Below are 55,988 nucleotides of genomic sequence, written 5' to 3' on the forward strand. Positions count from 1 at the left end.
CAGAATTCTTGCTGCTGATTGCTCATCTTGCTCTCCTTCTTCGCGGCAAGGCCGCTTGGGTGAATTCGGTTGCGGCGGGCAGGGCGCCCGCGCGCGTTCACTGACAAAACGCACACGACGCAAAAGCGTTCCTTGATTTCTTGATGTTAAGGGCCGGTGTAAGAGTCGGCGCACATCAGCGCGGAGCGGGAAACCAACTGACATCCATCTGGTCATGCCGGTCCTGAAAATCACACATCGCGGCCATGTCAGCGGGGTTCAGGATGGTGATGTCGCCGTTTTGGCGCGAAATAAGGCCTTCGTCCTCAAGCGCCACAAGGCTTTTGCTGACATAGACATTCGTCAAGCCAATCGTGTCGCCGATTTCCGATTGGTTCAGCGGCAGGGTGAAGCTGGCGTTTGAGGGGTGCGTCACGCGATGGCGCGCGTCCAGTTCCAGCAGGAAATAGGCCAATTTTTCGCGCGCGCTCATCCGGCCCGTCGCCTTTACAAGATCGGTCAAAAGCACCTGGTCGCGGACCGCTAGCGTGAACAAAAGTGCGGCGACACGCGGGGTGTCGGTGAACACCTTTCGCAAGTGCTGCTTTGGAAAGGGGCACAGAATACCATCGCTGGCGGCGACCAGCGTATCGCAGGCCTTGTGATAGGCGATATCGGCAAACCCCACCACATCACCGGGATGACAGATTGACACGATCTGCCGCCGCCCGTCCGGCAATAGGACAAAGGAATAAAACCAGCCGCTTTTGACCACAAACAGCTCGTCCGCACTGGTGCCAATTTCGCGCACCACCGTGTCGGCGCAATAGGGTTCTTCGTTCTCTTCCAACTGCGCAAGGACATCCCAACTGTTGTCATCAATTTCGACGTAATGCGACAGTTTATGATACAGACAGCTTTCGATCATGGCATCATCCCCTTTGACGGGAAGATAGCAGAGAACACACGCACCCGGTTAGCCTTTATCGCCCCCCGGCAGCGGTAATTCCAGCGAAACCGCCAAACCCGGCCCAGAGGTGTCGGTGCTAAGCGTGGCCGACAGCGTTTTTGCCATTTGTTGCAGGATCTTGCCACCCAAACCTGACCCAAGCGGGTCGGTCTGTGCGGCGCTGTTTCCGCAGCCGTCATCGGCAACGGTGATCTGGATGCGATCCTTCGTTACACGGCCGCGCAACGTGACATTCCCGCCGCTGTCATCGAATGCGTGTTGCATTGCGTTGGTCACAAGTTCGGCCACCATCATGCCAAGCTGGGTTGCGGTGTTCAGGTCGACCTCGATCGGGCCGGTTGGGACGTCACTGGTGAATTGGACGGCGTGTGTCAGATCGGTGATAGCTGCCCCGATCGCAGTCAGATGTGGAAACAGATCCACCACATCTAATTCGGCGGGGGCCACGTTGTCATGCTGCATTCCGGCATAGAGGGTCTGAAGCGACTGGATGCGGTTTAGGATGGCCACGAGCCCGTCGCTTTCGCCGTCTTCGCGGACTTGCAGACGTACCGAGGAATGGATCAGCGACAGATGGTTCTTAAGTCGGTGATGCAGTTCGGACAGGGCAGTGTTGGACTGGCGCTGGTTCTCCAGAAGGGTTTCATATGGGTGGTCTTCGATCAACATTAGAACACCGGTAAACCGTTGCAGTGTGCCGGCATCATCATAGGTGGGTTTGATCGACAACCGGTTCCAGAAGGTGCTGCCATCGGCGCGCCGGTTGAGGATGTCTGTCGCGATCTCGCGCCCATCTGTGATCGCTTCGCGCAAGCGTGCGGTTTCTTGCGGATCGGTCGCATCGTCCTGCAATAGACGGCAGTTGCGCCCAATAAGCTGATTGTGCGTGTAACCCGTCAGGTCGCAAAATAGATCATTGACGAACACAAGCGGATTGTCCGGTTGTGTGGGGTCGGTCATGCACGCTGCAAACGGCAGACCAGCCAGCGTTTCGCGCAACTTTGTGTCATCGAACGATTGTAACATTAAGCAGCCCGTTTTCGTGATCAAAGAACAGCCCTACACCGTTACGCGTTATTGGTCGTTAATGTGGATTAAGGTCTGCGGTCAATACTGCCGCCAACCTGAAGTTTTATTTTATAGGTAGCGTTCTCTCACGCTCCGCGCGATTAAAGAACTGTAATCATGCCCTTTTGTCAAGCTTTAGGGGGCGTTCAGCGGAGTGTGGTGGCCGCTTCCGCCAACGTCAACTCGCGCAAGCCCACCGTCCCGATCAGCTTTTCATTTTCCACCACCAGTGCCACGCCAAGATTCAGCCGCGTCAGCAGCCGGATGGCATAGCGTGCCTGCATATTGCCCGACAGATTGATCGCTGGCTTTTCCATGACCTCATAGACGCTGACGCGACAGGGCGCACGGTTCAGGGCAAAGACCTTCCGGGCAATCATCCCGATGGTCAGCACGCCAAACTCGTCATCTGGCGACCGTTTGTCGATGACCAACGTGTTATGGCCCGAGCTTTCGATAATCTTCAACGCATCGGTGACAGAGGCCAATCCGCTGATCACATGAGGTTCGTGCTGCACCGCATTGCGAACGCGAGTTTCTCCCGGCTGGTTCATAGCTCGTCCTCCTCCAACGCGGTTTTCAGGGCTTTGACTTGTGTTTCAAGGCCGATCGCATCCTCGATGTCGATCTGAAAGACAACGCCGCGCCCCGGTTCTTTCAGAAATTCACCCGCAGCGCTGATGGTTTCCAGAATATCAGTGGCGCGGTGTTCTTCGACCAGAAACAGCGCCATGTCGCGCTGCCCGGCGACCGTCAGGCCAAGAAAGGTCTTCTTTGTCTCAAGCCCTTCGCCACGGACGCTGGTAATCACGGTTGCACCAGTTGCCCCCGCGCTGCGGGCCGCGTCGACGATGGTATCCGTAAAGGCATCCTGCGCAAGCGATATGATTAGTTTGAACTTCATTCTGAATCCTCCGTTTCGGGGTCTGCCACCAGCCGTCTTTGTCGTCGCCCCTCGGTCCATTGGACGAGTTGGGCGTAACCCATGACGGTGATCATGGGAAACAGGCTGGCCAGCGCGATCAGGCCGAACCCGTCCAGTGCCGGACTGCGCCCCGGCACGGATGATGCGAGGCCAAGCCCCAGGGCCGCAACCAAAGGCACCGTCACAGTCGAGGTCGTGACCCCGCCGCTGTCATAGGCCAAGGGGACCATGACTTTTGGGGCGTAGACAGTTTGCATGATGACAATCGCGTAACCTACTATCATATATAGATAAAGCGGCGTTCCCGTAACGATCCGATAGGTGCCGAATACAAGGCTGAGTGCAACGCCAAAGGCCACCGCGATGCGCAGCCCCCATTCGTTGACCGCGCCGCCGGACACGTCGCGCGCCTTGATGGCAACGGCGATCAGGGACGGTTCGGCGATCGTTGTGGAAAATCCGATGGCGAAGGCGAACAGATAGGTCCAGCCGTGTGCCGTCCAGTCGGTCGGGTCGCCCAGAAAGGCGGGGTCTGTCAGTTGGCGGGCCATGGTTTCGCCCAGCGGAAACAAAGCTTCCTGCAAGCCGAACAGAAACAGGCCCAGCCCCAGCACCACATAGACCCCGCCCACCAGAACCTTGCGCAGATGTGGCACCGGTTTGCGCAGCACGACCGCCTGAAAGAACACAAGGATCAGCGCGATGGGCAGAACATCGGTAACCGTGGCGGCAATGGTTGTGATAAGATCATTGATCATTGCCAGCTTCCCACAATACCGAACCCCAACACAAAGACGATGGGCAGAAGGCTGGCAAACGCCACCAGCCCGAAGCCGTCAATCATTGGGTTGCGCCCTTTGATGACCGTGGCCAGCCCCACCCCCAGCGCGGTGGTCAGTGGCACCGTCACGGTCGAGGTGGTGACGCCGCCGCTGTCATAGGCGATGCCGATGATCTCGGGCGGGGCAAAGGCGGTCATGATGACGACAAGCACATAGCCCCCGATGATCAGATAATGGATCGGCCAGCCCAATAGAATGCGTAGCACGCCGATCACCAGTGACGACCCCACCGCCGCCGCAACCGTATAGCGCAGGGCGTTTGCATAACGAAGCTGCGCCGTGGGGCCTGGATCGACGGCTCCGATGTCGGACATGACGCGCGCCGCCTCGCCGCTGACGGCGATCAGGGCGGGCTCGGCCACAGTGGTGCCGAACCCCAGCGCAAACGCGAAGCTGAGCAGCCAGAACAGGCTGCCCTTGTTAGCGAAGGCGTCAGCAAGCGATTCGCCGATGGGAAACAGGGCAAGTTCCAAGCCGCGCACGAAGATCGCCAGCCCTGCCATAACGAACAGAAGGCCGACCAGTTTTTCGCCCACGTCTTCCATCGGTTGGCGCAGGATCAGAAACTGGAACACCGCCACCACGCCAACGATGGACGCCAGATCACGCGCTGTGCCAAGCGTCAGATAGGCGAGTGATTTGACCTCGTTCAGCAACGGGCACCTGTGGTTTGGGTGGCGTGGTCGGCAGGCCGGACAGCCGCGACGATAGCAACCAGAATGTGCTGGAGCGGATCATAGAAGCATGCGTGGGCCCGCACAATTCGGATCTGATTTTTCTGTCAGAAACGGTGTTCGTGTGGGTGAATTGCCACGCCTAAGCCTTTCGCGAGAAAGGGTCTTTCACGGTGTGTAGCCTGAGGTGACGCATGAAGGCCCGCGCAATGCCCGCCGTCGGGCTGTCATCGGGGGTGACGAAATAGCTGCGGTATCGAATTTCTGACGTGAAGGGGCGAAACGCCACGTCTTTTGCGCGGTACTGCACGATCGGAAACGGGTTCACAATGGTCAGGCCCAACCCCTCGTTCACCAGATCGACAGCGGCGACCGAGGTCGACACTTCGGCAACGATACGCGGAGTGCATCGGCTGGCGTGCAAGACCTTCTCAAGCTGGGCGCGGCGAGCGTGACGGTGAGTAAGCGCGATCAGGGCTGCGTCATGCAGATCTTGCGGCCGGATGACATCGAGCTGCGCCAGAGGATGATCCGGCGGCATGACACACACGGCGCTTGAGGTGCGATAGGGCGTCAGCGTGACCCCGTTTCGCGACAGCTCAACCCCGCTTAGACCCAGATCGTAATGGCGCTCCAAAATGCCGCGAATGACGTCTTCCGAGGGCGCGACATCGAGGCTGATGAAAAAATGCGGATTGGTTTTCAGGAAGCTGGCAATGTGACTGACCAGAAACCGGTGCGCGTATGTCGGGGGTGCGATGATGCGCAGGGTTTCGCGGGTGACGTCGGGTGGGCCGTCGATGCGGTCAAGGGCCTCGAACAGTGGGTCAAGGCGGCGGTTCATCTGCACCGCTTCGCTTGTGGGGCGCAATCGTCCGCCTTCACGTTCAAACAGAATGCGACCGGTCCGCGCCTCAAGGCTGGCTATCGAGCGGCTGATGGCTGATTGCGACAGCCCCAACCGAACGGCTGCTTTCGATGTCGTGCCACTTTCCATCAAGGCGCGGAGGGCTTGGTATTCGGGAAGGCTGTGCCAGGTCTTTGCAGTCAACAGGATAGGCCTTTTGCGAAATGATCATTACCAAATGAGAAAATATCAGCATTATTTCTGTCGTCTATGAGTAATCCTGACTTAAGGTGGCGGCGATTGAACTTTGGGAGGGGGCAATCAGACATGAGCAAGCAGACCACGCCCTTGGTCTTTGACGGGCACAATGATGTCTTGTTGAAGCTGTATCTTGCTGGTGGGAAATCCGCGGCGTCGACATTCCTTTCGGGGCGCGACGGGGCGATTGATCTGCCCAAGGCGCAGACTGGCGGGTTTGCGGGTGGCTTTTTTGCAGTCTATGTCCCATCCCCCATTGATGCCGACGACAAGATGGAGGAGATGGCGAAACCAAGCTACGACCTTCCCTTACCCGATCCGATTGACTGGGAAGACGCCCTGCCGGTCGCTTTGGCGCAGATCGCGATACTGTTTGACCTTCAGGATCGCGGCGCGCTGACCGTTTGCCGCACCGCCGGACAAATCCGCGAGGTTTTGGCGGCGGGGAAGATGGCGGCGATCCTCCACATCGAAGGCGCCGAAGCTATCGATCCTGATCTCTATACGCTTGAGGTGTTGTATCAAGCCGGGTTGCGATCCATCGGTCCGGTCTGGAGCCGCCCGACGATCTTTGGTCACGGCGTGCCGTTTCGCTATCCCAGCACGCCAGACATCGGTGACGGGCTGACCGATCACGGGCTGCGGCTGGTTAGGCGCTGTAATGAACTTGGCGTCATGATCGACTTGTCCCACCTGAACGAAGCCGGGTTTTGGGATGTGGCGCGCCATTCGACCCAACCATTGGTGGCGACGCATTCAAACGCCCAAGCAATCTGTCCACACAGTCGCAATCTGACCGACAAGCAACTTGCTGCAATTCGCGAAAGTGATGGTATGGTCGGGCTGAATTTCGCGGTGGCGTTTTTGCGCGATGACGGGCGAATGCTGGCGGATGTGCCGCTGACGCAGATGTTGCGCCATCTGGATCACCTGATCGACCATCTGGGCGAAGATCGCGTGGGGATTGGGTCGGATTATGACGGGGCGGTGGTGCCTAAGGACTTGACGTCTTGCGCTGGTTTGCCAAAGCTCATTCAGGCCATGGCGCAACACGGCTATGATGATGTGCTGATCACCAAGATCTGCCATGAAAACTGGTTGCGCGTGCTGGAAAAAACTTGGGGGGCATAACCCCGACAGCACGCGACCTGAATTCCAACTGAACAGGAGAGGTTCAAAATGAATGCTATCAACAGACTAATGACAAGTGCAGCGATAGGTCTTGCAGTGGGAGTGTCGTCTTTCGCAGCCTATGCCGAGACGCCGGCCAATATGCTGGTCATCGCCAACCGGATCGACGACGTGACTACGCTGGACCCGGCGGAAAGCTTTGAATTCGCGGGCGCCGATATCAGTCGCAACGTCTATAATCGTCTGGTTTACCTGGATCCGCTTGACCTTGCTGCGGGCTACCAGCCCGGCTTGGCCGAAAGCTGGGAGGTCAGCGAAGACGGCAAGACCATCACCTTCACGATGCGTGAAGGCGTGACCTTCCATTCAGGCAACCCCGTGCGCGCCGAGGATGCCGCGTTTTCACTGCAACGCGCGGTCATCCTGAACAAGACTCCCGCGTTCATCCTGACGCAATTCGGCTTTACCCCTGAAAATGCGGAAGAGACCATCCGCGCCGAAGGCAACAAGCTGATGATCACAACCGACAAGCGTTATGCGACCTCGTTTGTGTTGAACTGTCTGACGGCCACCATCGGCGGAATCGTCGATAAAGAAACCGTCATGGCGAACGAAGTCGATGGCGACATGGGCAACACATGGCTGAAAACCAACTCGGCCGGGTCAGGACCATACACGCTGGGAAGCTGGAAGCCGAACGAAAGCGTCACACTTGAGGCTTATGCCGACTATTACGATGGTGCGCCGACGATGGAGCGGGTGATCGTGCGTCACGTGTTGGAAAGCGCATCGCAACGTCTGCTGCTTGAACGTGGTGATATCGACATCGCTCGCAACCTGAACCCGGAAGACATTGCCGGTGTGATGGAAGCCGATGGCATCAAGATCGAAGACGAGCTGAAGGGCCGTCTGATGTATCTGTCACTGAATCAGAAGCACCCCGAGCTGTCCAAGCCCGAGGTCCGTCAGGCGATCAAGTACCTGATTGACTATGAAGGTATGAAAAACAGCTTCCTTAAGGGGCAATACACGATTCACCAGAACTTCCTGCCCGCAACCTATCTGGGCGCATCCGAAGAAGCTCCATTCTCGCTGAACGTCGAAAAGGCGAAAGAGCTTCTGGCATCCGCAGGTGTCGAAGGGCTTGAGATCGAGACAGGCGTGCGCGAGGCGCAGGAACGGATGGAGATTGCGCAATCGCTGCAAAACACCTTCGCGCAGGCCGGGATCACGCTGAACATCACAGTGGGCACGGCCAAGCAGATCCTTGCCCGCTATCGTGCGCGGGAACTGGACCTGTATCTTGGTGCATGGGGGCCGGACTATCCTGACCCGCAGACCAACGCCGGCACGTTCGCCTATAACCCTGACAACAGCGACGAAGCGAATGCCACCGGCTATCTGGCTTGGCGTAATAGCTGGGATACGGGCGGGCTGGGCGAAAAGGTCGATGCTGCCGTGACCGAAGGTGATCGTGATAAACGTGTTCAGATGTATCAGGACATTCAGGCCGAGTTCCGCGAAATCTCGCCCTTTGCGATCATGTTCCAGCAGATCGAACAATCTGCCCTGCGTGACAATGTCATGAACTGGTCGACCGGCCAAGCCGTGACATCTGCCGCCTATTGGCAGGTCACAAAGTAAATGACCATGAGCGACGACAATAACGAGAGGCGCCCGTCAAGGGCGCCTCTTTCCGCCACGATGTGGCCGGTTGCGCGCACCACGATCCGTACGCTTGGGTCCATCGCAGTGACGCTGTTGGGCCTGTTGTTCGTGACCTTCATTATCGGGCGGGTCATGCCCATCGACCCGGTGCTGGCCATCGTTGGCGAACGGGCGTCCCAGGCCACCTATGACGCAGTGTATCAACAGCTTGGCTTGGATAAGCCCCTGATTGTACAGTTCCTTTACTATATCTGGGATGTATTGCATCTGGATTTCGGCACCTCGCTTCTGAATGCGCGTCCGGTGTCCGAGGATATCGCTCGGGTGTTCCCCGCCACGCTGGAATTGGCCACTTTGGGCATCATCTTTGGTGTTGTCCTAGGGGTGCCGTTGGGGGTTCTGGCGGCGGTGCGCAAGGGCTCGTGGATCGATCAGGTTGCACGGGTGCTGGCGCTTGTAGGATATTCCATGCCGATCTTCTGGCTGGGTCTGATGGGACTTTTGATCTTCTACGGCATTCTTGGATGGGTCGGCGGGCCGGGCCGGGTGGGCATTTTCTATGTCGATGTGGTCCCCAGTGTCACGGGCCTGATCCTTGTGGATTCGATCATTGACGGAAACTGGGATGTGTTTCGGGACGCGTTTTCCCACATCATCCTGCCTGCCTCGCTTCTGGGCTATTACTCGCTGGCATATATCAGCCGCATGACGCGATCGTTTATGCTGGAGCAACTCAGCGCGGAATATGTCACCACCGCCCGCGTCAAGGGCATGTCGGAATGGGATGTGATCTGGAAACACGCTTTCAAGAATATCCGCGTCCAGCTGATCACCGTGATCGCGTTGAGTTACGCGGGCCTTCTGGAGGGTTCCGTGCTGACCGAGATCATCTTCTCGTGGCCCGGTATTGGCAGCTATATCACCACCGCGCTGCTGAGCGCGGACATGAACGCCGTTCTGGGCGGCACTGTCGTGGTTGGCCTGATCTTCATCCTGCTCAATATTTTCTCAGACCTGCTCTACAAGGTCTTTGATCCACGCGCGAAATAGGCGGGTTGTCTAAATGACCGAACAAACAATGAAACAATGGCTGCTGACGGACACGCCGACGTCACGCCGCCACGCCAAGATTTCCGCCTTCTATCAGGGCTGGTTGTCCTTTCGCAGTAACACGATGGCGATGATCGGACTGGGTATTTTGGTGGCTCTTGTGGTCATCGCTGCCGCAGCACCCCTGTTGTCGCCACATGATCCCTATGTGCAGGATCTAGGCAACCGGCTTGCCCCCTTGGGGACCGACGGGCATATCTTCGGCACGGATAGTCTGGGGCGGGATATCCTGTCGCGTTTGATCTATGGCGCGCGGATCACGCTGTATATCGTGGCGCTGGTCGCACTGATCGCGCCAGTTGCGGGTCTGCTTGTTGGCACAATCTCGGGTTATGTGGGCGGCTGGACCGATACGGTCTTAATGCGGATTACCGATATCTTTCTGGCCTTTCCCCGTCTGGTTCTGGCGCTGGCCTTTGTGGCAGCATTAGGCGCGGGGATTGAAAACGCGGTGCTGGCGATCTCGCTGACCGCATGGCCGCCTTACGCGCGCATCGCGCGGGCTGAAACGCTTACCATCCGGTCGTCGGACTATATCAGCGCGATCAAGCTGCAAGGGGCAGGGGCGCTTCGAATTATCACCAAACACATCTGGCCGCTTTGCATTTCATCGCTGATCGTGCGGGTAACGCTGGATATGGCCGGGATCATTCTGGCCGCTGCCGGTCTTGGTTTCCTTGGCCTTGGCGCGCAACCGCCCAGCCCGGAATGGGGGGCGATGATTTCCGAAGGGCGCCGGTTCATCTTGGATCACTGGTGGGTTGCCACCATGCCCGGCCTTGCAATTTTCACCGTGTCGCTTGCCTTCAATCTTCTTGGTGACGGTCTGCGCGACGTTCTTGACCCGAAAGCAGGTGAATGATGACAACGCTTCTCGACGTCGAAAATCTTTGGGTGCGCTTTCCCACCCGCCAGGGCGTTTTTGACGCGGTGCGCGGGGTATCCTTCACGCTGGGGCGTGAACGGCTGGGGATCGTGGGCGAAAGCGGGTCAGGCAAGTCGATGACCGGTCGCGCCATCCTGCGGCTGATCCGTCCCCCGGGCATTGTCGAGGCCGATCACATCAACCTTGAAGGCGTAAACCTGCTGGATAAGTCCGAGAAGGAAATGCGCGACGTGCGCGGCCAGCGGATCAGTATGGTGATGCAGGACCCGAAATTTTCGCTGAACCCGGTGATGACCATCGGTGATCAGATCATTGAAGCGTATCGGCTGCACAATTCCGTGTCCAAATCGGCGGCCTATAACAAGTCGCTTGAGATGCTTGAGGCCGTTTCGATCCGCGATTCCGAACGGGTCATGCGCGCCTATCCGCACGAGATGTCGGGCGGCATGGGCCAACGCATCATGATTGCCATGATGCTGATCCCGAACCCCGAGATCCTGATCGCGGACGAACCCACCTCGGCGTTGGATGTGTCGGTGCAGCGGCAGGTTCTGGACATCATGGACAAGCTGGTCAAAGAACGCGGCATGGGCCTGATCTTCATTAGCCACGACCTGAACCTTGTGGCGGATTTCTGTGACCGGGTGCTGATCATGTACGCGGGGCGGATTGTCGAGGTCTGCGATGCCGACAAGTTGCACGACGCAAAGCACCCTTATACGCGGGGACTGTTGAACTCTCTGCCGCGGCTGGATGCGCCGCGCAATCGTCTGGAAGTGTTACAACGTGACCCGGCCTGGTCGGACACCCCAAGTGTGAGTGGACGCGAATGAAAATGCTAGAAGTGCAAGACCTGAACGTTTGGTTCGGCAGCGGTCACGACCGGGTGGATGCGGTCAAGAACGCCACGTTTGACGTGGTGAAAGGTGAAAGCTTTGGTCTGGTCGGTGAAAGCGGGTCGGGAAAATCCACAATTCTGCGGGCGATCACCGGGCTTGCGCCCGATTGGTCGGGCAAGATCGCTGTTGAAGGGCAGGTGATCGGACACAAACGCCCGAAGACGTTTTTCAAGACGGTGCAGATGGTTTTTCAAGATCCCTATGCCTCGCTTCATCCGCGACATTCGGTCGATCAGGTTCTGGGCGAGACACTGCAACTGCATGGGTTCAAGGATATCGACGCCCGGGTCGTGAAGCTGTTGGACGATGTTGGGCTGGGTCAGAAATTCCGGTTTCGCTATCCGCATCAATTGTCTGGCGGGCAACGGCAGCGGGTGGCGATTGCTCGCGCGCTGGCGCCTGAGCCTGATCTGCTGCTACTGGATGAACCGACCTCGGCTTTGGATGTGTCGGTGCAGGCAGAAATCCTGAATTTGCTGGCTGACCTGCGCACCGAACATAACCTGACTTATGTAATGGTGTCGCATGACCTGTCGGTTGTCGGGCATATGTGCGACCGGCTGGCCGTGATGAAAGATGGCCAGATCGTCGAGGTTCTGGGTGTCGAGGCGTTGCGACAAATGAAAGCCACCCATCCGTATTCGCAGCACTTGCTGGCAGCGTCAGTCTAGCGCGTGCATCTTGATAAATAAACCCGACAAAATTTGTCGTGATTTCTTTACCTGACTAAAAAACTCATTTATACGAGCCTCAATTCCAACGAACGAGGTTTCAGATGATCCGGACAACTCTTCTTGCCACCACCGCCGTCCTGTTTGGCACGGCAATGTCATATGCCGCCACGCCTGCGGATATCCTGAAAAACTATGCCGACATCGCACAAGCCGGTTACGAAGACAGCCTGATCCTGGCGCAGGAACTGAACAAGGCGGTGGATGCCCTGATCGCCGAGCCCTCGGACGCAACCCTGACGGCAGCCAAGGACGCGTGGCTGGCCGCCCGCGTGCCTTATCAACAGACCGAAGCCTATCGGTTTGGCAATCCGTCGGTTGATGAATGGGAAGGCAAGGTTAACGCTTGGCCGCTGGACGAGGGATTGATTGACTACGTTGCCGATGGCTTTGGCTCGAACGACGAAAACCCGTATTCAGCCGCGAACGTGATCGCCAACACGGAACTGACCATCGGCGGTAAAACTATCGACGCATCCGAAATCAGCCCTGCGCTGCTGGAGAGCCTGCACGAGGTAGAAGGCATCGAGGCAAACGTCGCGACCGGCTATCACGCCATCGAATTTTTGCTGTGGGGGCAAGACCTGTTCGGTACCGATCACGGCGCAGGCCAACGCCCCGCTACGGATTTTGATACGGCGAACTGCACTGGAGACAATTGTGACCGCCGGGCTGCATATTTGAAGGCTGCGACGGATCTTCTGATCTCGGATCTGAAAGACGCGGTGGGAAACTGGTCTGAAGGCGGACAGGGGCGCACCGACGTTACCACCGATGCCAGCCGCGGGATCGTCATGGCTTTTACAGGACTGGGCAGCTTGTCTTACGGCGAACAGGCGGGCGAGCGGATGAAGCTGGGCCTTCTTCTGAATGACCCCGAGGAAGAGCATGATTGCTTCTCGGACAACACGCACAACTCGCACTATTTCGACGGGCTGGGCATTCGCAACGTCTATACCGGGCGCTATGTGCGCGTTGATGGATCGGTGATCGAAGGCCCATCGCTGTATGATCTGGTAAAAGAAAAAGACGAGACGCTGGCCAACAATCTGCTGGGCGACATGGACCGGACCATGATCGCACTGGGTGATATTCGCACAGTGGCCGAGTCGGGGACGTCCTATGATCAGATGCTGGGCGCGGGCCATCCGGGTGGTGCGCTTGTGGAAAACGCGATCGAGCATCTGGTCGCGCAGACCCGCAACATCGAACGTGCCGTGACGCTTGTGGGCGCCGAGGGCGTGGCGATCGAAGGGTCTGACAGCCTTGACAACCCGACTGCCGTTTTCGAGTAAGCCATTGTCATCGACAGAAACCGAAAGGGCAGGCGCGTCGCGTCTGCCCTTCTTTTATTTCGGCAGGCGCGGTGCGGATTTTGTTAGGTTTAGCGTGGCATCCGAAAACACCCACGGCCCCCGCACTCCCGGCACATTTTCAGGTGCGATCTTCATCCCGCGATGTTGGATCTGCGGGTTTGAGAATGTCTGCTCCATCGTGTTGATCGGACCAGCCGGTACGGTGGCACCTTCAAGCGCAGTCAGAATGTCGGCCATGGTCCAGCTTGCAAGTGACGCCTCAATCTCAGGCGTCAGGGCATCGCGGTTCGCCACACGATCCTGATTGGTGGCAAAGCGGGCATCCCCTGCGAGATCCTCGCGCCTGATCACCGTGCAGAAACGTTGGAACTGTCGATCATTGCCCACGGCCAGAATGATGTAGCCATCGCTGACCGGGCAAGCTTGATAAGGTGCAATGTTGGGATGTTCATTGCCCATCCGGGTCGGGCTGTTGCCGGTCGCCAGATAATTCATTGCTTGGTTGGCCATCATGGCGGTGGCGCAGTCCAAAAGGCTCATATCCACATGCTGCCCCCGTCCAGTGCGATGACGTTGTTCGACGGCGGCCAGGATGCCGATAGTTCCGTAAAGCCCGGTCACAATATCGGTGATCGCGACGCCTACTTTTTGCGGCTGCCCGGCGGGATTACCCGTCACGGACATGAGACCCGACAGCCCTTGCAGCAGAAAATCATAACCGGGCCGCGTTGCCCACGGCCCGTCCTGACCGAATCCAGTGACAGAACAATAGATCAGGCGCGGATTGAGTGCTGAGAGGCTGTTGTAATCCAATCCATATTTTTCAAGCCCACCGACCTTGAAATTCTCGATCAGAATATCGGCGTCCTTGATCAGATCAAGCACGAATTGCCGTCCCTCGGGGGTGCGGAAGTCGGCGGTAACGCAATCCTTGCCGCGGTTCGCGCAGTAATAGTAGGCGGCGGTCTTGTCGCCATCCCGTTCGATGAAAGGGGGCCCCCATGTGCGGGTGTCGTCACCATCGGGGCTTTCGACTTTCACCACATCAGCGCCCAAATCGGCCAGTGATTGGCCGATCCACGGCCCGGCTAGAATACGGGCGAGTTCAACAACTTTCATACCTTCAAGCGGGTGCATGGCGGCTCCTATAAATATGGGGGGGTGCAGGCGGACACGACGCGCGTGGCGCGGTCCGAGATGTTGCGAAAGCGGTGCGGTTCGCGCGAGTTGAACAGATAGGCGTCGCCCGCTTTCAGGACACGCGTGGCATCGCCGACGGTGATTTCCAACTCGCCTTCAATGATGATACCGCCTTCATTGGCTTCGTGTTCGATCATGGTCTGGCCGGTATCTGCGCCGGGTTCATACAGTTCTTGCAACACCTGAAGACCGTGCGCCTTGGCGTCGCCCACCTGTTTGATGGTGATCATCCGCTGTGCGGCTTCATTGTCCTGATACAGCGCAGATGTCAGGTCGCGCAGCTCAGAAGGCGTGAAGAAAACCTGATGAATCCCAGGGGCTTCGGGTTCAAAAAATTCGGACATGGACATGTTCAACCCGCCCAATATCTTGCGCAGAGATGCGACCGAGGGGGACGAGTGGTTCCGTTCGATCATCGAGATCTGTCCATGAGGCACTTGCGCTGCCTCGGCCAATTGCCGTTGAGACAAGCCAAATTGCTGTCTGAGCGATTTCAGTCGCGTGCCGACATCGAACTCCTCTTGCATATGGACTCCCTCGCTTTACCGTCATCTCTCAGGTCTCGCACTTATTTTCTTACGTGAATCCTGCGCAAATTTTTGATAGCATTGCTCATAATTTTGCGCAATATGGTGCGGAATCAAATTTCGAAATGGGGGATCGCATGTCGAATACCGAACAATTGAAGGCACGGCGCAGCGACGCTGTAGCCAATGGCGTCGCCAGCCGTGGCATCTATGCCGCCCGTGCTGACAACGCCGAACTGTGGGACGTGGATGGCAAGCGGTTCATCGACTTTGCAGTGGGCATCGCGGTGAACAACACTGGGCACCGTCACCCCAAGGTGATGGCGGCAGTGGCCAAGCAATCCGAAGCCTTCACCCACACCTGTTTCCACGTCGCCCCCTTTGAGGGCTACGTCGCGTTGGCCGAACGTCTGAATGCTGCCACGCCGGGCGATTTTGACAAGAAGACCATGCTGGTTACCACCGGCGCCGAAGCGGTTGAGAACGCCGTGAAAATGGCGCGCGCGCATACTGGCCGCTCAGGTGTGATCGCGTTCACCGGCGCCTTTCACGGGCGCACCCTGATGGGGATGGCGCTGTGTGGCAAGGTGACGCCTTACAAGAAGGCCTTTGGGGCAATGCCGCCCGAAGTCGTGCATGTTCCGTTCCCGAACGCCTTCCACGGCACGTCGGTTGAGGTGTCGCTGTCGGTGCTCGACAACATGTTCAAAAGCTCGATCGACCCCGAACGGGTCGCCGCGATGATCATTGAGCCTGTGCAAGGGGAAGGGGGGTTCAATATTGCACCGCCCGAATTCCTGCGCGCGTTGCGGAAGATCTGCGATGAACATGGCATCGTCCTGATCGCAGACGAGGTGCAGGCTGGGATGGCGCGGACCGGAAAGATGTTCGCCTTTGAACACTCGGGCGTGGCACCCGATCTTGTGACGATGGCCAAAGGTCTGGCAGGGGGCTTCCCCTTGTCCGCCGTTACGGGTCGGAAAGATATTGTGGACGCTGCCCCCGTGGGCGGTGTTGGCGGCACCTATGCGGGCAACCCGCTGGCCGTCGCCGCCTCGCACGCCGTGCTGGACGTGATCGACGAAGAAAACCTGTGTGACCGAGCTGCCGAGATTGGCGACAAGATCATGGCCCGTCTGAACGACATCGCTGCCCGACAAGGGATGGAAGCCATCGGCGACGTGCGTGGATTGGGCGCGATGGTCGCCTTTGAATTGGTGACGGATCGTGACACGAACGCCCCGGATGCGGCACTGACCCAAGCCATCGTCGCCGAGGCCGAAGCGCGCGGGCTGATCATCCTGCCCTGCGGCACCCGCGGCAATGCCGTGCGGCTTCTGCCCCCGTTGACCGTTCCGATGGATCAACTGGACGAAGCCCTCGATATCCTTGAAGCCTCGATCGAGGCTGCCATCAACGCGAAAGGAGCCTGAGACATGGCCGATCTTGCCCCGCAATCCCGCCCGGAACTGTCCAGCTTCAGCTGGGATGACCCGTTCCTGTTGGACGCACAGCTTGAAGAAGACGAACGCATGATCCGCGACAGCGCCTTTGCGTATGCACAGGAAAAGCTGTTGCCGCGCGTGACAAAGGCGTTCGAGAAGGAAGAAACCGACCCCGCGATCTTCGCCGAAATGGGCGAGATGGGATTGTTGGGCACCACCATCCCCGAGGAATACGGCGGGCTTGGCGCGGGCTATGTGGCCTATGGCCTTGTGGCGCGCGAGGTCGAGCGGGTGGACAGCGGCTATCGCTCGATGATGTCGGTGCAGTCGTCGCTGGTCATGTATCCGATCTATGCCTACGGCACGGACGAGCAGCGCAAGAAATACCTGCCGAAGCTTGCAGCGGGCGAATGGATTGGTTGTTTCGGGCTGACCGAACCCGATGCAGGGTCCGACCCCGGCAGCCTGAAAACCACGGCCAAGAAGGTCGATGGCGGCTATGTGCTGAACGGCTCGAAGATGTGGATTTCGAACGCGCCGATCGCGGATGTGTTCGTGGTCTGGGCGAAGTCCGACGCCCACGGCGGCAAGATCAAGGGCTTCGTGCTGGAGAAGGGCGCGAAAGGGCTGTCTGCCCCGAAGATCGAAGGCAAACTGTCGCTGCGCGCGTCAATCACCGGCGAGATCGTGATGGACAACGTCGAGGTGTCCGAGGATGCGCTTCTGCCGAATGTCGAGGGGCTGAAAGGGCCGTTTGGCTGTTTGAACCGCGCGCGCTATGGCATTGCCTGGGGCGTGATGGGCGCTGCGGAAGCCTGCTGGCACGCCGCCCGCCAGTATGGGTTGGATCGAAAGCAATTCGGCAAGCCGCTGGCGCAGACCCAGCTTTTCCAGTTGAAGCTGGCCAATATGCAAACCGAGATCACCTTGGGCCTGCAAGCCGCCCTGCGGGTGGGACGGTTGATGGATGAAGCGAAAGCTGCACCGGAGATGATCAGCCTGATCAAACGCAACAATTGCGGTAAGGCGCTGGAGATTGCGCGGCACGCCCGTGACATGCATGGCGGCAACGGCATCAGTCAGGAATTCCACGTGATCCGTCACATGGTGAACCTTGAGACTGTGAACACCTATGAAGGCACCCATGACGTACACGCGTTGATCCTTGGACGCGCGCAGACCGGGTTGCAGGCGTTTTTCTGATCACTAGCAGGGCAGGGGGCGTCATTCGCCCCCGCCCGCAAGACACTCAAAGATTGCCTGAGCCTGCGCGTGCAGCAACTCGCCGTAAAGCGCGGGGCCGGGCGTCAAGTTTGTGCCACTTGGGTCGAGCGTGCCGACCCGGGCCGCCGTACCCGCGACCAGATCGCGCATCATGTCCTGCCCCTCGGCCACCTCGGCAAAGGCGCAATGGACTTGCCCGCCGGACACCAGTTCCCTGATGCTCTTGACTTTGGCTGCAGACGGGGACGCGCTGTCGCTTTCGCGCACCGCCCCCAGCGTGGTTAGCCCGTAGTGATCGGTGAAATAGCCGTAAGCGTCGTGAAAAACGATGAAGCCGCGATCGCCGACGGGTGCCAGTTGGGCGTCGATCGCGGCATCAAGCTGGGCCAGCGCGGCGACTTCCCGCGCTGCATTTTCGTGATAGGTTTGCGCGTTGTCGGGGTCGAGGTCGGCCAAAACGTCGGCAATCGTGGTCAACCAAGCCGCACCATTGTCCGGCGATAGCCAGGCGTGGGGGTCATGTGCGTGGCCCTCGTGGTCATGGTCTTCTGCCCCGTGCGCGTGATCGCTTTCGCGCAGATGCGTGCCGGGTGCATCAAGAAGGGCGAACGACTGCGCGTCGCTGACCCCTTGCAAGGCGCGGTCAAGCCATGGCGTCAACTCGGACCCCACCCAGAACACCAGATCGGCTTGTGACAAGGCCCGCATTTGTGACGGGCGCATTTGAAACGCGTGCGGGTCCGCGCCTTGCGGCATCAAAAGGTCGGGACTGGCCACATCGCCCATGACCGCCGCGACTAGCGAATGGACGGGTGCGATATCGGCAATCACCTGCGGTGTTTCGGCGTGGGCCGGCGCGGCAATCAGAAGAAAGGTAGAGAGGAGCAGACGTTTCATTTTCAGCCTTGAGTGTTGTGGTGTAATGTTATAATATTGCAAATATGTGATAGTATAACAAAACAACGGTGTCAAACAAAAATGACCACACATGATCCATCATGCGCATTCCATTCACATGACCATGCTGCCTGCGCGCAAGATGTGTTGACCCGTGCCGATGCTTTGTGCCGCGCTTCCGGAGCGCGCCTGACCCCGGTTCGGCGGCGGGTGTTGGAAATCCTGCTGGAAGAACACCGCGCTATGGGTGCCTATGACGTGTTGGACCGGTTGGCGGCCGAAGGGTTCGGAAGCCAGCCACCCGTCGCTTATCGCGCGCTCGAATTCCTTGTGGACCAAGGGCTTGCCCACCGGATCCGCCGCCTGAACGCTTTTACCGCCTGCGCCACCCCCGGCGACCGGCACGCACCGGTGTTCTTCATCTGCAAGACCTGCAAGGCGGTCGCGGAAACACCCGGGCAGGAAGTGCGCAGCGAGATTGAGCAGGCGGCAGAGCAGCTTGGCTTCACCGTCGAACGCACCAATATCGAGGCGCTGGGCCTTTGCCCCACCTGCGCAGCGGCGCCTGTGTCATGAGCTTGATCACGGCACGGGATATCTCGGTCGCCCATGGGCGGCGTGTGGTGTTGGAGCATGTGGATTTCAAAATCGACCCCGGCGAGATCGTGACCATTGTCGGCCCTAATGGCTCGGGAAAGTCCACCTTGCTGCGCGCCTTATTGGGCATCCTGCCCGTGTCCGGCACGATCACACGCAAGCCCGGTCTGGTCGTGGGTTATGTCCCGCAAAAGCTTGCGCTGGACGGCAGCCTGCCGATGCCGGTGGGCAGCTTTCTGAACCTGCCGTCGCCGCACCCAGTCAACGAACGGGCCGATGTCTTGCGCCAGGTCGGCCTGCCGGACCTTCAGCACCGGCAGATCGCCGAGTTGTCTGGTGGGCAGTTGCAGCGTGTACTGCTGGCGCGCGCGTTGCTGTCCAAACCCGACATCCTTGTTCTGGACGAACCCACACAGGGTCTGGACCAGATGGGCGAGGCGGCGTTTTATCAGTTGATCGAAGCGGTGCGCAGCCAGACCGGCGTCGCGGTTCTGATGGTCTCGCATGATCTGCATGTGGTGATGAGCGCCTCGGACCGCGTGATCTGTCTGAACGGTCATGTCTGTTGCGAGGGCACGCCCCATGTGGTGCGTGACGCGCCGGAATACCGCGCGCTGTTTGGGCATGGCACCCAAGGGGCGCTGGCGCTGTATCAACACGACCACGATCATGACCATGAGCACGCGGGCTGTGATCACGACCTCTCCGCCACGAAGGACACCGCTGATGCTGGATGATTTCCTTGTGCGGGCCGCATTGGCCGGGGTGGGTCTGTCCATCGCGACTGGTCCGCTTGGGTCTTTCGTTGTGTGGCGGCGCCTGGCGTATTTTGGCGATGCTACAGCCCATGCGGCCATTTTGGGTGTCGCGCTGGCGTTGCTCATGTCGCTGCCGATCTGGCTGGGGACGCTGGTTGTGGCGCTTGCGATGGCGCTTGCGGTCAGTTGGATGGCCAGCCGCGGGCAGTCCTCTGACACCGGGCTGGGTGTTCTGTCCTATTCGGCGCTGTCGGCGGGGTTGGTGGCCATCTCGTTCGCGCCCGGTGTGCGGGTGGATCTGGCGGCCTTTCTGTTCGGTGACATACTGGCGGTCACCCGGGCCGATCTGGCGGTGGTGTGGGCGGGCGCGCTTTCGATCGCGGGCTTGATCTGGTGGCGCTGGTCGCGGCTGCTTCTGTCGACGCTCAGCCCCGATCTGGCAGCGGCGTCCGGCATCAACCCCGCGCGCGAGGGGATGGTGCTGACCCTGTCGCTGGCTGTTGTCGTCGCGGTGTCGCTGAAGGTGGTTGGCGCGTTGTTGATCGGGGCGATGTTGATCATTCCCGCCGCCGCGGCGCGCCAGGTTGCGATGACGCCCTTTGCCATGGTGGTGCTTGCCGTGGTGATTGGCTGGTGCGCCAGTCTGTCGGGGCTATTGGGATCGCTGTGGTATGACACACCGGCTGGGCCGTCGATCATCGTCGCGGCCGGGTTGATCTATCTGGCGCTGACCATCGTGGCCGCCGCCCGTCGCCGCCCGGTCGACTAAGCGCCCATCAGTATATCTGCCACGTTCAGACCTTCTGAGGCCGCATGTCGTCCTTGTCGATCCCCGCGACCACCACCGGCTTTTTCATCGCATCGCGGCGGAAAGGTTCGCCAAGCTCCTGGTTGATCATGGCTTCGATGAGCGTCGTCTTGCCGTCTTTCTGATCCTTGATCGCCTGATCCAGTGCGGCGGTCAATTCATCCATCGTGCGCGCGACGACGCCTTGCAGACCACACGCTTTGGCAATGCCGGCATAGCTGACCTGTTCATCCAGCTCGGTCCCGACGAAGTTGTCGTCATACCACAGGGTCGAGTTGCGTTTCTCTGCCCCCCATTGGTAGTTGCGGAACACAACCTGTGTGACGGCAGGCCATTCCTTGCGCCCTATGGCGGTCAGTTCGGTGACCGCAATGCCGAACGCGCCATCGCCAGAGAAGCCGACCACTGGCGTATCGGGGCAGCCGATCTTCGCGCCCACGACAGCCGGCAAGCCATAGCCACAGGGGCCGAACAGACCGGGGGCCAAGTATTTGCGTCCCGCCTCAAACGTCGGGTAGGCGTTGCCGATGGCGCAGTTGTTGCCGATGTCAGACGAGATGATTGCCTCTTTCGGAAGGGCGGCCTGGATGGCGCGCCAGGCCATGCGCGGGCTCATCCAGTCGGGCTTGGCGTCACGGGCGCGTTCGTTCCAAGTGGTTCCGGGGTCGTCCTCTTCGTGGTCCATTGACGACAATTGCTGCGCCCAGGTCGATTTGGTCTGCGCGATCAGAGCTTTGCGATCCTCGCGCCCCTCGTCCCCGGCAGCCGCCGATAGCCTGTGCAACAGCGATGCTGCGACCTTCTTCGCATCCCCGACGATGCCGACGCTGATGTTCTTGGTCAGGCCGATGCGGTCGTGATTGATGTCGACCTGAATGATCTTGGCGTCCTTGGGCCAGTAATCCAGCCCATAGCCGGGCAGGGTGGAAAACGGGTTCAGTCGCGTGCCAAGGGCCAGCACCACATCGGCTTTCTGGATCAGCTCCATCCCCGCCTTGTTGCCGTTATAGCCCAAGGGCCCGGCAAACAGGGGATGGCTGCCGGGAAAGGCATCGTTGTGCTGATAGCCCACGCAGACTGGGGCATCCAGCCGTTCGGCCAGCTCCATCGTCTCGGGGATTGCGCCGGCCAGAACCACGCCCGCGCCGTTTAGGATGACGGGGAACTTGGCCTTGGACAGAAGGTCGGCAGCTTCAGCCAACGCCTCTTCCCCGCCCGCGGGGCGTTCGAATTCGACGATTTGGGGCAGGTCGATGTCGATCACCTGCGTCCAGTAATCGCGCGGCATGTTGATCTGCGCGGGCGCACTTGCGCGTTTGGCGTTGATGATGACGCGGTTCAGAACCTCGGCCACGCGCGAGGGGTCACGGACCTCTTCCTGATAGGCGACGCAATCGGCGAACATATTCATCTGCTCGACTTCTTGAAACCCGCCCTGGCCGATGGTTTTGTTTGCGGCTTGTGGCGTGACCAGAAGCAGCGGCGTGTGGTTCCAGTATGCAGTTTTCACCGCGGTCACGAAGTTTGCAATGCCGGGGCCGTTCTGGGCAATCATCATCGACATCTTGCCAGTGGCGCGGGTATAGCCGTCGGCCATCATCCCACCCGACCCTTCATGTGCGCAGTCCCAAAACGTGATGCCCGCCGCAGGGAAATTGTCCGAGATCGGCATGAAAGCGGACCCGATAATGCCAAACGCGTGCTCGATCCCGTGCAGTTGCAGCGTTTTCACGAAGGCTTCTTCGGTGGTCATTTTCATCAGGCTGGCTCCTTGCGTATGACAGGCGTCGCGGACCGAACCGGTCTGGACGCAGGTGTTCACGCCACCAGTCTTAGGCAGCAGGGGGGGCGTTCTATAGGGCCAGTTCGGCGGGCTATTTGACGCCAGAACGCGGCGCGTCCGCGATGGCCTCGGCGATCAGCGCGATCCCGGTCGGAATGCGCGCGGCGGGGATCGAGCTGTAGGCGATGCGATAATAGTTGATGGGCGGCACCGCGTCGCCGAAGAACGGCGCGCCGGGTTCGATCATCACGTCCTTTTCCTGCAAGACAGCGGCCAGATCGCGGGTGTCGACCCCGTCGGGGGCCTGCATCCAGAATGCCGATCCGCCAAAGACGCCGTGCCCGGCGATGGTCAGGCCTTTGTCCTGGATCGCCTTAGTCATCACGTCGCGCCGGGCGTGATAGGCCGCACCGATGCGTCGGATCATGGCGTCGTAGTGTCCCAGCGACAGGAAATAGGCGACGGTGCGCTGGATCAGGCCTGGGGGGTGGCGCAAGACCGCAGATCGCAGCGCGCGGGCCTCGCGTATGAAGGGTTCTGACCCGACCAGAAAGCCCAACCGCAGCCCCGGAAACAGCGATTTCGAGAAGCTGCCCACATAGATCACACGCCCCTCGCGATCGAGCGATTTCAGCGCGGGCGAGGGCGGGTTGAGGAATGACATCTCGAAATCGTAATCATCTTCGACCACCACCGCATCCAGATCGCGCGCCCGTCGCAGAAGCGTCTTGCGCCGGTCCAGCGGCATGGTGGCCGTGGTCGGGCTTTGATGACTGGGGGTGGTATAGATCACGTCCGTCCCGTCGGGCAGGGCGTCGGGCAGCAGGCCGTCTCGATCCAAGGGAATTTTGACCACATGGCAACGGCTTTGCGTCAGGATATCCCGCAGCGAATAATAGCACGGATTTTCGATCGCTGCGGTTCGCCGTTGGGTCAACAAGACCTGCGCGGACAGCCACAGTGCATTCTGCGCGCCCAGCGTGATCAGGATCTCGTCCGGCCGCGCCTGAATGCCCCGGCGGGGCAGGATGTGACGGGCGATGAATTCGGTCAGTTGCGGGTCGTCCTGATCGTAATAGTCACGCATCATCGCCGGGTGATCTTTCTGACCCAAGGCGCGCAAGGCACACAGCCGCCACGCATTGTGATCAAACAGGGTCGGATCGGCTTGCCCATAGATGAACGGATATTTCATCTGTCGCCAGTCCGGCGGTTTCCTGGGCGTGCTGCCGCCGGTGAAGCTGGTGCCGATGGCGCGCTGCCAGTCCACCGTATCTTCGACACGTTTGTGAATTTCGAACGCTGGCGGTTCCGGCGCATTTTCCGAGACATAGAACCCGCTGCGCCCTTTCGAGGTCAGGTAATCATTCGCCTGAAGCTCAGTATAGGCCAGCGTGACGGTAATCCGGCTGACGCCCAAATGTGCCGACAGACGCCGGGTCGAGGGTAGCTTTTCGCCGCGTGGCAGGCGACCGGACAGGATCGCTTCGGCGATCATCTGCTGAATTTGAGCCTGTAGCGTGCCTTGGGCTTCGGGGTCCAGAAAGAAGGTTTCAACGGGTGCGGCCATGAAGAACACCCTAACGTGGACTTATGGCCGACGCAATCTGGATATATCACGCCATTCAGCGGTTTGATGAAATCCAGGCCGACATCAGACCTGCGTCGCGAAAGCACTCGTCCGGGATCGCGCGACGTTTGGCGCGCGCGATACGCTCGGCAAAAGCCACTTGGCGCGAGGTCGCTCGCGTGTCTCGGGGCTGTGCGGCAGTGGTTTTCAGCCGCGCCTGATGTTCCCCGATCCAACCCGACAGGGCGGCGCGGTCGCTGATTTTGTCTGCGGGAATGCTGGCACCCAAGCGGGTGGCGATGTGGCGGGCATAGTCGACCTGTTTTGGAGTGGGCGGCAAGATGCGGGCAGCGTGCATGGTCGATCCTCCTGTTCTTGGTTTGTCCATGGTTAACGGATAAGAACAAATATAGAACAAAATGAAGAAATGTCTAGTCTGTTGCGCGCATGACTGCGACTCATCGGGCGTGAGGCTGCACTATTGGCGCGGCTGTTCTAAATGCCATGTCAAGTTCGCGCGCACCGCAGGCCATTCCGAGGCGATGATGGAATAGACTGCCGTATCGCGGATTGAGCCGCGCGGCCCCAACTGGTGGCTGCGCAAGACACCATCCAGTTTTGCTCCCAGACGTTCAATCGCTCGGCGGCTTTGCTGGTTCATGAAATGGGTGCGAAATTCGACCGCAATGCAACTGAGCGTGTCGAACGCATGGGACAAAAGCAGGCGCTTTGCCTCGGTGTTCAACGGTCCGCGCTGCACCGCTTTTCGATACCAGGTAGAGCCGATTTCGACACGCCGATTGTCCGCATCAATATGCATGTAAGTGGTCATGCCGACAGGTTTCCGGTCGGGGGTCATGACGCAGAATGGCAGCATCACACCGGCATGCTGCAAGCCAAGCCGACGGTCGATGTCCGCCTTCATATCCTTGGGCGCCGGAACCGAGGTATACCAAAGCTTGTGCAGATCGCCATCCGCGCAGGCCTCGCGCAATGCAGGCGCGTGGTCGGGTGACAAGGGGGCTAGGATGACGTGATCTCCGGTCAAGGTGACGGGGGCGGGCCACATGGCGATTTCCTTGTTTCAAGCAGTGAAGGTCGTGTCGCACACCACCATGCAAAAAAGCGGGCCAAAGAAAAGACACGCTTTCTTGTCGCTTCCAAACAAGAGGTGTCAGCCAAACACCTTTGTCAGCGCGTTGTCCACGACGTCGGTGATGCGATCAACATCATCGGCGGTCACGATCAGGGCCGGGCTGAAGCACAGCACGTTGTTGCGACCAGGGATGGATCGGTTGCTGGCCCCGATGATGACGCCCTGCGCACCGCAATCCCCGACCACGGCGGCGATTTCCTTTTCAGACACCGGTTCCTTGGTGGTGCGATCCTTCACAAGCTCGGCGCCCAGAAACAGCCCTTTGCCGCGCACATCGCCAATCACCGCGTGCTTGTCCATCAGCGCGCTGAGGTTGGACAACATCCGTTCACCCATCTTGGTGGTGTTCTCCAGCAGCCCTTCGTCCTCGATGATGCGCATGTTTTCAAGTGCTGCGGCCGGCCCCGCAGTGCATCCGCCAAAGGTCGAGATGTCGCGGAAGTGATCCAGCACGTCATCGGCGTTGTCCTTGAACATATCGAACACCTTTTCGGTGGTCACACAACACGCAATAGCGGCATAGCCAGATGCAACCCCCTTCGCCATGGTCACGAAGTCCGGCTGGACGCCGTAGTGTTGGTATCCGAACCAGGTGCCGGTGCGGCCCAGACCGCAGACGACCTCGTCTATATGCAGCAAGATATCGTATTTCTCGCAGATTTCCTGCACACGATCCCAATAGCCTTCGGGCGGTTCGATCACGCCGCCACCGGCGGTGATCGGCTCAAGGCACAGCGCGCCCACCGTGTCAGGGCCTTCGCGCAAGATGACCTCTTCAATCTGGTCGGCGGCTGCGCGACCGAATTCTGCGCCGGACAGATGCTCCAGCCCCAATTCCTCTTTCCGGTATTCCATGCAATGTGGCACACGCACGAAATCGGGCGCGAAGGGGCCGTACTGCATGTTGCGTTCATCCTGCCCGCCCGCCGACATCGCGGCGAGTGTCGACCCGTGATAGTCGCGGTCGCGATACAGGATCTTGGTTTTCTTGCCGCCATAGCGTTTGTGCGCAATCTGGCGGATCATCTTGAAGGCTTTCTCGTTCGCCTCGGACCCCGAATTCGTCACATAAACCCGCGACATGCCCGGCATTTTCGAGATCAGTTTTTCCGAGAACATCGCCCCCGGAATGGACCCCGCCGAGCCCGCGAAATAGTTCAGTTTGACCAGTTGATCGCGCACCACATCGGCGATGCTTTCGCGCCCATAGCCGACATTGACGGTCCAGACGCCGCCCGAGACCGCGTCGATGTATTCCTTGCCGTTCTGATCCCAGACGCGCATTCCTTTGCCTTCGACAATGATGCGCGGATCAACGGTTTCAAACGGTTTGTGCTGCGTCAGATGGTGCCAAACATGGGCTTTGTCTGCCGCGACCACATGCGAGATGTCATTTTCCTTGAGTGCGCCGTCCATCCTGTCCTCCAACGCTGAATAACCTCTTGGGCGATCCCCTGAAAGAGGCACCCAAAAGGGAATCTTTGATCAAAAACAGGATCGCATTTTCGGGCAGGAACAATAGGTCCAGCGTGGTCTTGTTTTATGTCCAGACTGGCGTCTGGCAACCGTGCATTTTTGACTAGGCCGACCGGTCATGTTCAAAAAACCGAAGGATGCAGTCGGAAAACAGACCGTTATCGGCAGACAAGGGCAACGACGCGCGGGCGCGGTCTATCACCTTGTCAGGCAGCCGCGGGGCGAGCGTTTCGATCAATTCGGCAATGAATTCGTGGGTCATTTCCGGGTGGTTCTGGGTGGTGAAGATGTGATCGCCGATGATCAGGCCCGCGATCGGGCAGTGATCGGCGCGTAACGCGATTTGAGCGTTTGGCGGCGGTGTCGTGACCTGGTCGGCGTGGTGGCCGTATTGCCAGAACCGCCGGGCTTCCATCCAAGGGGGGCGGGCGCAGGCTTCGACCTCGATTGCGCCAAGGGCGGGGCCATCAGGGTTGGGGCCGACCTTGCCACCCAAGGCTACTGTGACAAGCTGATGACCGCTGCCCGCGCCGAACATTGGTTTGCGCGAGGCGGCGATGTCTGCGACCAGCATCTTCAGGCGCGTCTGCCACGGTGCGTGCTGCCTCTCTGCTTGCGGGCTGCCGGTCACGATCCATCCGTCGAAACGCTGTGGGCGCGGGGGGAATTCATCATTTGGGACGTGATACGAGACAAAGTCCCAGTGCGGACGTTTGGATGCCAGCAAGTCGCGCCAACGATCAGCCGAGCCCGCTTCTGTGCATGTCGTCAAGATTGCGATCCGCATAGGGTCCCTCGCTGCTGTGCTGACGTCAAGGTGGGCGCGACCATAAAGACGATGATTTTGCAGCCCTGTCCAGCCCGGACTGGCCGCGCCCAACGTCCGTCCCTGCGTCAGTTCGCCCCGGTTCAGACCCCTTCGTTTCATTCACAATCAATTGATTTTTACCGGCAACGCGGTATTTACTGCCAGTGTTAAGAAGCTCTGACCAAATCATTGCCGCCTGCTTAGATCCAAGGACCGTGCCGTAAGGCTTGGCGGGTGGGTCGGCGGTAAGGACAAATTGGCGTTATCTTGACGGCCCCCGATGGTTTGGGCGGTGGGGTTTGGTGATGCGCGACACCATATGCCTTGGCATTGCATGGCAGTGCCGACCGCTTGCACCTCTCATTGGGCCTGCGAACCGAAACCTGTCTTGGGTGTGAGCCAAGGCACCCTCCAAGCGGCTTGCCCGCGTTAAGGACCCGGAATGAAGAAACTTGAACGCGCACTTCCCATTGCCTTGCTTCATGCGCGCGAAGCAACCTTGAAACCCTTTCGTCTTGAACTGGACCAAGCCGATCTGACCGTCCAGCAATGGCGCGTCATTCGTGTGTTAGCCGAGGGAAAACCGTGCTGCGCGACCGAGCTGGCGGATCGCTGCGTGCTAATGCCGCCCAGCCTGAGCCGCATCCTGAAAAACCTGACCGAACGCGAATTCATCGAGCGTGTGGACGATGCCGATGGCCGCCGCCGGAAGGTGCAGATCGCCCCCGCAGGCTGTGCGAAATACACGCAGATGTCGGGCAAGGCGGCAAAGATCTATGCTGATCTGGAAGAACGTTTCGGGACTGAGAAGATGGAAACTCTGCTGGACCTGCTGAACGAACTGTACGAGGTTGCCGAGGCGCACTGACCCCGCATCCCCCACGGCCTGCAAATTTCCGGAGAGCATCATGAACGACACCCAGACCACCCCGCATGGCGACATTATCCTGCGCACCCTTGCGATGCCGAAGGACACCAACACGTCCGGCGATATCTTCGGGGGCTGGGTGATGAGCCAAATGGACATTGCAGGCGGCATCATCGCAGGCGAACGCGCAAAAGGGCGCGTGGCGACGGTGGCGGTGGACGCGATGAAATTCATCCAACCGGTGAAAGTGGGCGACGTGCTGTGCGTCTATGGTCGCGTTGGCCGGGTCGGCACCACGTCGATGGCAATTGAGCTTGAAGCCTGGGTCAACCGCGACCGCCTTGGTGAACGCCAGAAAGTCACCGAAGGGGTGTTTGTGTTTGTGGCGTTGGATGAGGATGGGAAGCCGGTGGCGGTGGGGTGAGTGAAACGCTCAAAAGTATGGATTTGGTCAGAGATATTCGGTGGCAAAGAACCAAGACATTGACTTTGATAGATTATAGGAGGCGTAAGTGAAGTTTCCCAGACTGGCTGTTGCCGCAGTCGCCGTTTCAATTTCCAGCATGGCCATAGCTGGACCTGATGACACCACCAAGGCACTGATGAACGAAAGTGTTTCGTTGCTTGATTGGGGAAATTTAAGGCTTCAACTCATACTTAACCGAAGGCCGTACAAAGGAAACTACTCATACGTAGATTATGATTTCGATGCAAACACGATAAAAATCGCGCATTTAGTTGATTATAAAGGTTCTGAGGAAGACGCCGAAAATTACTATCGCAGCTGGTTTGCGAGCGTTCGTGAGTGGGCAGGGTATGACAAAGACGGTACTGTGCAAGCGACCGGTTCGAATTATGGTTTGTTCGCAAACCTCTACGCTCACAATGGATATATTCAGGGATCAAGGGAAGATCTCGATTCACTATTGGCTGATCTAGAAAAGAAATTCCGCCTAGAAGTTCGGCACCCCCTAGCATCGGGACTTATGTCCTCGAGAACAATGATGAAATGCACCGGGAAGCTTCAAGGAACAGAAATTTCGATATCGGTTGAATAGATGAACAGAGCGGCAGCATGTTCATAAAAAACGGCCCCGAAGGGGACGCTCTCCTACCTCGTAAACTTCTTATGCTTCAACCGCTTGGGCTCCAGCGCGTCCGGTCCAAGCCGTCGCTTCTTGTCCTCTTCGTAATCCTCGAAGTTGCCTTCGAACCACTCCACATGCGCTTCGCCTTCGAAGGCCAGGATGTGGGTACAGATACGGTCAAGGAAGAAGCGGTCGTGCGAAATGACGACAGCGCAGCCGGCGAAGTCGACCAGAGCGTCTTCAAGGGCGCGCAGGGTTTCGACATCCAAGTCGTTGGTGGGCTCATCCAGCAGCAGCACGTTGCCGCCTTCTTTCAACAGGCGCGCCATGTGGACGCGGTTGCGCTCACCACCTGACAGCAGCGAGAGTTTCTTTTGCTGATCGCCGCCCTTGAAGTTGAAGGACGAACAGTATGCCCTTGAATTAACTTGCGCATCACCCAGTTCAATCAACTCGGCCCCGGCTGAGATCGCTTCCCACACGGTGTCATTATCGTTCAGATCGTCGCGGGATTGGTCGACATAGGACAGCTTCACGGTGTCGCCAATTTCGATCGTGCCCTCGTCTGGCGCCTCTTGCCCCGTGATCATCTTGAACAGGGTCGATTTACCTGCGCCGTTAGGACCGATGACGCCGACAATGCCACCGGGGGGCAGGCTGAAATCCAGCCCTTCAATCAACAGCTTGTCGCCCATGTGTTTTTTCAGGCCCTCAACCTCGATCACTTTGGACCCCAAACGCGGCCCGTTGGGGATGACGATCTGGGCGCGGCCGACCTTGTCACGTTCGGACTGATTGGCCATTTCGTTATAAGCGTTGATCCGGGCTTTGGATTTTGCCTGACGGGCCTTCTGCCCCTGACGCATCCATTCCAGTTCGCGTTCCAGCGTTTTCTGCTTGGACTTGTCCTCGCGTGCTTCCTGCGCCAGCCGCTTGGCCTTCTGCTCCAACCAAGCAGAATAGTTGCCTTCGTAAGGAATGCCGCTGCCACGGTCGAGTTCCAAGATCCAACCGGTGATGTCATCCAGAAAATAGCGGTCGTGGGTGACGATCAGGATGGTACCTTTGTAGTCAATCAGGTGCTGTTGCAGCCACGCGATGGTTTCCGCGTCAAGGTGGTTGGTCGGCTCGTCCAGCAACAGCATGTCGGGGGCTTCCAGCAGCAGCTTGCACAGCGCCACACGACGCTTTTCACCACCCGATAAGGTTGTCACGTCTGCGTCATCAGGGGGGCAGCGCAGCGCTTCCATGGATACATCAATCTGCGCGTCGAGATCCCAGAGGTTTTGGGCGTCGATCTCATCCTGCAGCTTGGCCATTTCCTCGGCGGTTTCGTCCGAGTAGTTCATGGCGAGTTCGTTATAGCGCTCTAGGATCGCCTTCTTCTCGGCCACGCCGTTCATGACGTTACCGCGCACGTCCAGAGATGGGTCAAGTTCAGGCTCCTGTGGCAGATAGCCGACGGTGGCGCCTTCGGCCGCCCATGCCTCGCCCTGAAAATCCTTGTCGATGCCAGCCATGATCCGCATCAGCGTCGATTTACCGGAGCCGTTGACACCGACGACACCGATTTTCACGCCGGGCAAGAAGCTGAGATGGATGTTTTCAAAGCACTTCTTGCCACCGGGATAGGTCTTGGAAACTCCGTCCATGTGGTAAACGTATTGATAAGCGGCCATAGGATGTGTCCTCGGGAAGATTGCGTCAGGATGTGATAGCCAAGGTGGACGGTGGGTGCAACACACGACACGAATGCTCAGGTACTGCCCAATCTGTTGGACGTTCAAACATTCAGTGCGTAACATAGTGCAAATGATAACATCGAATTACACCAGTATGGTCGTCGCGGTTTTGCTGTTCATGGCAACACCCGTGATATCGCAGGTCACGAACTTCTCAACCGAGGGGAATTTGCAGCCGCGTTATGACCCGCCCTGCTTGACCCTTGACGAGGTGCAGAACGATTATTCGCCCGCTGATCTGGCGGTAAGTCTGAGAAAGTGTTTTGCGGGGGGGGATGATGTGAAGGCCGCAGAGCTATTGATCCTTCTTCAACTGCGTGGGGAGCTTGATCGAAAGCGCGTCAAGGACGAAACGGCGCATGGGGCTTATCAAGTTCTGTCGCAGAATGTCGCGGGTGAATTCCCCGATGAATGGCGCGCGCGCATGGCGTCGGCTTTTGAAAGTTTCGGCGATACGGGTTCGCCAAAGCATGATGCGTTCTGCACGCTTATGCGCAAATGGGGACCACCCGCGCATTCGCCCGACTATATGATACAGCATGGCCTTGGTGCGTTTCGTGACACGACCGAAGGGAATGGATTGGTCGAGGGGTTCAACCCGGACGCTGCATGGAATGGCCTGTTGTCGGGCTATATTAAATGTTCCGGGTGACAGTTCCGGGTGGCTGAAACACGCAACTGCGTTTGACTTCCGCGTGTCTTGGCCAGACAAAGGGCGCAGGGCAATTTCGAAGGAGCACGCATGACCTATCGTCCGGCCGAAGATCGTTATGAAAAGATGAACTATCGGCGCTGTGGGGCGTCGGGGTTGAAACTGCCGGCGGTCAGCTTGGGGCTGTGGCATAACTTCGGGCACGACTTTGCGCACACGACCAAGCAGGCGATTTGCCGGGCGGCGTTTGACAACGGGATCACGCATTTCGATCTGGCCAACAACTACGGCCCTCCTGCCGGCAGCGCGGAAGAGGCGTTTGGCGAGATATTGCAGACGGATTTCGCGGGTTTTCGCGATGAGCTGATCATAAGTTCCAAAGCTGGATATGATATGTGGCCGGGGCCTTATGGCGAATGGGGCAGCCGAAAATATCTGATTGCGTCTTGCGACCAAAGCTTGAAACGGCTGGGCGTCGAATACGTTGATATTTTCTACAGCCACCGTTTCGACCCTGACACCCCGCTTGAGGAGACAATGGGCGCGCTGGATCACATCGTGCGCTCGGGGCGGGCACTATATGCCGGGATCTCCAGCTATAACAGCCAACGCACGCGCGAGGCGGTGGCGATCCTGAACGATCTGGGGACGCCTTGTCTGATCCACCAACCCAGTTACAATATGCTGAATCGCTGGGTCGAGCGGGACGGTCTGAAGGATACTCTGACGGAACTAGGGGTCGGGTCGATTGCCTTCACACCGTTGGCGCAGGGGCTTTTGACGGGCAAGTATCTGAAAGGCATCCCGGCGGATAGCCGTGCGGCCCAAGGCAAGTCGCTGGCGCCGGATCTCGTGTCTGACACGGTCATCGAAAACCTGCGCGCGTTGGCGGATATCGCGAAACGTCGCGGCCAGACATTACCGCAACTGGCGATTGCGTGGGTGTTGCGCAACGGCGCGATCACAAGCGCGCTGATTGGTGCGTCGCGCCCACAGCAAGTTCTGGATTGTGTCGGTGCTGTCGATAATCTGGACTTCACGCAGGACGAACTGGATCAGATCGACGCCTGCATCACCGAGGAAACCGTGAACCTTTGGGCGGCTTCGTCCGAGACTGATCGGGGTTGACCGCCGCAATCCGGGCTGGGTGAGTGAAGTCATATGCGTCATGAATTGCCCTATGCACGGCCCGGTCAGGTGATCGGACTTCTGGGCGGATCGTTTGATCCGGCCCATCAGGGTCATGCCCATATCACCCGAGAGGGGTTGAGACGATTTGGGCTGGATCGGGTCTGGTGGTTGGTCACGCCTGGCAACCCACTGAAGGCCAACGGCCCTGCGCCGATCGCGGACCGCATGGCCCGAGCACGCGAAGTGATGCAGCACCCACGCGTCTGCATCACAGATATCGAGAGGCGCACCGGCACGCGTTTCACCGCCGAGACATTGCAGGCGTTGCAGTTTCTGTATCCCGGTGTGCGGTTCGTCTGGCTTATGGGGGCTGACAATTTGGCGGATTTTCACCGTTGGGAGCGTTGGGAATGGATTATGGAAAACGTACCCGTCGGTGTGATCGCGCGTCCCGGCGACCGGGTCGCCGCGCGGATGTCGCCCGCCGCCAAGAAGTATCAAGACGCACGATTGCCCGGCTGGAAGGCGCGTCTGTTACCTTTCGCAACCGCCCCCGCGTGGTCGCTGATCAATGTGCCGATGGTGGATATCTCATCCTCTCAAATTCGTGCGCGCGGGGATTGGTAGGAAGAGCACCCTATAATCTGACAAGGCGCGCCCAGGTGGCCAAAATATCGACTTGCCCCGAACCTATCCGCGCGGTTTACTCGGCCCATGGTTAAGAAGATTTCAAGACGCGCGTTATTGGGCGGGCTGGGGGCGACTTTGGCCAGCCCTGCTTGGGCCAATGCGCCCACGCGCTCCATCCGTCCGGCGCCCAAATCGTCCGACTTTGTCAAACGCACGATACCCAGCGCCGAGGCGCTGATCGCGGACGCCAGGCTGGGCGGGAAAATCGGCTTTGTCGTGGCCGATGCGCGAACGGGCGAAATTCTTGAAGCGAAAAGCCCGGTGCTGCCCTTGCCACCCGCCAGTGTCGCCAAGGCGATCACGGCGGCCTATGGTATCTCGACCTTGGGGCTTGAGCATCGGTTCACGACCGAGGTCGTTGCGACCGGCCCGATCGAGGCGGGCGTGGTGCAAGGCGATCTGGTGCTTGTGGGTGGCGGTGATCCGACGTTGGACACCGACGCGTTGGTTGCGCTTTCCAAAGGCTTGAAAGAAAAGGGCATTATGGCCATCAAGGGCGATTTTGTCGTCTATGGGGGGCAGCTTCCCTATCAGCGGATGATCGATCCGGGTCAACCTGACCATTTGGGTTACAACCCGGCAGTCGCGGGTTTGAACCTGAATTACAACCGCGTGCATTTCGAATGGAAACGGACGGGACAGGATTTTGACGTGGCGATGGATGCGCGGTCGGGGCGGTTCCGCCCTGCCGTCAAAATGGCGCGGATGCAGATCATTGACCGCAAGGGGCCTGTCTATACCTACGAGGATGCCAAGGGCGTCGACAATTGGACGGTCGCCCGGGGCGCGTTGGGCAAGGGCGGGTCGCGCTGGTTGCCGGTGCGCCGTCCCGACCTTTACGCGGGCGAGGTGTTTCAGGTGTTGGCGCGTTCTGATGGCATCCGCTTGCCGGGCCCGGTGGTCAGCACCACGCCGCCAACAGGCACAACTCTTGCCGCCCATAGTTCGCGCCCTCTGATGGATGTGGCGCGGGGGATGTTGAAATATTCAACCAACCTGACCGCCGAGGTGATCGGGCTGTCGGCGTCGTCCGCCCGGGGCGAGGCACCGGAAAGTCTGGCGGCTTCGGGGGCTGCGATGGCCAAGTGGATGAACACCGAACTGGGTGCGCGGCGGGCCACGTTCCAAGACCACAGCGGGTTGAGCGATCGGTCCCGCGTGTCGGCTAACGATATGGTCAAGGCGCTGGTCAGCGCGGGGCCGGACGGTTATCTGCATGACCTGATGAAGGATCTGACACCGTTGGACCGTCTGGGGCGTCCCGTTTATGACTCCAGTTATTCTATCAAAGCAAAAACCGGGACGCTGAACTTCGTCAGTTCGCTTGCAGGCTATCTGACCGGGCCGGACGGCACGCCGCTGTCTTTCGCGATCTTCACCGCCGATCTGGACCGCCGCGCGGCCATCCCAAAGGCTGAGCGCGAACGGCCGAAAGGCGCGAAAGGGTGGAGCCGCCAGTCGCGCTGGCTGCAACACCAGCTTTTGTCGCGTTGGGCGCTGACCTACGGCGGGTGACGGGAACGCCGTGGGCGCCTTTGTTCATGACTGCGACGGGATATCTACCGCGGCTTGCGAGGCAGGGCGGTCAGCACAGCCCGTATGCCAGCGCAGCACATTCGCATAGGATTCAAGCCCCAGCACGTCGGCCGCCTTATATCCGGTGAACAACGCGCGCACCCAAGGCCAGATCGCGATGTCGGCGATGGAATACGCATCGCCTGCAACGAAAGAGCGACCTTCAAGCCTTTGATCAAGAACGGATAACAGCCGCTTTGTCTCGTTTGTGTAGCGCTGCAGCGGGCGGGGGTCTTCGATCTCTTTTCCGCCAAAGGCATAGAAGAACCCGAACTGCCCCAGCATCGGCCCCAAGCCGCCCATCTGCCACATCAGCCATTGCATAACCTCGGCCCGTTCGGTGGGGTCTTGGGGTATGAATTTACCTGTTTTTTCAGCTAAATATATAAGGATCGCACCGCTTTCCCATAAAGGTAGCGGGCGTCCGCCGGGGCCGTCGGGGTCGATGATCGCGGGGATCTTGTTGTTGGGGTTTAGCGACAGGAATTCCGGCGTGAATTGGTCATTGGTGGCGAAGCTGACCAGATGCGCTTCGTAAGGCAGGCCGGTTTCTTCCAACATGGCCGAAACCTTGACCCCATTCGGGGTCGGTAGCGAATAAAGCTGGATCACGCTGGGGTCTTTGGCAGGCCAGCGTTTGGTCACGTCGAACTGGTCGAGCATGTCGGTCCTTTCAGGGAGGGTATCGTCGTCCGCGCGGTGCGGGCGGGGTCACAAGGTCATATGTCGGGCGCGGGCGCCCCGTTCGATGGCCGCGGCGTGCAGGCGGTCGATGTTCAACTCGTATCTGATTTCCTCGAGCAGACGCAACTCGGTATTGCGCAGAGCGCCGTCTGCGGCGGCCACGTCGCAAGCCAGCGCATAGGCGGTTTCCCACAGCGTTTCCGGCAGGTTGTCGCGAACCAGCCCGAACAGCGCATCCAGCCCGTCTTCAACGCTGAACAGGTCGAATACGGTTTGCGATACTGTCTTGACCCTGTCGGCGTCATAGGTCGCAAACACGGGCAGATGATTGACGATTTCTTCGATCTTGACCAGTTCGGCCGAGTTGATCTGTTCGTCCGACGCCGAGACTGCGATCATGACAGCGATCAGGCAATCTTCGGGGGTCAGCGAATGGGGGATGCTTTGCACGTTGGAGGCTCCTGTTTGTTGCGGTGCAGAATATTGACCCGACGCCAACATCGCAATAGGGAGTGAGACGATCACCATGCGCGTGGGGCAGGTGCCCCGTGCCACGAAAGGAAAATGCACGATGTCCGAGATGCGAGACGCCGCGATGAGCTCCAAAGCCTGGCCCTTTGAAGAGGCGCGCCGGGTGCTCAAACGCTATCAAAAGGCACCGCCGGAAAAGGGATTCGTGCTGTTCGAAACCGGTTACGGCCCGTCGGGGCTGCCTCATATCGGCACCTTTGGCGAGGTGGCGCGCACAACGATGATCAAGCGCGCCTTCGAGGTGATTTCCGACATCCCGACCAAGCTGATCTGCTTTTCCGACGATCTTGACGGGATGCGCAAAATTCCCGGCAACGTGCCCAATGCAGAGGGGTTGCAGGAGCATTTGCAAAAACCGCTGACATCGGTCCCTGATCCGTTTGGCACCCATGACAGTTTCGGAGATCACAACAACGCCATGTTGCGCCGGTTCCTGGACACGTTCGGCTTTGAATACGAGTTCTATTCGGCCACTGAATTCTATCGCTCGGGTCAGTTCGACGAGGTGCTGAAGCGCGCCGTCGATAAATATGACGAGATCATGGAGGTCATGCTGGCCAGTCTGCGCGAAGAGCGGCGTCAGTCCTATTCCATCTTTCTGCCGATCCACCCCGAAACCGGGCGGGTGCTTTATGTGCCGATGAAAGAGGTGAATGCCGAGAACCACACCATCACCTTCGACGACGAGAACGGGCGCGAATGGACGCTGCCGGTGACTGGCGGTAATGTTAAGCTGCAATGGAAACCTGATTTCGGCGCGCGCTGGGCCGCGCTGGAAGTCGATTTCGAGATGTATGGCAAGGACCATTCCACCAACACGCCGATCTATGACAAGATTTGCCGCATCCTTGGTTGGCGTGCGCCGGAGCATTTCACATATGAGTTGTTTCTTGATGCTCATGGTCAGAAGATTTCGAAAACTTCGGGGAACGGGATTTCGATTGATGAATGGCTAACCTACGCGTCGACCGAAAGCCTTTCGTATTTCATGTATCTGAAGCCGAAAACCGCCAAGCGGATGCATTTTGATGTGATCCCGAAGGCAATGGACGAGTATCACCAGCAACTGCGCGCATATCCGACACAGGATGCGAAAGCGCAGTTGAACAACCCCGTGTGGCATATCCACGGGGGCGATGTGCCCGTGTCGAACATGGTGGTATCGTTCTCAATGTTGCTCAACCTTGCCTCGGTCGCATCTGCGGATGACAAGGATCAGTTGTGGGGCTTCATCAAGCGGTATGCGCCGGATGCCTCGCCCGATACCCATTCCGATCTGGATGCTGCCGCCGGGTATGCCGTTAAGTATTTTCAGGACTTCGTGGCGCCCGCGCGCACCTTCCGGGCGCCGACCGATCAGGAACGCGCGGCGATGGAAGAATTGGCGGCTGCTTTCCGCGATGGTGACACCGCGCTGGACGTGATCGCTCGCAAGAACGCGCAGATGGGAAATGATGACCCGGCGCCCGAGGTTGATTTCACCTCGGATGAATTCCTGCAATCCATCGTTTTCGCCGTGGGCAAGCTGCATGGGTTCGACAATCTGCGCGACTGGTTCAAGGCACTATACGAGGTGCTGATGGGCGCGAGCCAAGGCCCGCGTTTTGGCAGTTTTGCCGCCCTCTACGGTCCGGAAGAAACCGCCACTTTGATTGATCAGGGGCTGGCGGGCGACCTGATGAAATAGGATCGATCTTTAGATCTCGCTGACAAAGCGGCGCACCATCACGGTGCGCCGTTTTTTGTTGATGCAACGCCCCTGCGCACGGTGCTGTTAACCCTCGTTAAGCCCGGATTGCTAGCCCTGTCAGCGGTTTACCCCCGCACCCGACGCGATGGTGCAAGCGTGGCTGATGCGCGGCCACCGGGGGTTTGCATGTCTGGACCTGAAAGGGAAATCAATGAACAAGGCGATTACCGACGGGGTGGTGTATATGCCACCTGCATTCGAAGACGGGTTGGCGGTCTGGTCAAGCGAAGATGGCACACCGGGGTCGCAGACCTATACCGGAGCGGGCAACGCCGCATTGGTCCCGGCCGATCAGGATTTCGATGGTTGTCTGGAGCTTTTGAAGAACGAGACCACACAAAGGCTGCGCTACATGGGGCAAACGCCGTATGAGCAGGGGTGCTATTTGCGTGTGTCGGCGAAGGTGAAAGCAATCTCGGGCCCGCTTCCGTCGGTGCGTGTGGCGACCTGGGCGGCTCAGACGGGGGGCACCCATGCGAGTGGCAACCTGGAAACCGGGCCGGTGACCGCGCTGACCGCCTATGGCGAGGTGGTCGAAGTGTCGGCGATCATTGGGTCGGGCAGCCGCAACGGGGTCGATATGATCTGGGGCGGGGACGTGGCCTATGCCCATGTCGGGCTGGACCTGATCGGGTCAAATGGCGGCGTGGTGCGGATCGACGATCTGGTGGTCGAAGATGTCACCGGCGCCTATCTGCGCGACATGATGGATTGGGTCGATGTGCGCGATTTCGGGGCTGCGGGCGACGGGATCACCGATGACAAACCCGCGTTCGAGGCTGCAGATGCCGCATCAAACGGGCGCACCGTTCTGGTGCCCGAGGGCACATATCGCATCGGGTCGAACCTGACCTTGCATGCTGATATCCGGTTCGAAGGCACGGTCAGGATGGCCGATGATGTCTATCTGTCGCTCACGCGTAATTTTGACCTGCCCACCTATATCGACGCGTTCGGGACCGAACAGTTGGGCTTTCGCAAGGCGTTCCAGGCGCTTTTGCACTATGCCGATCACGAGATTCTGGACATGTGCGGGCGCCGCATCGATGTGACAGCACCGATCGACATGCAGGCTGCGTATAATGCGGGCGACACGTTCCTGATCCGGCGGGTGATTAAGAACGGGCAGTTCTATGTCATCGGTGGCCCGGCCTGGGACAGCGAAAATGCGTCGTCTGCAGCGAAATACAACCCCGCCAACCCCTACAAGCTTACCGATGTGGCGAACGTCGGGGCGGTGCAGGCCGGGTCGGTCGTGACTGGCGCCGGGGTGGGGCGCGAAGTCTATGTCAAAGCCGTGAATGTCGGCGCATCCGAGGTTGAGTTGAGCCAACCGCTGTGGGGGCCAGCCGCCAACCAGAACTATTCCTTCACCCGGCACAAATACGTGCTGGATTTCGGTGGGTTCGCGCAGGTCAACCGCATGAACCTGAGCCAAGTCGAATTTCAGTGCAACGGTCATGCGTCGGCCGTCATGCTTCCGCGCGATGGCGAGAACTTCGTCTTTCAGGACTGCTTTTTTATCAAGTCCAAGAACCGCGGCATCAGCTCGGTCGGGCGCGGCTGTCAGGATTTGCACCTTGACCGGTGTCAATTCATCTCGAACGAACAAAACCAGCCGGCGACCACGCGCCAATCGGTTGCGTTCAATGTCAACGCCAATGACGCGAAGATCCGCGATAATCGGTTCCAGCGGATGGGGACCTCGATGGTGCTGCATGGCTCGGGCCATATCATTCAGGGCAACCACCTGTTTCAAGGCGACGAGGTGACAGATGGCCCCCGCGTGGCTGGTATGGTGTTCACGTATGAGAACAACAAGACAGTCCTGAACGGCAACTATGTCGACAACTGCTTCATCGAATGGAACAACGAACATGATGCCTTCCCGGTGCACGGGTCGGAGTATTCGTTTGGCGGCATGACCATCACAGGCAATATCTTTACCGCAAACGATGTTGCGTCGTGGTTTAACTGGATACTGATCAAACCCTTCGGTCCGGGCCATTACGTGTCGGGGCTGCATGTAACGAACAACACGTTCCGCACGATTGCGGGTGCGATCAACCGGGTTGAAGGTGTCGTCACGACCCATGCCGATCTGGATTACTGGAGCATGAAGGACGTCACCTTTGAAAACAACGCGTTCACGGGGGTCAGCCAGAAAACGGTGTCGCCGGTCACGTTGGAGTTTAACCAGAACACGGTGTCGGCGACCTGGACACTGGATGGATCGGCCTATTTCCCGTTCGGTGGCAATGCGCGCACTGTGCCCAGCGTGACGATCGAAGGCGATCTGCGCGATGGTGCGAACAACCAAGTTTGGGATAACCCGCATGTGTTGGTGAACCAGGGTCCGGCTTTCAAACTTGCCCGCCTGAGGTGGTCGCGCCCGGTGCGCGGGACCGCTCATGTGACGATGCGGGTGGATCGCCCGGTTTAGGAAAGCTCGGTATGGCCAACAAAAGGCTCGCGGTTTCGCGGGCCTTTTTTTAATGGCGAAATCGGGCTCTTCGTTGATTCGGATCAAAGCGCGACAGGGCGCAAGATGCTAGCCAGACGCAGACCCTCAAAACAGGAGCCATGCGCATGACAGCGAAACAAACCCGTGCAACAAAAAATCCCGTGAAAGCGGCCAATAATGCGCCGGAAGCACCGGCTGCAAGTGCCATGGCAACACCCGAAAACCTGCCTGAAGGCGATGCCGTGTTTCCTACCGTTAACGATGACAAAATTCGCCAGACCTTCGAGAATGGCGAATACCCTTATACGGACAAGATGGGGCGCAAGGAATACGAAGCAACCAAGGCGCAACTGCAGGCCGAGCTTTTGAAGGTTCAGCGCTGGGTGGGTGAAACGGGTCAGAAATTTGTGATGTTGTTTGAAGGCCGCGATGCAGCCGGCAAGGGCGGCACGATCAAGCGTTTCATGGAACATTTGAACCCCCGCGAGGCGCGTGTCGTCGCGCTGAACAAGCCCACCGACGAAGAGCGGGGGCAATGGTATTACCAGCGCTACATCCAGCACCTGCCGACGGCGGGGGAAATGGTGTTCTATGACCGCTCGTGGTATAATCGTGCTGGTGTTGAACGGGTGATGGGCTTTTGTAGCCCGAACGAATACTTGGAATTCATGCGCCAGACGCCGGAATTTGAAAGGATGCTGACGCGGTCGGGTGTCCAGCTTTATAAATACTGGTTCTCGGTCACACAGGAAGAGCAGAAGCGCCGTTTTGATAGCCGCAAGGGTGACCCTCTGAAGCGGTGGAAGCTCAGCCCGGTCGATGTGGCGTCGCTGTCGAAATGGGATGACTACACCGAAGCGAAAGAGGCAATGTTCTTCTATACACACACGGCCGATGCGCCTTGGACGATCATCAAGTCGAACGACAAGAAACGCGCGCGTCTTGCTTGTATGCGCCATTTCCTGTCCACGATCGAATATCCCGACAAGGATCACGCGCTTGTCGGCCAGCCCGATCCACTGATCGTTGGCCATGCCAGCCAGGTTATTCACAACGCCGATCACATTTTGGGTGCCAGCCTGCATCCCGATCAGCGTCGCAGCAACTAGGGGCTTGCAACCCACCTAACGCCGAAAGGGGGCCAAATTGGCCCCCTTTTTTGCTTTTTCGCGCCGAGGCCACCGGACCACAAAACCGATGCTTGCGTTCATATCAAGGCCCGATAAGCTTGCGGGAAAACAAGAGCAGGTGATGTCCCATGTTATATTCCCGACGTGTCATAAGTTTCGGTATCGCCGGTCTGGTTCTAGCCGGCTGTGGCGCGGGACGCACATCGCGTCCGGTTGCCGGGGCGGGGATGCGACCCGCGCCCAACGCCGCCTTTGATCGCTGGATTCTGGGTGCGAGGTCACGGGCCAAAGCGCGCGGGATCAGCGAGGCAACCGTCGCCCGCGCGTTTCGCAATGTGGGCTATCTTCCGGGCGTGATTGAGCGTGATCGCAATCAGACCGAGTTCGTCCGCTCGTTCGAGGATTACATGGCCATCGCCGCATCAGACGACCGGATCGCCAAAGGCCGCGACATGCTGCGCCAACACGCGCGTCTTCTGTCGCAGCTTGAAGCCAAGTATGGCGTCGAAAAAGAAGTGATTGTTGCTGTCTGGGGCTTGGAAAGCCGTTATGGCGAACGGCGCGGGGACGTGCCCGTGATCTCGGCGCTGTCCACGCTGGCCTTCGATGGGCGGCGGGGCAAGTTTTTCGAAGGCCAGTTGATGGCCGCCCTGAAAATTCTTGAACGCGGCGACGTGTCAGCTGATCGTATGACTGGCAGTTGGGCGGGCGCAATGGGCCATACGCAGTTTATTCCGACCTCGTATCTGGCCTATGCCGTGGATCACCGGGGCGACGGACGGCGTGACATTTGGTCGGACGATCCGACGGACGCGCTGGCCTCGACTGCGGCTTATCTCAGCCGGTCTGGCTGGAATCGCGGACAACGTTGGGGGGACGAGATTACGGGCCGCGCGCCAACGGGCCGTGGCCGGGTCGTGAAGCCCGCAGGTGACAGTGGGCCCGTGTTCGAGGTCTATGACAACTATCGCGTGATCGGGCGATACAACAATGCGCAGAAATACATCATCGGTGTTGGGCATTTGTCGGATCGCCTGATGGGCCGCCCCGCGTTGCGCGGGACATTTGGCCCGGACGAATACGGTCTGACGCTGGAGGACCGCAAGGCATTGCAACGTGGTCTGACCCGCGAAGGCTTCGACGTTGGCGAGGCCGATGGCGTGATTGGCCAAAAGACCCTGAGCGCAATCGAGGGCTTCCAGCGCGCCCGCGGAATGCCCGTCACAGGCCAGCCATCCCGGGCGCTGCTGGGCCTGCTGGTTTAACGCAAACAGAAAGCGCAGGCTGCCGCGATGCGAAGGCTTGCCCCCCTCAGATTTCCGGCTTAGGTCTGGGTGATGATACAAAGCCTCACCCTTTCCCAGCACATGCGCGCGGTCCTTGTGCTTGGCCTGCCGCTGGTCGGGTCGCATCTGGCGCAATTCGCCGTGCAGATCATCGACACGATCATGTTGGGTTGGTACGGGGTCGAGGAACTGGCCGCTGTCACGCTGGCGGGGACCTTTTTGTTCCTGTTTATCATCATGGGATCCGGTCCGGCTTGGGCGTTGATGCCGATGATTGCCGAAGCGTCGGAAGAAGGCGATGACGTGCGGATGCGTCGCCTGACCCGGATGGCGATGTGGTTCTCGGTCGGATTTGCGCTGACGGCGCTTCCTCTTATGTGGATGTCGGCGCCGATCCTGCGGGCCATGGGGCAGGATGCGGAACTAAGTCTGATGGCGCAGGATTACCTGCGTATCGCAGGTGTGGGGTTGGTACCTGCGCTGCTGGTCATGTCGCTGAAAAGCTATCTTGCGGCGCTGGAACATACGCGCATTGTGCTGTGGGCAACGTTGCTGGCGGCGGGGATGAACGGCGTGATCAACTATGCCCTGATTTTCGGAAATTGGGGTGCGCCCGAACTGGGTCTGCAAGGCGCCGCCATCGCATCGGTGATCATCCAGATCGCATCGGGGCTGGTTCTGATCGTTTACGCCGCGCGGCTGAACGCCGAACACGGTCTGTTCCGCCGCCTGTGGAAGCCGGATTGGGAGGCGCTGGGCCACCTGTTGAAACTGGGCATTCCCATCGGTCTGACAACCTTGGCCGAGGTCGGTATGTTTTCGGCATCGACCGTGGTGGTGGGGTTGATCGGCACGCTTGAACTGGCCGCGCATGGCATCGCACTTCAGATCACTGCGGCCTTTTTCATGGTGCATCTGGGCCTGTCGAACACCGCCACCGTGCGGGCGGGCCGCGCTTTGGGCCGCAAAGACGAGGTCAGCTTGCGCCGAGGGGCGTTGGCGGTGACGCTCGCATCGCTTTTGGTTGGCGGGGTCACGGTTATCCTGTTTCTGGGCATACCCGACGTGATGATAAAGCTGTTTCTGCATCCCGACGAGGTGCAACGCGACCAGATCGTGGCGTTGGGCACCGTGTTGTTGGTCGTCGCGGCGCTGTTCCAGTTGGCAGACGGGGCGCAGGCGATTGCGATGGGGCTGTTGCGCGGCGTGCAGGATACGCGCGTTCCGATGATCATCGCCTCGCTCAGCTATTGGGGCGTCGGCATGACGATGTCTTACGTTCTGGGCATCACGTTGGGCTATGGCGCACTGGGCGTCTGGATCGGCCTGTTGCTGGGTTTGGTCAGCGCGGGGATATTTATGTCCTGGCGGTTCTGGACGCGTATGTCGCGCATTGCCCCTGGACAGCCAGTCGCCGTCACCAGCGGGTCACCCCTTCCTTAGGCTGTTGGCCTTCTTGCGCACCGACACAACGAGCGCGCCTTCGTATCATCGAAGGCTTCTGCAAAATTCTTGAATGCGGGTGCAAGCCTCGTTCAACGCCTCGTCCGAGGTCGCATAGCTCACCCGGAAATTCGGACTAAGCCCGAAGGCTGAACCAAACACGACCGCAACGCCTTTTTCCTCAAGCAAAGCCTTGGCGAACACCTCGTCACTGTCGATTGTCACGCCTGCGGGCGTTGTCTTGCCCATGCAGCCCTTGATGGACGGATAGACATAAAACGCGCCGTCCGGCACCGGGCATTCCAGTCCCTCGGCAGCGTTCAGCATTTGCACGACAAGGTCACGGCGGCGCACGAAAGCCGCGTTGTTTTCGGCAATGAAGTCTTGCGGACCATTCAGCGCCTCGACCGCCGCCCATTGGCTGATCGAACAGGGGTTCGAGGTCGATTGCGATTGGATCTTGCGCATGGCCGAGATCAACTCGACAGGCCCGCCGGCATACCCAATCCGCCAACCCGTCATCGCATAGGCCTTGGACACGCCGTTGCAGGTTAGGGTGCGTCTGTACAGGTCAGGCTCGATCTGGGCCGGGGTGCAGAACTGGAACTCGTCATAGACCAGATGCTCGTACATATCGTCGCTCATCACCCAGACATGGGGATGGCGCAGCAGAACATCCGTCAACGCCTTCAACTGATCACGCGTGTATCCCGCCCCCGTCGGGTTCGAGGGCGAGTTGAAGATCAGCCATTTTGTCTTGGGCGTAATCGCGGCTTCCAGTTGTTCGGGTGTTATGCGAAAGCCGGTCTCGATCGGGCATTCCACGGCAACCGGCTCGCCCCCCGCCAGAAGCACCATGTCAGGATAGCTGACCCAGTAGGGTGCGGGGATGATCACCTCGTCGCCGGGGTTCAACGTGGCCATCAGCGCATTATAGAGGATCTGCTTGCCGCCGGTCCCGACCGAGATCTGGGCGGGCGTATAATCCAATCCGTTTTCCCGTCTGAACTTGTCACAGATCGCCTGTTTCAACTCTGGCATCCCATCGGGTGCGGTGTATTTCGTCTTGCCCGCGTCAATCGCTGCCTTCGCCGCCGTTTTGATGTGGTCCGGCGTGTCGAAATCAGGTTCACCTGCACCCAGCCCGATCACGTCACGCCCTGCGGCTTTCAATTCGGCCGCCAAGGTCGACACAGCGATTGTCGGTGATGGTTTTACGCGATCAAGTGTCGCTGATAGGAAAGTCATGACGCCCCCGATTTGTAAGTTGGCCTTATGTCTTTTAGGGTCACGGGCGACCTCGATCAAGCTTGAACCCGGCGCCGGGCAAGGCGCCTGAACAGTTAGGAAACACAGATGGACGATACGGTGCAGGAAAAAGCCCAAGATACCGGCTCTGATACGGGCTCGGATATCGCACAGGACGATGACTGGTTTTCAGAAGACGCCGCGACATTCGGTGACCGGCTTGCTGGCGCCCGCGAGGCCGTGGGCCTGAACCAGTCCCAACTGGCGCGTCGGATTGGCGTCAAGATCAAGACGCTACGCGGGTGGGAAGAAGACCTGTCCGAGCCGCGCGCCAATCACCTGCAAATGCTTTCCGGACTTCTGAATGTCTCGTTGCGGTGGCTGCTAACGGGCGAAGGAAATGGGGTCAGCGAGCCCGCCGCCGTATCAGACGAAATGCCCGAGGTGCGTGACTTGCTGTTGGAAATCAGGGACATCAAAGCCCAGATGGCACGGTCAGCCGACCAGCTTGGGCGGCTGGAAAAGCGACTGCGGCGGCGGCTTGAAGGGGCGGTGACATGAGCGGGCTTTCTCTGGACCATCTGAAGGAAACGCCCGGCGCGCGTCCGGGTGAAACGCGCGAGAACCGGATCAAGCGGTTGGCAATGCGCTCCATGCGGCGCGGGATCAAAGAGATGGACATCATACTGAGCCGATATGCCACCGCACGGCTTGGAGAGATGAACGATCAAGATCTTGACCAGTACGAAGCGCTTTTGGGTGAAAACGATCAAGATCTTTATCAATGGGTGTCAGGGCAGCAGACGCCGCCCGCGCATCTGGCCGACCTCATCGAACGGATCGCCCAGCAGACCGCGCCACGATAACAAGTCCCTGTTTGAGTAAAATTCTTGGCAACTGCTGACTGCATTTAACTGATTGTTCTCTTTTCGACCTCAATAGTCACCGTAGTAACTGGGTCGGAGAGACGGATGAGCATGCATTCCCGCGTAGGGCAGACAAACAATCAAACATTTGTGCATCAGTATCTTGAGGCATTGGCATTGGTCGAACGGCTGCATCGGCTGCTGCTTGACGTGATCAAAGATGAATTCGAACGCGTCGGCGTGTTAGAGGTGAACGCGGTTCAGGCGCTGCTTCTGTTCAACATCGGCGATAACGAGGTGACGGCGGGCGAACTGAAAACCCGCGGCTATTACCAAGGCTCGAACGTGTCATACAACCTGAAGAAGCTGGTGGATATGGGCTATATGCATCACCAGCGATGCGACATTGATCGCCGCAGCGTGCGGGTGCGCCTGACCGAAAAAGGGCGCAGCATTCGCGACACCGTGGCCGGGCTGTTTGAACGCCACGCTGATGGGTTACAATCGCGCGATGTGCTGTCGTCAACAGGGATCGAAGATATCAACGGCGCGTTAAAGCGGGTTGAACGGTATTGGACCGATCAGATTCGCTATATCTATTGATCGCCGTCAGGCCGCGCGTCTGACACGACCACACCCATTAACTCGCGCAGCAGCTTGCGGGCCATTGCGTTCTCGTAATCTTTGAAATCAACAGCCTGTTCGACGAACCGGCCAATGCCGTGGATGACAAGTTCTTCATAATAAGCCGCCAGATCGGTTTCGCCGTCGCCTGCGCCGATCACCAAGCCGTTGATCGTGATGCGATCAAAGTTGGATAACTGGCGCACATCCTGCGGACGCGGGCCGGAATTTGCAGGTCCATCGCCCGAGATATCCAGAGTCCGCGTCCAGCAATCGCGCTGTGTGAGCAGTCGTTCGCCAAATAGCATTGCCGCCCCCAACGCCGTCGACGGGTCAGCTTTGATGCGCCGCGTCGCGCGCAGGCGATCAGCGACTGATGAAACGTCAGTGCGATCCGTAATATGAACCCAATCCTGCAACAGCCGTTGATGGCCCGGGCCGCTCCATTCAAAAATGGCAAGCGCGACTGGGCGATCGGGCAGGGCAACCAGGGCCCGCAGCACCTCGGGTTGCTCAAGTGCGGCGGCCAGCCCGTCCAGTTGTAACCGGTATTCCGCCGCATCGACCGAGCCCGAGACATCCAGCCCCAGCGCGAGCGCCTGCCGACAGGTCGCGCCGGATTGCCCCAGCGCGTCACCTGTCCACAGCGCGGTCAACGCGGCAAGGGCCAAACATCGCAGACGCGTCCGCGCCATCACCAGTGACCGATGTTTTCCATGCTGGCCCAAGGCTCGGCCGGCTCCAGCCGCTCGCCCGCCTGCAACAGCTCGACCGAGATATTGTCGGGCGAACGCACGAAGGCCATATGTCCATCGCGCGGCGGTCGGTTGATCGTGACGCCATTGTCCATAAGGTGCTGACACATATCGTAAATATTCTCGACCTCATAGGCCAGATGTCCGAAATGGCGGCTATCCGATGGCAAGCCGTCATCGCCATCCCAGTTATGGGTCAGCTCGACGGGGCATTCCGGTTGGCCGGGGGGCGCCATGAAGATCAACGAGAAACGGCCCTCGTCCGAATCCATCTGGCGGGTTTTCTCAAGCCCAAGCAGTTCGAAAAACCGCATGGTTTCCTCAAGGTTCTTTACGCGGACCATCGTGTGCAGGTAACGGATTTTCATTTATATCCTCCGATTTTCTTGTCCAGTTCGACGCCAGCCTATCAGGTCAGCCCCCGAGGAAAAGCCTAAAGCCCCGATCTACGGCATCTTGCTGTTTTGCGATCTGGCTCGACTATATATAGTGGCCGGGCAACCATGAGACGAGAGATTCGACATGCCCCTGAGCCCCGAGCAGATCCGCGAAATCGAAGAGCAACGCTTGACCCCGCAACCGACCCTGCGCGCGGTCAGCCCCGGCATGGAAAAGCACCTTTATACGGCGCATGAAGTGCTGGATCACGGCTTTGTCCGGGTGATCGACTATATGGGTGATGACGCTGCCATTTGTCAGGCCGCGCGGGTGAGTTATGGCAAGGGCACCAAGTCGGTGCAGAACGACGAAGGCCTGATCCGCTACCTGATGCGCCACTGGCATTCGACCCCGTTTGAGATGTGCGAGATCAAGCTGCACGTCAAACTGCCCGTCTTCGTGGCGCGTCAGTGGATTCGCCACCGGACCGCGAATGTGAACGAATACTCGGCACGCTATTCGATCTTGGACCGCGAATTCTATATTCCCGCGCCCGAACATGTCGCCGCGCAGTCGGTGGTAAATAATCAGGGCAGGGGGGCTGCGCTGGAAGGCGAGGAAGCCGCACGCGTGCTGGAAATCCTGAAGGCCGACAGCAACCGCGCCTATGATCACTATGAACAGATGATCTCGGACGAGGGTCAATTGGGGCTGGCGCGGGAACTCGCGCGGATGAACCTGCCCGCCAACATCTATACCCAGTGGTATTGGAAGGTGGACCTGCACAACCTGTTCCACTTCCTGCGCCTGCGCGCCGACCACCACGCCCAATACGAAATCCGCGTCTATGCCGACGCGATCTGCAACATCGTCGCCGACTGGGTCCCCGCCGCCTATGGCGCGTTCGAGGATTACCGTCTGGGCGGCGCCCACCTGTCCGGCCGCGCCATGGACTGCGTGCGCCGCATGCTGAAAGGCGAAGAGGTCACGCAGGAGAACTCCGGCATGTCAAAGGGGGAGTGGCGTGAGTTTGAGGCGGAGTTGAAGGGGTAAGTTTCATATGTCCATTGAAAAGGATATCAGCCCCAATTGACATGACTTAATGGACATGAGAATGTATCCGCGAAAGCGGGTATTGCAAGGAATCGTCATGTCAGAAATGATCTCAAAGAAAGCAGAATTCTCGGGTGAGTTAGAGCTCGGCGATGTCAAATTGAGTTGCTTTGTCACTGCAGATGGAGAGCGATACATATCAGGTCGGAGTATAACCGCGGCTATCGGTATGAAGGGCCGTGGGCCGGGGGTGTCGCGAATTTCATCTAGCTCAACTCTAGGTCCTTATTTGAACAACTCCTTAAGGATAGCTCTTACTGAGCCTGCTCAAATTACGGGTAAGACTCCTATTGCTGTTCATGGTTACAGGGCGGAAATCCTGGCAGATGTCTGTGACGCGCTATTGGAGGCTCGAAAAGATGGCGCTTTAGTTTCTGAGCAAGAACAACGCTATGGGCAATATGCTGAAATGCTGGTGCGAGGTTTCGCTCGTGTTGGCATAGCTGCATTGGTGGACGAAGCAACAGGTTACCAAGAAGTCCGCGAACGAAAAGCGCTGCAAAAGATCCTTGATAAGTTTTTGAAGGATGAAGCTAGGACATGGTCAAAGACCTTTCCTGACGAATTCTGGGAAAAGCTTGTTAGAGTCAAAGGCTATGACAGTTATTTGGCTTTGAAGCGGCCAGCGTTTATTGGGCATTGGGTGAACGACATTGTTTACGATCGATTGGCACCCGGCATTAAGCAAAAACTACGCGACGTGAATCCTAGGAGCGAAGGTGGATCGCGCAGACGAAAACACCATCAGCATTTTACTGAAGACTACGGTTTGCCAGAGTTAAAAGACCACTTGAAAAAAGTAATGGTTCTGATGGATGCATCTTCAAACAAAAGGGAATTTGAGCGCTTGCTTGATCGTTCGCTGCCCAAATATGGCGCGACGATTGAAATGGCATTGGACGACGAGAATTAATTGTCTTGAGGGCTAGTCTTTGCCCGTGCCGCGCACGGGCACCGCCCGACCCTCCCCACGGGAGGGCGCTTCGCACCCACCCAGGGTCAGGCGCTGCCCTACGCAATTTTTGCGCGTCCTAACCACTCCCCCCAAAGAAAAACCCCGCCGAGTTTTCACTCCGCGGGGCCTCTCATTTCCTCAGGTCCAACCGATCAATCGGCCAGTTCAAGGTCCACGGCGGAGGAGCGGCCGTCGCGGCCCTCTTCCAAGCCAAAGCGGACTTTTTGGTTGTCAGCAAGGCCTGTCAGCCCCGACCGCTCAACCGCCGAGATGTGCACAAACACATCGTTGCCGCCGCCTTCCGGGGCGATAAAGCCGAAGCCTTTTGTGGTGTTGAACCATTTTACGGTGCCGGTTTGTTTGTCGGCCATGTCCGTCTCTCCTTCATAGGGGCACCGCGATGTGCGGGGCCTTCGTCGTGCAGTCAGGTATCGTCCGACTACGTGAAAGGAGGCGGTAGATAGGTCTGTCTTACACATCCAGATTTGGATGCGTTTGGGGCAAATGCAAGAGTGTCGTGCGGGGTGCGCGGATTTTTGCACGGTATTGCGCGCTTCCGTTTGGCGCCCGATTGGGCGATGATGGGGCAGATTTGATTGGGGGAAAAGATGCGCGTTTGGGGGCTGAAGACCTGTGATACATGCCGCAAGGCGGTGAAGGCGTTGAAGGGGGCGGGTTTTGACCCCGACTATATCGACGTGCGCGCAGACGGGGCGGACCCGGCGGATTTGGCGCGGTTTCATGCGGCATTTGGCGAAGCGTTGGTGAACAAGCGTTCAACCACGTGGCGCGGGTTGTCAGATGCTGAACGGGCAGGCGATCCGCTTGCGTTATTGGCCCAGCGTCCAACCTTGATGAAACGCCCGGTGATCGAGGATGGCGAACAGCTGACCCTTGGTTGGGACGCTGCGACGCGCGACGTTTGGGTTGGAGGCGCAGGCTAGCGCAGGCGGAGATCGGTATAGTCTTATTTACTCACGCATTTCTGCCGACGATACTGGTAACGGACGGCAGCTAAAAAACCCCCGCGTAAGGCGGGGGTTTAAGGGCTGAAACCGACGATCAGGCCAAGTCAGGCGGTGTGGCTTCCACGGCCAGCGTGGTTGTGACATCGTCCAAGGGCAGAACTTTCGAGTGTTTTTCGCCCAAGCGGCGTATCGAAACGGTGCCCTCCTCGACCTCTTTCATGCCGCAGGCCAGGATGACCGGCACCTTGCCCACCGAATGTTCGCGCACCTTGTAGTTGATCTTCTCGTTGCGGATATCAGCCTCGGCCCGGATGCCTTTGGCCTTCAGCGCCGCGACCACCTGATGCACATAGTCGTCGGCATCCGATACGATCGACGCCACCACGACCTGACGCGGCGCCAGCCAGAACGGCAGCTTGCCCGCATGGCTTTCGATCATGATGCCGATGAAACGTTCAAACGATCCCAGCGTCGCGCGGTGCAGCATATAGGGACGGTGTTTCGCGCCATCTTCGCCGATATAAACCGCGTCCAGCCGTTCAGGCAGGTTTGGATCGACTTGGAACGTGCCACATTGCCAGATCCGGCCAATCGCGTCGGTCAGCTTGAAATCAAGCTTGGGTCCGTAGAACGCCCCTTCGCCCGGGTCGAGCGTATATTCATGCCCGGTCTTTTTGATCGCGTTTTCCAGGGCGTTTTCAACGTGATCCCACGATTCTTCCGTCCCGACCCGTTTTTCGGGGCGGGTGGCGAACATGATCTCGAATTCCTCGAACCCCAGATCCTTATAGACCGACGACAAAAAGTCGATGAAACGCGCGCATTCCTCTTCAATCTGTTCTTCGGTGCAGAACACATGGGCGTCATCTTGGGTGAAACCACGCACCCGCATGATGCCATGCAGCGCACCCGAGGGTTCATAGCGGTTGCACGATCCGAATTCAGCCATACGCAACGGCAAGTCGCGATAGCTTTTTAGCCCTTGGTTATAGACCTGAACGTGGCATGGGCAGTTCATGGGTTTGAGCGCATTGATGCTTTTCTCGCGGGCATGATCTTCGTCTACTTCGACAATGAACATATGCTCTTGATACTTGTCCCAGTGGCCCGAGGCCTCCCACAATTTGCGGTCCACGACTTGCGGCGTGTTCACTTCGACATAGCCGCCGGCGCGCTGTTTGCGGCGCATGTAGTTCTGCAACTCCGTATAGATCGTCCAGCCGTTAGGGTGCCAAAAGATCTGACCGGGAGCTTCTTCCTGCATATGAAACAGGTTCATCTCGCGGCCCAGTTTGCGGTGATCGCGCTTGGCGGCCTCTTCCAGCATATGCAGGTGTTTTTTCAACTGCTCTTTGTTCTGAAAGCCCACACCATAGATGCGTTGCAGCATCGATCGGTCGCTGTCCCCGCGCCAATATGCACCCGCGACGCTCATCAGTTTAAACGCGTCAGCGGGCAGTTGGCCGGTGTTTTGCAGGTGCGGGCCGCGGCACAGGTCTTGCCAGTGGCCATGCCAATACATGCGCAGGGGTTCGTCGCCGGGGATCGCCTCGATCAATTCGACCTTGAAGGGTTCGTTATTGGCCTCGTAATACTTGATGGCACGGTCGCGGTCCCAAATTTCGGTGGTCACGGGGTCGCGCTTGTTGATGATCTCTTTCATCTTTGCTTCGATGGCGCCCAGATCTTCGGGTGTGAACGGCTCTTCGCGATCAAAGTCGTAATACCAGCCGTTATCAATAACCGGGCCGATGGTCACTTTAACGTCGGGCCAGATTTCCTGCACCGCCCGGGCCATTACATGAGCAAAGTCGTGACGGATCAGCTCAAGAGCCTGAGCTTCGTCTTTCATCGTGTGAATGGCGATCTGCGTGTCGCCCGTGATAGGCCATTGCAAGTCCCAATGTGCCCCGCCCACGGTTGCCGATACGGCCTTCTTGGCAAGGGAATTCGAGATGCTGGCGGCAACCTCGGCAGGGGTCACACCTGCGTCATAGTCACGCGAATTGCCGTCAGGAAATGTAAGGGAAATCTGGCTCATTGGCCTTCTCCTCGTCGTTTTGGCGCCCACGGAACGCCCGGTTGCGGGTTATGTGTCAAGGCCTTTTGGACCCTTGCCCGCGCGCTGTCAACGGGTGGAGCGCCAAGTTGGGGATTGCAGTGCGTTTCATGCCCGGTATGGTTTGCCCGACACAGCAGATGGGAAAAACCATGTCCGAGATCCAATCGCTAAACACCGCCAATGGCCGCCGCATCGCTTATGCCAAAACAGACGGGCAGGGGCCGACCATCCTGTTTCTGTCCGGCCTGAAATCAGACATGGAGGGGACAAAGGCCGTCGCGCTAGAGGCTTGGGCGAAAGCCGAGGGACGGGCATTTTTGCGCTTTGATTATTCGGGCCATGGGCAAAGCTCGGGGACTTTTGCCGAAGGCTCTATCGGCGACTGGCACCAAGACACGCTGGCCGTGGTGGATCAGTTGATCGACGGTCCCGTGTTGGTTGTTGGCAGTTCAATGGGTGGCTGGCAGGCGCTGCTTTTGGCGCGGGCGCGTCCCGGTCGGGTGGTCGGTCTTGTCACCATTGCCGCCGCGCCGGATTTTACCGAGGATGGCTATTGGGCCGGATTTTCGGAAGCCCAGAAGGCCGAACTTGATCGCGAAGGCTTCGTGACCCTGCCGTCTGAATATGACGAGGATTACATCATCACCAAGCGCCTGATCGAAGACGGGCGCGACCATCTGGTGCTGCGCAGCGCGATGAGGCTGAATATGCCCGTGCGGTTCCTGCAAGGCACCGAGGATACAGCCGTGCCGACAGCACAAGCCGTCAAGCTGCTGGAACATGTCGAAGGCAACGACATCCGCCTGACGCTGGTCAAAGGGGCCGATCACCGGTTTTCGGACGACGAATGCCTGCGCACGATTCAGAAGATGGTGAAAGTCGTTCTGGCACGTGGCTGACATGCGCCGGTATTCAGACAAATGCTTGCGTACCTCTCGGGCAGGCGTCACTGTCCCGCGAAACGTAAAAGAGAGACGAGCGAGCGATGTCTGAGCCTGTGGTTCTGATCCCCGGAATGATGTGCGACGCGCGGGTATTCGGCCCGCAAATCGACGACCTGTCACGCGATCACATCGTGATCGTGGCCCCGCCGATCCACGGGGAAACCATCCGCGACATGGCCGGGCATATCCTTGACCAACTCCCACCGCGCTTTGCGCTGGCCGGGCTCAGCATGGGGGGAATCGTGGCGATGGAGATTGCCCGCCGCGCGCCCGAACGCGTGACGCGGCTGGCGCTTATGTCCACGTCGCCCTTGCCCGATACGCCCGCGCAGGCGACATGGCGTGAGCCGCAAATCGTGCGTGCCAGCGCTGGGCGACTGGCCGAGGCGATGGCCGACGCGCTGGCACCGGATAATCTGGCACCGGGTTGCGGGCGCGCGGCGGTCGTGGACCTGGTGAACGACATGGCGCATGGACTGGGGGGCGAGATGTTTGTGCGCCAGTCCCGCGCCCTTCAACGCCGCCCGGACGCGCAGCGCAGCCTGCAAAAGCTGCGTATTCCGACAATGGTTCTGTGCGGAGCCCATGACGGCCTGACCCCGCCCAGACGGCATGAAACAATGGCTGCGCTGATCCCCGGTGCCGAACTGGTCATCCTGCCCGGTGCGGGGCATTTACCTACTGTCGAACAGCCCCAGCAGGTCAATATCGGGATGCGTGCTTGGCTTGATATGCCGTCTGAACATCGCTGATCAACGTCCTGATAAAAAAGAAAAAAAGGCGCACTAAAAGCGCGCCTTTCTTGATAATTACCAGCGACAGTTACTCGCCCGCGGCTTTCACAACTTTCAGCTTGGCATTTTTCGCAGACGCAGTCTTGTTCCGCTTCTTGGCGGCTTGCGCGGCGTGGCGCCCGGCGTTCTGGTCGATGAAACTCAGCACCAGCGGGCGGATGTTGTTGCGCCAGCTTTTGCCGGCAAAGATCCCGTAATGGCCCGCACCTTCTTCGACATGGCTGGCTTTCTTGTCATCGGACAAGCCGGTCAGAAGGTCCAGCGCAGCGATACATTGGCCGGGGGCGGTGATGTCGTCGCGCGTGCCTTCGACCGTCTTGACGGCAACGTCGGTAATCGCAGCGATATCAACCTTGTGGCCGTTCACAATGAAACTGTTTTGCGCGATTTCGCTATTTTTGAAGACGCGTTCCACCGTGCTCAGATAAAACTCGGCGGTCATATCCATGACGGCCAGATATTCATCGTAAAAGCGGTTGTGCTTGTCGTGGTCGGATGCCTCGCCCTTTGCGACACGCATGACTTGTGACGAAAACGCCTTGCTGTGGCTTTCGGCGTTCATCGACATGAAACCGGCCAGTTGCAGAAGGCCGGGATAAACCATCCGTCCGACGCCTTTGTATTTGAACCCAACCCGTTGGATTGCCAATTCTTCCAACTGGCCCATCGTCACACGCCGGCCGAAATCGGTCAC

The 55,988-nt window shown here is 58.7% G+C and carries 58 protein-coding genes (2 of these 58 only partly in view); 32 read left to right on the plus strand and 26 right to left on the minus strand.

Features of this window, described 5'->3' with window-relative positions:
• The 8 genes from MN186_RS06145 to MN186_RS06180 all read right to left on the minus strand — a co-directional run.
• A protein-coding gene (locus MN186_RS06145) for a pyridoxamine 5'-phosphate oxidase family protein (protein ID WP_242113488.1) crosses the window boundary here: on the minus strand, window positions 1-26 show its beginning. The gene continues 442 nt to the left of window position 1, outside the view; 26 of the gene's 468 nt are visible here — the first part of the coding sequence; its start codon is at window positions 24-26; the stop codon falls past the left edge of the window.
• Window positions 27-175: 149 nt separating this feature from the next.
• Entirely contained in the window at window positions 176-907 is a 732-nt protein-coding gene (locus MN186_RS06150) for a Crp/Fnr family transcriptional regulator (protein WP_242113489.1), read from the minus strand.
• Between the two features lie 48 nt (window positions 908-955).
• Window positions 956-1,975: a PAS domain-containing protein gene (locus MN186_RS06155; protein WP_242113490.1), complete on the minus strand. Its 1,020-nt coding sequence runs from the start codon at window positions 1,973-1,975 to the stop codon at window positions 956-958.
• 188 nt (window positions 1,976-2,163) lie between these two features.
• Window positions 2,164-2,571 carry a CBS domain-containing protein gene (locus MN186_RS06160; RefSeq protein WP_242113491.1) on the minus strand — a complete coding sequence of 136 codons (408 nt, stop codon included), beginning with the start codon at window positions 2,569-2,571 and terminating at the stop codon, window positions 2,164-2,166.
• Window positions 2,568-2,921 carry a P-II family nitrogen regulator gene (locus MN186_RS06165; RefSeq protein WP_242113492.1) on the minus strand — a complete coding sequence of 118 codons (354 nt, stop codon included), beginning with the start codon at window positions 2,919-2,921 and terminating at the stop codon, window positions 2,568-2,570. Before MN186_RS06165 ends, MN186_RS06160 begins: the two co-directional genes overlap by 4 nt.
• The gene (locus MN186_RS06170) at window positions 2,918-3,700 is read right to left on the minus strand and encodes a DUF1538 domain-containing protein (protein WP_242113493.1); all 783 of its coding nucleotides are present in this window, start codon (window positions 3,698-3,700) and stop codon (window positions 2,918-2,920) included. Before MN186_RS06170 ends, MN186_RS06165 begins: the two co-directional genes overlap by 4 nt.
• Window positions 3,697-4,440, minus strand: a complete 744-nt coding sequence (locus tag MN186_RS06175) for a DUF1538 domain-containing protein (protein ID WP_242113494.1) — start codon at window positions 4,438-4,440, stop codon at window positions 3,697-3,699. Before MN186_RS06175 ends, MN186_RS06170 begins: the two co-directional genes overlap by 4 nt.
• A gap of 160 nt (window positions 4,441-4,600) precedes the next feature.
• On the minus strand, window positions 4,601-5,509 hold the full coding sequence (locus tag MN186_RS06180) for a LysR family transcriptional regulator (RefSeq protein WP_242113495.1): 909 nt from the start codon (window positions 5,507-5,509) through the stop codon (window positions 4,601-4,603).
• Between the two features lie 123 nt (window positions 5,510-5,632).
• Here MN186_RS06180 and MN186_RS06185 point away from each other — a divergent pair, with 123 nt between their 5' ends.
• The 7 genes from MN186_RS06185 to MN186_RS06215 all read left to right on the plus strand — a co-directional run bounded on the left by MN186_RS06185 (window position 5,633) and on the right by MN186_RS06215 (window position 13,283).
• Window positions 5,633-6,694 (plus strand): dipeptidase, encoded by a 1,062-nt coding sequence (locus tag MN186_RS06185; RefSeq protein ID WP_242113496.1) that lies wholly within the window; start codon window positions 5,633-5,635, stop codon window positions 6,692-6,694.
• A gap of 48 nt (window positions 6,695-6,742) precedes the next feature.
• Window positions 6,743-8,338, plus strand: coding sequence for an ABC transporter substrate-binding protein (locus MN186_RS06190; protein WP_242113497.1), 1,596 nt, complete (start codon window positions 6,743-6,745; stop codon window positions 8,336-8,338).
• A gap of 60 nt (window positions 8,339-8,398) precedes the next feature.
• A complete protein-coding gene (locus tag MN186_RS06195) occupies window positions 8,399-9,412 on the plus strand; it encodes an ABC transporter permease (RefSeq protein WP_242113559.1) in 1,014 nt (337 codons plus the stop codon).
• 13 nt (window positions 9,413-9,425) lie between these two features.
• A complete protein-coding gene (locus MN186_RS06200) occupies window positions 9,426-10,334 on the plus strand; it encodes an ABC transporter permease (RefSeq protein WP_242113498.1) in 909 nt (302 codons plus the stop codon).
• Window positions 10,334-11,191, plus strand: coding sequence for an ABC transporter ATP-binding protein (locus MN186_RS06205; protein WP_242113499.1), 858 nt, complete (start codon window positions 10,334-10,336; stop codon window positions 11,189-11,191). The genes MN186_RS06200 and MN186_RS06205 overlap by 1 nt, the downstream gene beginning before the upstream one ends.
• On the plus strand, window positions 11,188-11,928 hold the full coding sequence (locus MN186_RS06210; protein WP_242113500.1) for an ABC transporter ATP-binding protein: 741 nt from the start codon (window positions 11,188-11,190) through the stop codon (window positions 11,926-11,928). Before MN186_RS06205 ends, MN186_RS06210 begins: the two co-directional genes overlap by 4 nt.
• A gap of 107 nt (window positions 11,929-12,035) precedes the next feature.
• On the plus strand, window positions 12,036-13,283 hold the full coding sequence (locus MN186_RS06215) for an imelysin family protein (RefSeq protein ID WP_420838906.1): 1,248 nt from the start codon (window positions 12,036-12,038) through the stop codon (window positions 13,281-13,283).
• Between the two features lie 54 nt (window positions 13,284-13,337).
• Here the strand turns inward: MN186_RS06215 and MN186_RS06220 are convergent, their stop codons facing one another.
• Window positions 13,338-14,441, minus strand: coding sequence for a CaiB/BaiF CoA transferase family protein (locus tag MN186_RS06220; protein ID WP_242113502.1), 1,104 nt, complete (start codon window positions 14,439-14,441; stop codon window positions 13,338-13,340).
• A gap of 8 nt (window positions 14,442-14,449) precedes the next feature.
• Window positions 14,450-15,031 (minus strand): cupin domain-containing protein, encoded by a 582-nt coding sequence (locus MN186_RS06225; protein WP_242113503.1) that lies wholly within the window; start codon window positions 15,029-15,031, stop codon window positions 14,450-14,452.
• A 137-nt stretch (window positions 15,032-15,168) separates the two neighbouring features.
• Here MN186_RS06225 and gabT point away from each other — a divergent pair, with 137 nt between their 5' ends.
• Window positions 15,169-16,464, plus strand: coding sequence for a 4-aminobutyrate--2-oxoglutarate transaminase (gene gabT / locus MN186_RS06230; protein WP_242113504.1), 1,296 nt, complete (start codon window positions 15,169-15,171; stop codon window positions 16,462-16,464).
• A gap of 3 nt (window positions 16,465-16,467) precedes the next feature.
• On the plus strand, window positions 16,468-17,679 hold the full coding sequence (locus tag MN186_RS06235) for an acyl-CoA dehydrogenase (RefSeq protein WP_242113505.1): 1,212 nt from the start codon (window positions 16,468-16,470) through the stop codon (window positions 17,677-17,679).
• A 21-nt stretch (window positions 17,680-17,700) separates the two neighbouring features.
• Here MN186_RS06235 and MN186_RS06240 read toward each other — a convergent pair whose 3' ends face one another.
• On the minus strand, window positions 17,701-18,597 hold the full coding sequence (locus MN186_RS06240; RefSeq protein WP_242113506.1) for a zinc ABC transporter substrate-binding protein: 897 nt from the start codon (window positions 18,595-18,597) through the stop codon (window positions 17,701-17,703).
• A gap of 81 nt (window positions 18,598-18,678) precedes the next feature.
• Between MN186_RS06240 and MN186_RS06245 the strand changes: the two genes are divergently transcribed.
• From MN186_RS06245 to MN186_RS06255, 3 genes are read left to right on the plus strand one after another with little or no spacing between them, the layout of a single operon-like run.
• Window positions 18,679-19,173, plus strand: coding sequence for a Fur family transcriptional regulator (locus tag MN186_RS06245; RefSeq protein ID WP_242113507.1), 495 nt, complete (start codon window positions 18,679-18,681; stop codon window positions 19,171-19,173).
• The gene (locus MN186_RS06250) at window positions 19,170-19,931 is read left to right on the plus strand and encodes a metal ABC transporter ATP-binding protein (RefSeq protein WP_242113508.1); all 762 of its coding nucleotides are present in this window, start codon (window positions 19,170-19,172) and stop codon (window positions 19,929-19,931) included. The genes MN186_RS06245 and MN186_RS06250 overlap by 4 nt, the downstream gene beginning before the upstream one ends.
• Window positions 19,921-20,721 (plus strand): metal ABC transporter permease, encoded by an 801-nt coding sequence (locus tag MN186_RS06255; RefSeq protein WP_242113509.1) that lies wholly within the window; start codon window positions 19,921-19,923, stop codon window positions 20,719-20,721. The genes MN186_RS06250 and MN186_RS06255 overlap by 11 nt, the downstream gene beginning before the upstream one ends.
• Window positions 20,722-20,746: 25 nt before the next feature.
• Here the strand turns inward: MN186_RS06255 and xsc are convergent, their stop codons facing one another.
• From xsc to MN186_RS06285, 6 genes are all read right to left on the minus strand, one after another.
• The gene (gene xsc, locus MN186_RS06260) at window positions 20,747-22,519 is read right to left on the minus strand and encodes a sulfoacetaldehyde acetyltransferase (protein ID WP_242113510.1); all 1,773 of its coding nucleotides are present in this window, start codon (window positions 22,517-22,519) and stop codon (window positions 20,747-20,749) included.
• 115 nt (window positions 22,520-22,634) lie between these two features.
• Window positions 22,635-24,113: a MocR-like pyridoxine biosynthesis transcription factor PdxR gene (gene pdxR, locus MN186_RS06265; protein WP_242113511.1), complete on the minus strand. Its 1,479-nt coding sequence runs from the start codon at window positions 24,111-24,113 to the stop codon at window positions 22,635-22,637.
• 55 nt (window positions 24,114-24,168) lie between these two features.
• Entirely contained in the window at window positions 24,169-24,471 is a 303-nt protein-coding gene (locus MN186_RS06270; RefSeq protein ID WP_242113512.1) for a hypothetical protein, read from the minus strand.
• A gap of 120 nt (window positions 24,472-24,591) precedes the next feature.
• On the minus strand, window positions 24,592-25,182 hold the full coding sequence (locus tag MN186_RS06275; RefSeq protein WP_242113513.1) for a GNAT family N-acetyltransferase: 591 nt from the start codon (window positions 25,180-25,182) through the stop codon (window positions 24,592-24,594).
• A 105-nt stretch (window positions 25,183-25,287) separates the two neighbouring features.
• A complete protein-coding gene (locus MN186_RS06280; protein WP_242113514.1) occupies window positions 25,288-26,685 on the minus strand; it encodes an aminotransferase family protein in 1,398 nt (465 codons plus the stop codon).
• A 163-nt stretch (window positions 26,686-26,848) separates the two neighbouring features.
• On the minus strand, window positions 26,849-27,673 hold the full coding sequence (locus MN186_RS06285; protein ID WP_242113515.1) for a type 1 glutamine amidotransferase: 825 nt from the start codon (window positions 27,671-27,673) through the stop codon (window positions 26,849-26,851).
• Window positions 27,674-27,995: 322 nt separating this feature from the next.
• On the opposite strand from MN186_RS06285, the gene hpaR reads away from it, so the two are divergent.
• From hpaR to MN186_RS06300, 3 genes are all read left to right on the plus strand, one after another.
• Window positions 27,996-28,421, plus strand: a complete 426-nt coding sequence (gene hpaR / locus MN186_RS06290) for a homoprotocatechuate degradation operon regulator HpaR (RefSeq protein WP_242113516.1) — start codon at window positions 27,996-27,998, stop codon at window positions 28,419-28,421.
• A 40-nt stretch (window positions 28,422-28,461) separates the two neighbouring features.
• A complete protein-coding gene (locus tag MN186_RS06295; protein ID WP_242113517.1) occupies window positions 28,462-28,845 on the plus strand; it encodes an acyl-CoA thioesterase in 384 nt (127 codons plus the stop codon).
• Between the two features lie 88 nt (window positions 28,846-28,933).
• A complete protein-coding gene (locus tag MN186_RS06300; protein ID WP_242113518.1) occupies window positions 28,934-29,479 on the plus strand; it encodes a hypothetical protein in 546 nt (181 codons plus the stop codon).
• A gap of 53 nt (window positions 29,480-29,532) precedes the next feature.
• Here MN186_RS06300 and ettA read toward each other — a convergent pair whose 3' ends face one another.
• Window positions 29,533-31,188, minus strand: coding sequence for an energy-dependent translational throttle protein EttA (gene ettA, locus MN186_RS06305; protein ID WP_242113519.1), 1,656 nt, complete (start codon window positions 31,186-31,188; stop codon window positions 29,533-29,535).
• 181 nt (window positions 31,189-31,369) lie between these two features.
• Between ettA and MN186_RS06310 the strand changes: the two genes are divergently transcribed.
• The 4 genes from MN186_RS06310 (at window position 31,370) to dacB (ending at window position 35,239) form a co-directional block, all read left to right on the plus strand.
• Window positions 31,370-31,903: a hypothetical protein gene (locus MN186_RS06310; RefSeq protein WP_242113520.1), complete on the plus strand. Its 534-nt coding sequence runs from the start codon at window positions 31,370-31,372 to the stop codon at window positions 31,901-31,903.
• A gap of 90 nt (window positions 31,904-31,993) precedes the next feature.
• On the plus strand, window positions 31,994-33,031 hold the full coding sequence (gene mgrA, locus MN186_RS06315) for an L-glyceraldehyde 3-phosphate reductase (RefSeq protein WP_242113521.1): 1,038 nt from the start codon (window positions 31,994-31,996) through the stop codon (window positions 33,029-33,031).
• Window positions 33,032-33,064: 33 nt separating this feature from the next.
• Window positions 33,065-33,661, plus strand: coding sequence for a nicotinate-nucleotide adenylyltransferase (locus tag MN186_RS06320; protein WP_242113522.1), 597 nt, complete (start codon window positions 33,065-33,067; stop codon window positions 33,659-33,661).
• 87 nt (window positions 33,662-33,748) lie between these two features.
• Window positions 33,749-35,239: a D-alanyl-D-alanine carboxypeptidase/D-alanyl-D-alanine endopeptidase gene (gene dacB, locus MN186_RS06325; protein ID WP_242113523.1), complete on the plus strand. Its 1,491-nt coding sequence runs from the start codon at window positions 33,749-33,751 to the stop codon at window positions 35,237-35,239.
• A gap of 24 nt (window positions 35,240-35,263) precedes the next feature.
• Here dacB and MN186_RS06330 read toward each other — a convergent pair whose 3' ends face one another.
• Complete coding sequence (locus tag MN186_RS06330; RefSeq protein WP_242113524.1) at window positions 35,264-35,962, minus strand: glutathione S-transferase N-terminal domain-containing protein; 699 nt, start codon at window positions 35,960-35,962, stop codon at window positions 35,264-35,266.
• A 48-nt stretch (window positions 35,963-36,010) separates the two neighbouring features.
• Complete coding sequence (locus MN186_RS06335) at window positions 36,011-36,382, minus strand: tellurite resistance TerB family protein (RefSeq protein WP_242113560.1); 372 nt, start codon at window positions 36,380-36,382, stop codon at window positions 36,011-36,013.
• A 172-nt stretch (window positions 36,383-36,554) separates the two neighbouring features.
• On the opposite strand from MN186_RS06335, the gene MN186_RS06340 reads away from it, so the two are divergent.
• The 5 genes from MN186_RS06340 to MN186_RS06360 all read left to right on the plus strand — a co-directional run bounded on the left by MN186_RS06340 (window position 36,555) and on the right by MN186_RS06360 (window position 44,587).
• Window positions 36,555-38,201, plus strand: a complete 1,647-nt coding sequence (locus MN186_RS06340) for a lysine--tRNA ligase (RefSeq protein ID WP_242113525.1) — start codon at window positions 36,555-36,557, stop codon at window positions 38,199-38,201.
• Between the two features lie 214 nt (window positions 38,202-38,415).
• The gene (locus MN186_RS06345) at window positions 38,416-40,707 is read left to right on the plus strand and encodes a glycoside hydrolase family 55 protein (RefSeq protein WP_242113526.1); all 2,292 of its coding nucleotides are present in this window, start codon (window positions 38,416-38,418) and stop codon (window positions 40,705-40,707) included.
• A 227-nt stretch (window positions 40,708-40,934) separates the two neighbouring features.
• Window positions 40,935-41,837 carry a polyphosphate kinase 2 gene (ppk2, locus tag MN186_RS06350; RefSeq protein ID WP_242113561.1) on the plus strand — a complete coding sequence of 301 codons (903 nt, stop codon included), beginning with the start codon at window positions 40,935-40,937 and terminating at the stop codon, window positions 41,835-41,837.
• Window positions 41,838-41,986: 149 nt separating this feature from the next.
• Window positions 41,987-43,123: a lytic murein transglycosylase gene (locus MN186_RS06355; RefSeq protein ID WP_242113527.1), complete on the plus strand. Its 1,137-nt coding sequence runs from the start codon at window positions 41,987-41,989 to the stop codon at window positions 43,121-43,123.
• 72 nt (window positions 43,124-43,195) lie between these two features.
• The gene (locus MN186_RS06360; protein ID WP_242113528.1) at window positions 43,196-44,587 is read left to right on the plus strand and encodes an MATE family efflux transporter; all 1,392 of its coding nucleotides are present in this window, start codon (window positions 43,196-43,198) and stop codon (window positions 44,585-44,587) included.
• Window positions 44,588-44,632: 45 nt separating this feature from the next.
• Here the strand turns inward: MN186_RS06360 and MN186_RS06365 are convergent, their stop codons facing one another.
• Window positions 44,633-45,835, minus strand: a complete 1,203-nt coding sequence (locus MN186_RS06365) for a pyridoxal phosphate-dependent aminotransferase (RefSeq protein ID WP_242113529.1) — start codon at window positions 45,833-45,835, stop codon at window positions 44,633-44,635.
• A 108-nt stretch (window positions 45,836-45,943) separates the two neighbouring features.
• On the opposite strand from MN186_RS06365, the gene MN186_RS06370 reads away from it, so the two are divergent.
• The 3 genes from MN186_RS06370 to MN186_RS06380 all read left to right on the plus strand — a co-directional run bounded on the left by MN186_RS06370 (window position 45,944) and on the right by MN186_RS06380 (window position 47,304).
• On the plus strand, window positions 45,944-46,396 hold the full coding sequence (locus tag MN186_RS06370) for a helix-turn-helix domain-containing protein (protein ID WP_242113530.1): 453 nt from the start codon (window positions 45,944-45,946) through the stop codon (window positions 46,394-46,396).
• Complete coding sequence (locus MN186_RS06375) at window positions 46,393-46,701, plus strand: succinate dehydrogenase assembly factor 2 (protein WP_242113531.1); 309 nt, start codon at window positions 46,393-46,395, stop codon at window positions 46,699-46,701. Before MN186_RS06370 ends, MN186_RS06375 begins: the two co-directional genes overlap by 4 nt.
• Window positions 46,702-46,806: 105 nt before the next feature.
• Entirely contained in the window at window positions 46,807-47,304 is a 498-nt protein-coding gene (locus MN186_RS06380) for a MarR family winged helix-turn-helix transcriptional regulator (RefSeq protein ID WP_420838905.1), read from the plus strand.
• Here MN186_RS06380 and MN186_RS06385 read toward each other — a convergent pair.
• Both MN186_RS06385 and MN186_RS06390 read right to left on the minus strand, forming a co-directional pair.
• Window positions 47,298-48,020, minus strand: coding sequence for a DUF1194 domain-containing protein (locus tag MN186_RS06385; RefSeq protein ID WP_242113532.1), 723 nt, complete (start codon window positions 48,018-48,020; stop codon window positions 47,298-47,300). The genes MN186_RS06380 and MN186_RS06385 overlap by 7 nt on opposite strands.
• Window positions 48,020-48,448 carry a VOC family protein gene (locus MN186_RS06390; protein WP_242113533.1) on the minus strand — a complete coding sequence of 143 codons (429 nt, stop codon included), beginning with the start codon at window positions 48,446-48,448 and terminating at the stop codon, window positions 48,020-48,022. Before MN186_RS06390 ends, MN186_RS06385 begins: the two co-directional genes overlap by 1 nt.
• A gap of 154 nt (window positions 48,449-48,602) precedes the next feature.
• Here MN186_RS06390 and thyX point away from each other — a divergent pair, with 154 nt between their 5' ends.
• Both thyX and MN186_RS06400 read left to right on the plus strand, forming a co-directional pair.
• Entirely contained in the window at window positions 48,603-49,511 is a 909-nt protein-coding gene (thyX, locus tag MN186_RS06395) for an FAD-dependent thymidylate synthase (protein WP_242113534.1), read from the plus strand.
• A 97-nt stretch (window positions 49,512-49,608) separates the two neighbouring features.
• Window positions 49,609-50,484 (plus strand): P63C domain-containing protein, encoded by an 876-nt coding sequence (locus MN186_RS06400; RefSeq protein ID WP_242113535.1) that lies wholly within the window; start codon window positions 49,609-49,611, stop codon window positions 50,482-50,484.
• Window positions 50,485-50,678: 194 nt separating this feature from the next.
• Here the strand turns inward: MN186_RS06400 and MN186_RS06405 are convergent, their stop codons facing one another.
• On the minus strand, window positions 50,679-50,897 hold the full coding sequence (locus tag MN186_RS06405; RefSeq protein ID WP_242113536.1) for a cold-shock protein: 219 nt from the start codon (window positions 50,895-50,897) through the stop codon (window positions 50,679-50,681).
• Between the two features lie 237 nt (window positions 50,898-51,134).
• On the opposite strand from MN186_RS06405, the gene MN186_RS06410 reads away from it, so the two are divergent.
• Window positions 51,135-51,470, plus strand: coding sequence for an arsenate reductase family protein (locus MN186_RS06410; RefSeq protein WP_242113563.1), 336 nt, complete (start codon window positions 51,135-51,137; stop codon window positions 51,468-51,470).
• Between the two features lie 118 nt (window positions 51,471-51,588).
• Here MN186_RS06410 and thrS read toward each other — a convergent pair whose 3' ends face one another.
• Window positions 51,589-53,535, minus strand: coding sequence for a threonine--tRNA ligase (gene thrS / locus MN186_RS06415; protein ID WP_242113537.1), 1,947 nt, complete (start codon window positions 53,533-53,535; stop codon window positions 51,589-51,591).
• 170 nt (window positions 53,536-53,705) lie between these two features.
• Here thrS and MN186_RS06420 point away from each other — a divergent pair, with 170 nt between their 5' ends.
• Window positions 53,706-54,455, plus strand: a complete 750-nt coding sequence (locus tag MN186_RS06420) for an alpha/beta fold hydrolase (protein WP_242113538.1) — start codon at window positions 53,706-53,708, stop codon at window positions 54,453-54,455.
• Window positions 54,456-54,541: 86 nt separating this feature from the next.
• A complete protein-coding gene (locus tag MN186_RS06425) occupies window positions 54,542-55,252 on the plus strand; it encodes an alpha/beta fold hydrolase (protein WP_242113539.1) in 711 nt (236 codons plus the stop codon).
• Between the two features lie 70 nt (window positions 55,253-55,322).
• Here MN186_RS06425 and phaZ read toward each other — a convergent pair whose 3' ends face one another.
• Window positions 55,323-55,988, minus strand: the 3' portion of a protein-coding gene (gene phaZ / locus MN186_RS06430; RefSeq protein ID WP_242113540.1) for a polyhydroxyalkanoate depolymerase. The gene runs 654 nt beyond the window's last position; the window shows 666 of its 1,320 coding nt (coding positions 655-1,320); its start codon lies off the right edge, out of view; its stop codon occupies window positions 55,323-55,325.

The sequence above is a fragment of the Aliiroseovarius sediminis genome, from assembly GCF_022678485.1.
GTDB lineage: Bacteria > Pseudomonadota > Alphaproteobacteria > Rhodobacterales > Rhodobacteraceae > Aliiroseovarius > Aliiroseovarius sediminis.

Coding starts and splice junctions, on each gene's coding strand:
- MN186_RS06150 (WP_242113489.1), bottom strand. CDS start 907: ATGATCGAAAGCTGTCTGTATCATAAACTGTCGCATTACGTCGAAATT.
- MN186_RS06155 (WP_242113490.1), bottom strand. CDS start 1,975: ATGTTACAATCGTTCGATGACACAAAGTTGCGCGAAACGCTGGCTGGT.
- MN186_RS06160 (WP_242113491.1), bottom strand. CDS start 2,571: ATGAACCAGCCGGGAGAAACTCGCGTTCGCAATGCGGTGCAGCACGAA.
- MN186_RS06165 (WP_242113492.1), bottom strand. CDS start 2,921: ATGAAGTTCAAACTAATCATATCGCTTGCGCAGGATGCCTTTACGGAT.
- MN186_RS06170 (WP_242113493.1), bottom strand. CDS start 3,700: ATGATCAATGATCTTATCACAACCATTGCCGCCACGGTTACCGATGTT.
- MN186_RS06185 (WP_242113496.1), top strand. CDS start 5,633: ATGAGCAAGCAGACCACGCCCTTGGTCTTTGACGGGCACAATGATGTC.
- MN186_RS06190 (WP_242113497.1), top strand. CDS start 6,743: ATGAATGCTATCAACAGACTAATGACAAGTGCAGCGATAGGTCTTGCA.
- MN186_RS06195 (WP_242113559.1), top strand. CDS start 8,399: ATGTGGCCGGTTGCGCGCACCACGATCCGTACGCTTGGGTCCATCGCA.
- MN186_RS06200 (WP_242113498.1), top strand. CDS start 9,426: ATGACCGAACAAACAATGAAACAATGGCTGCTGACGGACACGCCGACG.
- MN186_RS06205 (WP_242113499.1), top strand. CDS start 10,334: ATGACAACGCTTCTCGACGTCGAAAATCTTTGGGTGCGCTTTCCCACC.
- MN186_RS06210 (WP_242113500.1), top strand. CDS start 11,188: ATGAAAATGCTAGAAGTGCAAGACCTGAACGTTTGGTTCGGCAGCGGT.
- MN186_RS06220 (WP_242113502.1), bottom strand. CDS start 14,441: ATGCACCCGCTTGAAGGTATGAAAGTTGTTGAACTCGCCCGTATTCTA.
- MN186_RS06225 (WP_242113503.1), bottom strand. CDS start 15,031: ATGCAAGAGGAGTTCGATGTCGGCACGCGACTGAAATCGCTCAGACAG.
- gabT (WP_242113504.1), top strand. CDS start 15,169: ATGTCGAATACCGAACAATTGAAGGCACGGCGCAGCGACGCTGTAGCC.
- MN186_RS06235 (WP_242113505.1), top strand. CDS start 16,468: ATGGCCGATCTTGCCCCGCAATCCCGCCCGGAACTGTCCAGCTTCAGC.
- MN186_RS06240 (WP_242113506.1), bottom strand. CDS start 18,597: ATGAAACGTCTGCTCCTCTCTACCTTTCTTCTGATTGCCGCGCCGGCC.
- MN186_RS06245 (WP_242113507.1), top strand. CDS start 18,679: ATGACCACACATGATCCATCATGCGCATTCCATTCACATGACCATGCT.
- MN186_RS06250 (WP_242113508.1), top strand. CDS start 19,170: ATGAGCTTGATCACGGCACGGGATATCTCGGTCGCCCATGGGCGGCGT.
- MN186_RS06255 (WP_242113509.1), top strand. CDS start 19,921: ATGCTGGATGATTTCCTTGTGCGGGCCGCATTGGCCGGGGTGGGTCTG.
- xsc (WP_242113510.1), bottom strand. CDS start 22,519: ATGAAAATGACCACCGAAGAAGCCTTCGTGAAAACGCTGCAACTGCAC.
- pdxR (WP_242113511.1), bottom strand. CDS start 24,113: ATGGCCGCACCCGTTGAAACCTTCTTTCTGGACCCCGAAGCCCAAGGC.
- MN186_RS06270 (WP_242113512.1), bottom strand. CDS start 24,471: ATGCACGCTGCCCGCATCTTGCCGCCCACTCCAAAACAGGTCGACTAT.
- MN186_RS06275 (WP_242113513.1), bottom strand. CDS start 25,182: ATGTGGCCCGCCCCCGTCACCTTGACCGGAGATCACGTCATCCTAGCC.
- MN186_RS06280 (WP_242113514.1), bottom strand. CDS start 26,685: ATGGACGGCGCACTCAAGGAAAATGACATCTCGCATGTGGTCGCGGCA.
- MN186_RS06285 (WP_242113515.1), bottom strand. CDS start 27,673: ATGAAACGAAGGGGTCTGAACCGGGGCGAACTGACGCAGGGACGGACG.
- hpaR (WP_242113516.1), top strand. CDS start 27,996: ATGAAGAAACTTGAACGCGCACTTCCCATTGCCTTGCTTCATGCGCGC.
- MN186_RS06295 (WP_242113517.1), top strand. CDS start 28,462: ATGAACGACACCCAGACCACCCCGCATGGCGACATTATCCTGCGCACC.
- ettA (WP_242113519.1), bottom strand. CDS start 31,188: ATGGCCGCTTATCAATACGTTTACCACATGGACGGAGTTTCCAAGACC.
- MN186_RS06310 (WP_242113520.1), top strand. CDS start 31,370: ATGGCAACACCCGTGATATCGCAGGTCACGAACTTCTCAACCGAGGGG.
- mgrA (WP_242113521.1), top strand. CDS start 31,994: ATGACCTATCGTCCGGCCGAAGATCGTTATGAAAAGATGAACTATCGG.
- MN186_RS06320 (WP_242113522.1), top strand. CDS start 33,065: ATGCGTCATGAATTGCCCTATGCACGGCCCGGTCAGGTGATCGGACTT.
- dacB (WP_242113523.1), top strand. CDS start 33,749: ATGGTTAAGAAGATTTCAAGACGCGCGTTATTGGGCGGGCTGGGGGCG.
- MN186_RS06330 (WP_242113524.1), bottom strand. CDS start 35,962: ATGCTCGACCAGTTCGACGTGACCAAACGCTGGCCTGCCAAAGACCCC.
- MN186_RS06335 (WP_242113560.1), bottom strand. CDS start 36,382: ATGATCGCAGTCTCGGCGTCGGACGAACAGATCAACTCGGCCGAACTG.
- MN186_RS06340 (WP_242113525.1), top strand. CDS start 36,555: ATGTCCGAGATGCGAGACGCCGCGATGAGCTCCAAAGCCTGGCCCTTT.
- MN186_RS06345 (WP_242113526.1), top strand. CDS start 38,416: ATGAACAAGGCGATTACCGACGGGGTGGTGTATATGCCACCTGCATTC.
- ppk2 (WP_242113561.1), top strand. CDS start 40,935: ATGGCAACACCCGAAAACCTGCCTGAAGGCGATGCCGTGTTTCCTACC.
- MN186_RS06355 (WP_242113527.1), top strand. CDS start 41,987: ATGTTATATTCCCGACGTGTCATAAGTTTCGGTATCGCCGGTCTGGTT.
- MN186_RS06360 (WP_242113528.1), top strand. CDS start 43,196: ATGATACAAAGCCTCACCCTTTCCCAGCACATGCGCGCGGTCCTTGTG.
- MN186_RS06365 (WP_242113529.1), bottom strand. CDS start 45,835: ATGACTTTCCTATCAGCGACACTTGATCGCGTAAAACCATCACCGACA.
- MN186_RS06370 (WP_242113530.1), top strand. CDS start 45,944: ATGGACGATACGGTGCAGGAAAAAGCCCAAGATACCGGCTCTGATACG.
- MN186_RS06375 (WP_242113531.1), top strand. CDS start 46,393: ATGAGCGGGCTTTCTCTGGACCATCTGAAGGAAACGCCCGGCGCGCGT.
- MN186_RS06380 (WP_420838905.1), top strand. CDS start 46,807: ATGAGCATGCATTCCCGCGTAGGGCAGACAAACAATCAAACATTTGTG.
- MN186_RS06385 (WP_242113532.1), bottom strand. CDS start 48,020: ATGGCGCGGACGCGTCTGCGATGTTTGGCCCTTGCCGCGTTGACCGCG.
- MN186_RS06390 (WP_242113533.1), bottom strand. CDS start 48,448: ATGAAAATCCGTTACCTGCACACGATGGTCCGCGTAAAGAACCTTGAG.
- thyX (WP_242113534.1), top strand. CDS start 48,603: ATGCCCCTGAGCCCCGAGCAGATCCGCGAAATCGAAGAGCAACGCTTG.
- MN186_RS06400 (WP_242113535.1), top strand. CDS start 49,609: ATGTCAGAAATGATCTCAAAGAAAGCAGAATTCTCGGGTGAGTTAGAG.
- MN186_RS06405 (WP_242113536.1), bottom strand. CDS start 50,897: ATGGCCGACAAACAAACCGGCACCGTAAAATGGTTCAACACCACAAAA.
- MN186_RS06410 (WP_242113563.1), top strand. CDS start 51,135: ATGCGCGTTTGGGGGCTGAAGACCTGTGATACATGCCGCAAGGCGGTG.
- thrS (WP_242113537.1), bottom strand. CDS start 53,535: ATGAGCCAGATTTCCCTTACATTTCCTGACGGCAATTCGCGTGACTAT.
- MN186_RS06420 (WP_242113538.1), top strand. CDS start 53,706: ATGTCCGAGATCCAATCGCTAAACACCGCCAATGGCCGCCGCATCGCT.
- MN186_RS06425 (WP_242113539.1), top strand. CDS start 54,542: ATGTCTGAGCCTGTGGTTCTGATCCCCGGAATGATGTGCGACGCGCGG.